Here is a 57,671-nt window from a genome sequence, read left to right as displayed (position 1 = left end):
CTGACCTTCGAACTGTTCGAGGACCACAGCCTGGTCCATGCGCAGCTGGTCATGCGCCGCAACCCCGAGCGCGGCGCCGGCCTGCCGCCGCTGGTGCTCGATGGCCAGCACCTGGAACTGCTGAGCGTGCAGCTGGACGACCAGGCGCTGGGCACCGACGACTACCAGCTCGACGACGACAGCCTCACCGTGCAGCCGAAGCGTGAGCGCTTCACCCTGGACACCAGCGTGAAGATCCACCCTGAGAGCAACACCGCGCTGGAAGGCCTGTACAAGTCCGGCAAGATGTTCTGCACCCAGTGCGAGGCCGAGGGCTTTCGCAAGATCACCTACTACCTCGACCGGCCGGACGTGATGAGCACCTTCACCACCACGGTGATCGCCGAGCAGCATCGCTATCCGGTGCTGCTGTCCAACGGCAACCCGGTCGGCAGCGGCCCTCAGGAAGACGGCCGCCACTGGGCGACCTGGGAAGACCCGTTCAAGAAGCCGGCCTACCTGTTCGCCCTGGTGGCCGGTGACCTCTGGTGCAAGGAAGACACGTTCGTTCGCCAGTCAGGCCGCGATGTGACCCTGCGCATCTATGTCGAGCCGGAAAACCTCGACAAGTGCGACCACGCCATGGTCAGCCTGAAGAAGTCCATGCGCTGGGACGAGGAAGTCTACGGTCGCGAGTACGACCTGGACATCTTCATGATCGTCGCGGTCAACGACTTCAACATGGGCGCCATGGAAAACAAGGGCCTGAACATCTTCAACTCCAGCTGCGTGCTGGCCCGCGCCGAGACCGCCACCGACGCCGCCCACCAGCGGGTCGAGGGCGTGGTCGCCCACGAGTACTTCCACAACTGGTCGGGCAACCGCGTGACCTGCCGCGACTGGTTCCAGCTGTCGCTCAAGGAAGGCTTCACGGTGTACCGCGATGCCGAGTTCAGCGCCGACATGAACTCGCGCACGGTCAAGCGCATCGAGGATGTCGCCTACCTGCGCACCCACCAGTTCGCCGAGGATGCCGGCCCCATGGCCCACCCGGTGCGCCCGGCGAGCTTCATCGAGATCTCCAACTTCTACACCCTGACCGTGTACGAGAAGGGCGCCGAGGTCGTGGGCATGGTCCACACCCTGCTGGGCGCCGAGGGCTTCCGCAAGGGCAGCGACCTGTACTTCGAGCGTCACGACGGCCAGGCGGTGACCACCGACGACTTCATCAAGGCCATGGAAGACGCCAACGGCGTCGACCTGACCCAGTTCAAGCGCTGGTACAGCCAGGCCGGCACGCCGCGCCTGGAAGTCAGCGAGGCCTATGACGCCGCCGCGCAGACCTACAGCCTGACCTTGCGCCAGAGCTGCCCGCAGACCCCGGACAAGGTCGAGAAGTTGCCGTTCGTGATCCCGGTGGCCCTGGGCCTGCTGGACGCCGAAGGCAACGACCTGCCGCTGCGCCTGGTGGGCGAGGCGCAGGCCGTCGGCAGCAACCGCGTGCTGTCGGTGACCGAGGGCGAGCAGACCTTCACCTTCGAGGGGATCAAGGCCAAGCCGCTGCCGTCGCTGCTGCGCGGCTTCAGCGCGCCGGTCAAGCTGAGCTTCCCGTACGACCGCGACCAGCTGATGTTCCTCATGCAGCATGACAGCGACGGCTTCAACCGCTGGGAAGCCGGTCAGCAACTGTCGGTGCAGGTGTTGCAGGAACTGATCGGCCAGCACCAGCGCGGCGAAGCGCTCACACTCGACCAGCGCCTGATCACCGCCCTGGGCACCGTGCTCGGCAACGCCTCGCTGGACCCCGCCATGGTCGCCGAGATGCTTTCGCTGCCGGGTGAGGCGTACCTCACCGAGATCAGCCAGGTGGCCGATGTCGATGCGATCCACGCCGCCCGCGAGTTCGCCCGCCAGCAGATCGCCGAGCAGCTGTTCGACGCCCTGTGGGCGCGCTACCAGGCCAACCGCGAGGTCTCGCGCAACACCGCCTATGTGGCCTCGGCCGAGCATTTCGCCCGTCGCAGCCTGCAGAACATTGCCCTGTCGTACCTGATGCTGACCGCCAAGGCGCCGGTGCTCGAGGCGACCCTGGAGCAGTTCGAGCACTGCGACAACATGACCGAGCGCCTGACCGCGCTGGCGGTGTTGGTCAATTCGCCGTTCGAAGCCGAGCGGGCCAAGGCGCTGCAAGCCTTCGCCGAGCACTTCAAGGACAACCCGCTGGTCATGGACCAGTGGTTCAGCGTGCAGGCGGCCAGTGCGCTGCCAGGTGGGCTGGCGCGGGTCAAGGCGCTGATGCAGCACCCGGCCTTCACCCTGAAGAACCCCAACAAGGTGCGGGCGCTGGTCGGCGCTTTCGCCGGGCAGAACCTGGTCAACTTCCACGCTGTCGATGGTTCGGGGTACCGCTTCCTGGCGGATCTGGTGATCGAGCTCAACGCGCTGAACCCGCAGATCGCTTCGCGTCTGCTCGCACCGCTGACCCGCTGGCGCAAGTATGACGATCAGCGCCAGGCGCTGATGAAGGGCGAGCTGGAGCGGATCCTCGCTTCCGGTGCGCTGTCCAGCGATGTGTATGAGGTGGTGAGCAAAAGTCTCGCTTGAGACCCCTGGGGCTGCTGCGCAGCCCCTTCGCGGGGCAAGCCCGCTCCTACAGTTTCTGTGGCGCCTGCCAGCCTCCACCCAGAGCCTTGTAGAGCGCCACGCTGCCGCGCAACTGTTCCAGGCGCAACTGCGCCTGCTGGTCCTGGGCCAGGTACAGCGTGCGCTGGGTCTCCAGCACCGTGAGCAAGGTCTCGGCGCCAGCGGCATAGCGTTGCTGGGCCAGGTCGAAGGCGATGCGCGCCTGTTCCACTTCCTGGTCCTGCCAGCGACGTTGACGCTCCACGCCGGCAATGGCGTTCAGGGCTTTCTCGACATCCGCAAAGCCCGCGAGAATGCTGGCGCGGTACAGCTCCAGCAACTCCTGTTGCTCGGCGCTGGCCTGGTCGCGCGCGGCGCTCAGGCGGCCATTGTTGAAGATCGGCGCGGTGAGACCGGCGGTCAGGGTGTAGTACGGGCTGTCGAAGAGGTTAGGCAGGGTCCGGGCGCCACTGCCCAGGTCCGCCCCCAGTATCAGGCGCGGCAGCATCGCCGCCCGCGCCACCTGGACGTTGGCGCTGGCCGCCGCCAGGCGCGCCTCGGCGGCGGCGATGTCCGGACGGCGGCCGAGCAGCTCGCTGGGCACGCCGCTGCCGATGCCGGGCCACTGAACGTTGCCGATGGTTTCGCGAGGCACAGGCAGCGCCTGCACCGGGTCGCCCAGCAAGGTGGCGAGGACGATGCGGTTGTCCTGGCGGCGCTGTTCGAGCAGCGGCAGCTGGCGCTCCTGGGCGGCCACCAGGCTGCGCTGCTGGGCCAGTTCCAGGCGGGTGGCCGAGCCCGAGCGTTCGCGGGCTTCGACCAGGCCCAGTACATCACGGGCGTTGTCCAGGTTGAGGCGGGCGATGCGCAGTTGCTCGTCGAAGGCCAGGCCCTGCAGGTAGCTGTCGGCCACGGCGCTGACCAGGGTCAGCTCCACGGTCTGGCGGTCGAAGCGGCTGGCGTCGAGGCTGAGCAGGGCGCTGTCGCGGGTGGCGCGCAGGCCGCCCCAGAAGTCGATCTCGTAGCTGGCGCTCAGGCGGGTGCCGAAGGAGGTGCTGGTGCGTTCGCTGCTGCTGGCGTCGAGCTGACTGTTGCCTTCGCCGCGCAACAGGCGCTGGCGGCTGCCGTTCAGGCCCAGTTGCACCTCGGGCAGCAGCGGTGCGCCGGCGATCACCGCGCTGGCCTGGGCCTTGCGTACCCGCGCGGCGGCCGCCGCCAGGTCGTGGCTGTTCAGGCGGGCGCGTTCGACCAGCCGGTCCAGCTCGGCGCTGGCAAAGGCGCGCCACCACTGGCTGTCGGGCAGGGGCTGGGCCGTGGTCGGCCCCTGCCAGGCGGCTGGTGGGTTGATGTTCGCCGCCGGTGGCGGCGGGCTGCTGCAGGCGGCCAGGCAAAGGCTCAGGGTCAACAGGCTGATGCGGCTGGGGATGGTCATGAACTATTCGCTGGTAAGGGCCTTGACCGGGTCGAGGCGGGCGGCCTTGCGGGCCGGCATGAAACCGAACACCACGCCGGTGATCACGGCGCAGGCGAAGGCGCCGAGGATGGCGGGCAGGGCGAAGGCCACGGCGATGTCGGCCAGCAGCAGGCTGGCGCCGATGGCCAGGGCCAGGACAATGCCGGTCACGCCGCCGACCATCGACAGCATCACCGCTTCGGTGAGGAACTGGCGCAGGATGTCGCGCTGGCGTGCGCCGGTGGCCATGCGGATGCCGATCTCGCGGGTGCGTTCGCGCACGGTCATGAGCATGATGTTCATCACGCCGATGCCGCCGACCAGCAGCGAGATCGCGGCGATCGCCCCGAGCATCAGCGACAGGCTGTTCTGGGTGCGGGCCTCGGCCTGGATCAGCGCGGCGTCGTTGGTCAGGACGAAATCGTACTTGCCCTGGTGACGCTGCAACATGAGGCGTTCGATTGCCTGCTCGGTTTCCTTCACGCGGCTGGAATCCTGGGCGGCGATGGTGACGTACTCCGGATCGCGGCTGCCGAACAGGCGGATGGAGGCGGCGGAGTAGGGCACCACCACGCGCTCGTCGCTGTCTTCGCTGCCGGAACTGGCACCCTTGCCCTGGAGTACGCCGATCACCTGGAACGGCACGTTGCCGATCAGCAGGTACTGGCCGAGCGGGTTGCTCCCCACGCCGAACATCTTCTCGCGCACTTTCTGGCCGATCACGGCCACGGCGGCGGCGTTGGCCTCGTCGGCCTCGCTGTAGAAGCTGCCTTCGACCACCGGCCAGTTGAAGATCTCGGGGAACCAGGTGTTGTTGCCGCCGACATAGAACTGCTCGCCCTTGTTGCCGTGGCGCACCATGAGCTTGTCGCCGATGACCGGCATGACGCGCTTGACCTGCGGCAGTTCGCCGATGGCGTCGACATCGTCGAGGGTGACGATGCCCATCAGTTCCTCGGAGGAATGCTTGCCATTGAGGTAGAGGATGTTCGAGCCGAAGGCGGCCATCTGCGCCATGACCTGGCGCTTGCTGCCTTCGCCGACCGCCAGCATCACCACCACCGAGGCCACCCCGATGATGATGCCAAGCAGGGTAAGGGCGGTGCGGAAGCGGTTGATCCACATTACCCGCCAGGCGGCCTGCAGGGACTCGACCAGCTCGCCCTTCCAGGCGCCGCGCTGGGTGGCGCCGAAGTCCAGGCGCTGGCGCAGGTCGTCGGCCTGCACCTGTCGGGGTGGTGCATCGACCGAGGACGGGGTGGCCGAATCGCTGACCACCTCGCCGTCGCGCACCTCGATGATCCGCTGGGCGCGGGCCGCGACTTCACGGTCATGGGTGATGAGGATGATCACATGGCCCTGGCTGGCCAGTTCGTCGAGCAGGGTCATCACCTCGGCGCCGCTCTGGCTGTCGAGTGCGCCGGTGGGCTCGTCGGCGAGGATGATGTGCCCGCCGTTCATCAGCGCGCGGGCGATCGACACCCGCTGCTGCTGGCCGCCGGACAACTGGTGCGGACGGTTGCCGGTGCGGCTGGCCAGGCCCAGGCGTTCGAGCAGGGCGTGGGCGCGCGCATGGCGTTCGGCGGGCGGGGTGCCGGCGTAGATGGCCGGCATCTCGACGTTCTCCTGGGCCGAACCCGAGGGGATCAGGTGGTAGCCCTGGAACACGAAACCGAAAGCTTCGCGGCGCAGCCAGGCCAGCTCGTCGCTGTCCAGCTCGGCCACGTCCCGGCCTGCGAAGCGATAGCTGCCCGAGGTGGGGCGGTCGAGGCAGCCGAGGATGTTCATCAGGGTCGACTTGCCGGAACCCGAGGCGCCGACGATGGCGACGAACTCGCCGGGGTGGATGCTCAGGCTGATGCCGCGCAGCACCTCGACCCTGGGCGAATCGACACCGCCGTAGACCTTGCGGATGTCGCACAGCTCGATCAGGGGCGTGGACATCTCAACCCCCACTGGCGGCGGGTAGGCCGATGACCAGGCGCTCGCCTTCGTTCAGGCCGTCGAGGATCTGCACCCGCAGGCGGTCACTCAAGCCGGTGCGTACCTGACGCGCCTCGATCTGCCCCTTGTTGTTCAGCACCTGGGCCAGGCGCACGCCGTCGCCGGGGGTGTCATCGAGCGCGGCCAGGGGCGCGCTGAGCACCTGGCTGGCCTGGCCGGCGACGAAGAACACCTGGGTGGTCATCTCCGCCATCAGGGCGCCGTCGGGGTTGTCCACGTCCAGCAGCACGGTGTACTGGACCACCTTGGTGCCCGTGGTGCCGGCCGTGGCGCTGGCCGGGCTGCCCCCGCCCTGGCTGGATTGGTCCAGCGGCTTGGGTGGCACCGGCAGGATCTGCCGCACGGTGCTGGTCCAGCGCCGCTTGCCGCCGGCCAGGGTGTTGAAGTAGGCGGTCATGCCCGGCTTGACCTTGCCGATGTCGGCTTCGGACACCTGGGCCCACACGGTCATTGGCGACAGCTTGGCGATGCGCAGGATCAGCGGAGTCTGCTGCTGGGCGTTGAGGGTCTGGCCCTCGCGGGCGTCCACCGCCACCACGGTGCCGCTCATGGGCGCGTAGATCCGCGTATAGCCCAGCTCCGCTTCGTCGCTGCGCAGGCTGGCCTGGGCCTGGCGGATCTGCGCCAGGTACATGTCGATGCGGGCCTGGGTCACCTTCAACTGCGCCGCGGCCGTCTGCAGGTCTTCCTGGCGGCTGGCGCCGGTGGCGGCCAGATCCTGCTGGCGCTTGTACTGCTGCTGGGCGAGCAGGTACTGCGCCCGCTGTTCGGCGAGCTGGGCCTTGAGGTTCTCGATCGAGAAGCGTCCGGCATCGAGCTTGGCTTGTTGCGTTGACGGATCGATTTCAACCAGCAACTGGCCCTGACGCACCTCGTCGCCGGCCTCCACATGCAGCTTGCGGATCTGCCCCGAGGCCTGGGCGCCGACATCGACATAGCGACGTGGTTGCAGGGTGCCCAGGGCGGTGACGCTACTCTCGATATCGGCGCGGATCACCGGCACGGTGCTGACCGGTGCGCCGCCGAGCGGCAGGACCTGCCAGGCCACCAGGCTGCCGAGGCCGGCCAGGCCCAGGGCGCCGATCAGCAGACGGCGACGGGTATTGGATGTGCGTGTCATGCGGGCTTCCAGCCGGAGATAGTGGCCGAGTGCCGCGACGGGGCATGCGCTCGGGGGTCCCAGTTAAACGAATGATCTCGATAACGATTTAGCGCAGCACGGGGGTGGTCTGCGTGTTGCTGCGAATAATTATAATTTGTAAGATCGCACGCTGACATCATCCAGAACACTGCCCCTGACTACCAACGCTTGAGCAGGGAGACGCCAGGTGCCGTCGTGGAACATTACTATCGCGAATTGGTGAGCTTCCTGTCCGCCCGACTCGGTAATCGCCAGGCGGCCGAAGACGTCGCCCACGATGCCTACATCCGGGTGCTGGAGCGCACGGAGGGCGAGCAGATCGAGCACCCACGCGCCTTCCTGTATCGCACGGCCATGAACCTCGTGGTCGATCATCATCGTCGACATCTGGTGCGTCAAGCCGAGCCGCTGGAGGTACTTGACAGCGATGAGCGCTGGCATACCCCTGCGCTGACGCAGAGCATGCAACTCGACCAGCGTCTGTCGATGATGCAGCAGGCCTTGGGCGAACTGAGCGGGCCTTGCCGCGACAGTTTCCTGCTGCGCAAGCTCGATGGCCTGTCGCACCAGCAGATCGCCGAGCGCCTGGGTATTTCCCGCAGCCTGGTGGAAAAACACATCGTCAACGCCATGAAGCATTGCCGCGTGCGCATGCGCCAGTGGGAGTCCTGAGCGAGCCGTGCGCAGATGTGAAAATTCCGTGAGTGGGCGACTTGATTTCTCCCGGGTTCACGACAACTATCAATAAAGACCCCCCGTTCAGGCGTCCCGCCTGACGTTGCCGTTGCCGGCGCAGTATGGTCATGGAGCTACCGTCACCACCCAACTGCCCAGGTCCGGACGATGCCTAACAAATCCATGCGCATCCTCATCGCCGACGAGCACCCCGGCCAGCGCCTGCAGCTGGAGAAGATGCTCAATGGCCTGGGTTATTACCGGATCGCCCCGGTGGAAAGTTTCGACGACTTGCAGCGCCTGGTGCACAGCGCCCTGGAACCCTTCAACCTGCTGGTGGGCAACATCGAGCTGGCCAGTCATGCCGGGGTCGACCTGGCGCGTTTTTGCCGGGTCAGCTCGCAGATCCAGCACGCGCTGCTGTACCACTCGCCACACCTGAAAGTGCCCGCCGTACCGCCGAGTGATCGCCACGCCGTCAGCATCAGCCTGCCCCATGCCCCCGACAGCGAGGCGCTGGAGTCCTTCATGGCGATCATCGATATGCCCGTGCTGGTCGGGCAGTTACCCTTGCCGCCGGGGTTGGCGGGGGCCTCGAACCATGCCCGGCGGCGCACCAATCTTGCGCAGACGGTGTTCTGCCGCAACCCCTGAGCAGCGGGTGGATTTGCTATCCTCTGGCCTTTTGCCTCGTTGCGGAAGCTGCCATGACTGCCATCGATACCACCCGCCCGCCACGGTTCAGCCGTCGTGACCACCGGACCCTGGGGCTGGCCGCGCTGGGTGGCGCCCTGGAAATCTACGATTTCATCATCTTCGTATTCTTCGCGCTGACCCTCAGCCAGCTGTTCTTCCCGCCTGAAATGCCGGAATGGCTGCGCCTGCTGCAGAGCTTCGGGATCTTCGTCACTGGCTATCTGGCCAGGCCGCTGGGCGGCATACTCATGGCCCATTTTGCCGATCACCTGGGGCGCAAACGGGTGTTCAGCCTGAGCATCCTGATGATGGCGCTGCCGTGCCTGCTGATCGGGATGATGCCGACCTACGCCGACATCGGTTACGCCGCGCCGCTGATCCTGCTGGCCCTGCGCATCCTGCAAGGGGCGGCGGTCGGCGGCGAGGTACCCAGCGCCTGGACCTTCGTCGCCGAACATGCGCCGTCTGGTCGTCGCGGTTATGCCCTGGGCTTCCTGCAGGCCGGGCTGACTTTCGGCTACCTGCTCGGGGCGCTGACCGCGACCCTGCTGGCACAACTGTTCACGCCCCAGGAGATCCTCGATTACGCCTGGCGCTATCCCTTCCTGCTCGGCGGCGTGTTTGGCGTGATCGGTGTCTGGCTGCGCCGCTGGTTGAGTGAAACTCCGGTGTTCCTGGCCCTGCGGGCGCAGCAGGAACAGCCGGTGGCCTTCCCCCTGCGACGGGTGCTGGGCACTCATCGACGGGCCCTGGTGCCGGCGGCGCTGCTGACCTGTGTACTGACCTCGGCAGTGGTGGTGCTGGTGGTGATCACCCCGACTGTGATGCAACAACGGTTCGGCATGACAGCCGGGCACACCTTCGCCCTGAGCAGCGTGGGCATCGTTTTCCTCAATATTGGCTGCGTGCTGGCCGGCTTGCTGGTGGACCGTATCGGTGCCTGGCGGGCGCTGATGCTCTACTGCCTGCTGTTGCCGTTGGGCATCGGCGCCTTGTACGCCAGCCTGGTGGGCCAGTGGGGGCAGCTCTGGGCGGCCTATGCCCTGGCCGGCCTGTCTTGTGGCGTAGTGGGGGTGGTGCCGTCAGTGATGGTCGGGCTGTTCCCGGCCGAGATCCGGGTATCGGGCATCTCCTTCACCTACAACATCGCCTACGCCCTGTGGGCCAGCACCACGCCGCTGGCGCTGATCGCCCTGATGCCCTGGAGCCCATGGGTGTGTGTCGGCTTTTGTCTGGTCATGGGCATGGTCGGATTGCTGACGGCGCTCTATTTCGGACGTCGTGAGTCGTTGGGGTTTGGGGCGGAGCCGTTGGCGCTCATGTGTGGTGACAAATGAAGCGGTAAGGGCGGCAGGGCAGTGAGGCAGACTTCCGGGTGGGGGTTATTGGAATAACCTATTGGCCAAAAATAACCTGGAAGGTTAATTTCTCATGGAGAAAAGAACGCCGCACTGCACGTTGGAGCGAATAAAAGCGCTGCTCGCAGTCGAGCGAGTAAGGGCAACCTCTACCGCGCTTCGAGGAGCCAGGGCTCTGGGGCTGGATTACCCGGGTATGCTTGAGGTGATCACCAGGCTGGAGCGTGCTGATTTCTACAAGAGCATGACCTGCTATGCCGATCACCTGGCCTGGCAGGACGTCTATCGACCGCTCACTGCAGTGGGGTATGTGTATCTCAAACTGATGGTTGTCGATGATGTTCTTATCGTGTCCTTCAAGGAGCTGTAAACATGAGATGCCCGATTTGTGGTGGTGCCGAGCTTGCACCGGACACTCAGGACATGCCCTATCGCTACAAGGGCATGTCGACGCTTATTCCGCATGTCAGTGGTGATTATTGCCCTGCCTGTGGTGAGGCGGTGTTGAGTCATGCCGAAGCCATGCGTGTCAGTGACCTGATGGTGGAGTTTGATCGGAAGATCAATGCTGAGTCTATTGACCCTGCCTTCATCGTTGCCGTGCGCAGGAAGTTCGACCTCGATCAGCGTGAAGCGGGTGAAATCTTCGGGGGAGGCGTCAATGCGTTCTCTCGTTATGAAAATGGCAAGACCCGGCCGCCGGTCGCTTTGATCAAGCTGTTCAAGCTCCTGGATCGCCATCCGGAACTGTTCGAGGAAGTCAGGACTGCCTGATACGCCCAGGCAGTCAACAGGTCCTACAGGCAGGGGAGGGATTTTGAGCGTCGGCAGCTCTGCCCCCCTACAGCGCCTTCGAGATTGTGCACGTAATTTCGACTGATTGTTGACGGACCCTTCCGCTCATACAGTCAGGAGAAAAATGCATGTCCAGTTTCAGCATCGCCTGGATGACGCGGGCCCAGCTGCCTGCGTTCCCACCACAGATGAGCTTTTCGGCTGCCAATCCCGCCAGCACGAAACCGGATGATCAGGCCAGGACTCCGGTTATCCGCTGGGGCCGAAGCCTGGCCTGCGTGCTGGAGTCGCGCAACCACCACGACCAGGCCTGGGTGGTGGTCTACGGTGATGGCAAGCAATTGACCGGCGTACACCCGCTACATGACTTTCGCCATATCAGCCGTATCCAGCTGGCCGCCAACAGCCATGCCGTGTTGTTGACCGACAGTGCGCAGCGTCAGCAAACGGTCGAGTTCACCCAGCTGAAGGCACTGGATGGCAGTGGTGGTGCCGGGGACCCCGTGAATGGCCTACCCAGCGGTATCCCGTTCATGCTCACCAACGGTCATGATTACCTGATGGCGGACGAGGAGGGCGTGTGCCTCGCCGTGAATCCGGATCCCAAGGCCATGCAATGGCTCTACAAGGACGGACAACTGGTCAATGTCACCACCGGGCAGGCCTTGGGGCTCGGGATCTGCGGCAAGGCGAGCGCAGCCTCGGGAGATCGCTGGCGGCTGTCTTCCAAGGGCGAGCTTCTCTATGGCGACGGTACCCGTAGCTTGTGCAGTGCTCCGACTTCGGGTGAGGTCTTGCTGCAGCGACGAAGCGAGGCGCTACCCTCCGAAGCCTGGCGGGTGCAACTGCCCCAGGTCCCCCGCCGAGGCCAGGCGCCGAGCATGGTCATCAACAAACTGAGCGTGTGCCTCGCTGTCTCTGCCGACTACAGTGCCGGAACAGGCGATGCCCTTTCGTTCTCGATCAATGGTAGCGAGTACCGCCAGCCGTTGGCCGGCAACTTCGAGCGTGGGGCGCACTTCAAGGTCGAGGTCGACCTGATCAAGATGTTCCAGCGCAGCGTGATCTATGCCGATGAACTGCATACGGTCGAGATCTACCAGGCCAGTGCCGGGGGGTACGGCCCGGCCTGGAAGATGCAGTCGCTGGACCTGAAGGTCAATGACCAGTTGAGCAACCGCGTCGTTGGGAGCGACAACCGCTGGGTCGAGGCCAGGGACGGGGTGGCATGGCAAGGCCGGGTGAACTGGCTGGACTGGCGCAAGGCTGATATCTCGGCGCCCCTGGACTTTGCCGGTTACACCTACCCGATGCAATTGCAGCAATGGTTGATCGACGTGCTGAAATGGCGCAGCTATCGGCCTGAAGCCCTCGATGGCGTCTGTCAGCTGATCGGTGAAGAGCGGGGTCAGATACTGGCTTATGAGCTCAAGAGCGGAAGATTGATCTATCTGCGTCCCAATACTGCCCAGGATGCCTACACCTGGGTCTACACCCCGCAAAAGAGCATTCTGGTCAAGTTTTGGGATCAGTCCCTCGATCGGACGCATTACACCCGGCACAGTCAGCTTGGTGGTGGGCAGCCGGTGGTGTGCGCCGGAGAAATGCGGATCGACCGCAAGACCACCAGCAATGCGGTGAGCGACATACTTGGCCTGGTCAACGATGCCTCCGGACACTACAAACCCGATGGCGGGCAGTGCCTGGGGTATGTCCTGGAACGGCTCGAACAACTGGGGTTGGACACCACCCACACCGTGGTTTCGTACAAGGGATAGGAACAAAAAAGGCTGCCCGAGGGCAGCCTTTTTGCGTTCAGCCGATGAGGCTTACTTGCGGTCTTTCAGGTCAACAATGTCACGCTGCTCGTAACCGGTGTACAGCTGGCGCGGACGGCCGATCTTGTACGGGCTGGAGAGCATTTCCTTCCAGTGCGAGATCCAGCCGACGGTCCGCGCCAGGGCGAAGATCACGGTGAACATGCTGGTCGGGATGCCGATGGCCTTGAGGATGATGCCCGAGTAGAAGTCGACGTTCGGGTACAGCGAGCGCTCGACGAAGTACGGATCGGTCAGGGCGATCTCTTCCAGGCGCATGGCCAGTTCCAGCTGCGGGTCGTTCTTGATGCCCAGCTCGCTGAGCACTTCGTCGCAGGTCTGCTTCATCACGGTGGCGCGCGGGTCGCGGTTCTTGTAGACGCGGTGACCGAAGCCCATGAGCTTGAACGGATCGTTCTTGTCCTTGGCCTTGGCGATGAACTTGTCGATGTTCGAGACATCGCCGATTTCATCGAGCATGGTCAGTACGGCTTCGTTCGCACCGCCGTGGGCTGGGCCCCACAGTGCGGCGATGCCGGCAGCGATACAGGCGAACGGGTTGGCGCCCGAGGAGCCCGCCAGGCGTACGGTGGAGGTGGAGGCGTTCTGCTCGTGATCGGCGTGGAGGATGAAGATCCGGTCCATCGCCTTGGCCAGCACCGGGCTGATCGGTTTGATCTCGCACGGGGTGTTGAACATCATGTGCAGGAAGTTTTCCGCGTACGACAGGTCGTTGCGCGGGTACATCATGGGCTGGCCCATGGAGTACTTGTAGACCATCGCGGCCAGGGTCGGCATCTTGGCGACCAGGCGCACCGCGGAGATTTCGCGGTGCTGCGGGTTATTGATGTCCAGCGAGTCGTGATAGAACGCCGACAGGGCGCCGACCACGCCGCACATCACCGCCATCGGGTGGGCGTCGCGGCGGAAGCCGTTGAAGAACGACTTCAACTGCTCGTGAACCATGGTGTGGTTCTTCACGGTGCTGACGAACTGGGCCTTCTGCTCGGCATTCGGCAGTTCGCCGTTGAGCAGCAGGTAGCAGGTCTCGAGGTAGTCCGACTGTTCGGCGAGCTGTTCGATCGGGTAGCCGCGGTGCAGCAGGATGCCCTTGTCGCCGTCGATGTAGGTGATCTTCGACTCGCACGAGGCGGTCGCCATGAAGCCGGGGTCGAAGGTGAAGTGGCCGGATGCCCCCAACCCGCGGACGTCGATAACATCGGGACCAACGGTGCCGGTTAAAATGGGCAGCTCGACGGGGGCAGCGCCCTCGATGATCAACTGCGCTTTTTTGTCAGCCATGTGGCCTCCTATTAATGCTTGAAATCATCAGACAGACCCCCCACGCAGGGCCCGCACCACTATAGAGGGATAAATTCGAATGTCAATTTGCCTAAAGGCTGGTTGAAACGCCCCCTGAAGCCTGGTTTTTCACGAAATTCTCGCCCGTTTACGCCTTTTGTTCACTAAAGGCAATGCGCTATTTGGGCGAGCCCCTCACGTTGTCATAAGCAGCCTAACTGTCTATACTCGGCAGCCGACTCCCAGGGGCTTTCAAGCCCGCCCTGCTGGGTGTCGTCGCTCTCCTGGGTGGTGGGTACCTGACCAGTACACTTACCAACAACTTTGCCCTGTTAGCTAGGGGCTCTTCAGTGTGAAAAAAGCCGTGAAAAGCCAACGACCTGTAAACCTAGACCTAAGGACCATCAAACTCCCGATCACCGCGTACACGTCCATTCTTCACCGTATCTCCGGCGTCATCCTGTTCCTCGGCCTTGCCATCATGCTGTACGCATTGAGCAAGTCGCTGGGTGGCGAGGAAGGCTTTGCCGAGGTGAAGGCGTGTCTGACCAGTCCGCTGGCCAAACTGGTGACCTGGGGCCTGCTGTCCGGCCTGCTGTATCACCTCGTGGCAGGTGTGCGCCACCTGATCATGGACATGGGCATCGGTGAGACGCTGGAAGGCGGCAAGCTGGGCTCGAAAATCGTGATCGTCATCTCCGTGGTGCTGATCGTTCTGGCAGGAGTTTGGGTATGGTAACTAACGTCACGAACCTGTCGCGTTCGGGCCTCTACGACTGGATGGCGCAGCGCGTCTCGGCGGTCGTTCTCGCGGCTTACTTCATCTTCCTGATCGGCTACCTCGCTGCCCACCCGGGTATCGACTACGCCCAGTGGCACGCTCTGTTCTCCAACAACGCGATGCGCATCTTCAGTCTGCTGGCCCTCGTTGCCCTGGGCGCTCACGCCTGGGTCGGCATGTGGACCATTGCCACCGACTACCTGACGCCGATGTCCTTCGGCAAGTCGGCGACTGCGATTCGTTTCCTGTTCCAGGCGGTATGCGGTGTAGCGATGTTCGCTTACTTCGTCTGGGGTGTGCAGATTCTCTGGGGTATCTGATTCATGGCTAACATTCCTACGATTTCCTTCGACGCCATCATTATCGGTGGCGGCGGCGCTGGCATGCGCGCAGCGCTGCAGCTGGCTCAAGGCGGCCACAAGACCGCCGTAGTCACCAAGGTGTTCCCGACCCGTTCGCACACCGTTTCCGCCCAGGGCGGCATCACCTGCGCCATCGCTTCGGCCGACCCGAACGACGACTGGCGCTGGCACATGTACGATACCGTCAAGGGTTCCGACTACATCGGTGACCAGGACGCGATCGAATACATGTGTCAGGAAGGCCCGGCCGCGGTCTTCGAGCTGGACCACATGGGCCTGCCGTTCTCGCGTACCGAGACTGGCCGTATCTACCAGCGCCCGTTCGGTGGCCAGTCCAAGGACTTCGGTAAAGGTGGCCAGGCCGCCCGTACCTGCGCCGCTTCCGACCGTACCGGTCACGCGCTGCTGCACACCCTGTACCAGGGCAACCTGAAAGCAGGCACCACCTTCCTCAACGAGTACTACGCCGTCGACCTGGTGAAGAACCAGGACGGCGCTTTCGTCGGTGTGATCGCGATCTGCATCGAAACCGGCGAAACCATGTACATCAAGTCCAAGGCCACCGTTCTGGCCACTGGCGGTGCCGGTCGTATCTACGCCTCCACCACCAACGCCCTGATCAACACCGGTGACGGTGTCGGCATGGCCCTGCGTGCCGGCGTGCCGGTGCAGGACATCGAGATGTGGCAGTTCCACCCGACCGGCATCGCCGGCGCCGGTGTACTGGTCACCGAGGGTTGCCGCGGTGAGGGTGGCTACCTGATCAACGCCCACGGCGAGCGCTTCATGGAGCGTTACGCGCCGAACGCGAAGGACCTGGCTGGCCGCGACGTGGTCGCCCGTTCCATGGTCAAAGAGATCATCGCCGGCAACGGCGTGGGCCCGAACAAGGACCACGTACTGCTGAAGCTGGACCACCTGGGCGAGGAAGTGCTGCACAGCCGCCTGCCAGGCATCTGCGAACTGTCCAAGACCTTCGCCCACGTCGACCCGGTGGTCGCGCCGGTACCGGTCATCCCGACCTGCCACTACATGATGGGCGGCGTTGCCACCAACATTCATGGCCAGGCCATCACCATGGACGCCGAAGGCAACGACCACATCATCCCGGGCCTGTTCGCCGTAGGTGAAGTGGCGTGCGTATCGGTCCACGGCGCCAACCGCCTGGGCGGCAACTCGCTGCTCGACCTGGTGGTCTTCGGCCGCGCCGCCGGCCTGCACCTGGAGAAGGCGCTGAGCGACGGCGTCGAATACCGCGATGCCAGCGACACCGACATCGACGTTGCCCTGAACCGCCTGAGCAAGCTCAACGAGCGCACCACCGGCGAAGACGTCGCCAGCCTCAAGCGCGAGCTGCAGAGCTGCATGCAGAACTACTTCGGTGTATTCCGTACCGGCGAATACATGCAGAAGGGTATCGAGCAGCTGGCCGGCCTGCGTGACCGCATCGCCAACGTCAAGATCAACGACAAGTCCCAGGCCTTCAACACCGCGCGTATCGAAGCGCTGGAGCTGCAGAACCTGCTGGAAGTCGCCGAAGCGACCGCCATTGCCGCTGAAGCCCGTAAAGAGTCCCGCGGCGCGCACGCCCGTGAAGACTTCGAAGACCGTGACGACGAAAACTGGCTGTGCCACACCCTGTACTACCCGGGTGAGAAGCGCGTCGCCAAGCGTGGCGTCAACTTTGCGCCGAAGACAGTTCCTGCCTTCGAACCGAAAGTCCGGACTTACTAAGGGTGGCCGCTATGTTGCAAGTCGAAGTTTATCGTTACAACCCGGACACCGATTCGGCGCCGAAGATGCAGACCTTCCAGGTCGACACCGGCGGCAAGGATCTGATGGTCCTGGACGTGCTGGCGCTGATCAAGGAGCAGGACGAGGGCTTCTCGTACCGTCGCTCCTGCCGTGAAGGCGTGTGCGGTTCCGACGGCATGAACATCAACGGCAAGAACGGCCTGGCGTGCATCACGCCGCTGTCCGCTGTCGTAAAAGGTAACAAGTTGGTCCTGCGCCCGCTGCCAGGCCTGCCGGTTATCCGTGACCTGGTCGTCGATATGAGCATCTTCTACAAGCAGTACGAGAAGGTGAAACCGTTCCTGCAGAACGACACCCCGGCCCCGGCCATCGAGCGTCTGCAGTCGCCGGAAGATCGCGACAAGCTGGACGGTCTGTACGAGTGCATCCTGTGCGCCTGCTGCTCGACCTCCTGCCCGTCGTTCTGGTGGAACCCGGACAAGTTCCTGGGCCCCGCCGCATTGCTGCAGGCTTACCGTTTCCTGGCCGACAGCCGCGACACCAAGACTCAGGAGCGCCTGGCGTCCCTGGATGACCCGTTCAGCGTGTTCCGCTGCCGCGGGATCATGAACTGCGTGAACGTTTGCCCGAAAGGTCTGAATCCGACCAAGGCAATCGGCCACGTACGTAACATGCTGCTGCAAAGCGGCACCTGATTCAAAGCGTTGTACCTGCAGTAAGCCGAGGTGCGGGTGGTGAGCCCGCACTGAGGTAAAACCCGAGCAAGGGCTCAAAAAGCCCGCGCTCATTACCTATGAAGATATGAGACCAGCAGGGGCTTCCGGGCTGGTACCCGGAAAATCAGCAGGATCCAGGTGGCGTGGTTCAGTCGCTGTGTTCGGACTTTTCCAGGTTTGCTGTGGCTCTCGCCGATCAGTCCCCTAACCGAGGGTGACCAAGCATGCAAGAAAGCGTGATGCAGCGCATGTGGGATAGCGCCCACCTTTCAGGTGGTAACGCTGCATATGTGGAAGAGCTTTATGAGCTCTACCTGCACGACCCTAACGCTGTGCCAGAAGAGTGGCGCACTTACTTCCAGAAGTTGCCCGCCGACGGCAGCACCGCTACCGATGTATCGCACTCGACGATCCGCGACCATTTCGTACTGCTGGCAAAGAACCAGCGCCGCGCCCAACCGGTATCCGCCGGGAGCGTGAGCAGTGAACACGAGAAGAAGCAGGTTGAAGTGCTGCGACTGATCCAGGCCTATCGTATGCGCGGCCATCAGGCTGCCAAGCTCGACCCGTTGGGGTTGTGGCAGCGTCCTGCGCCCGTAGACCTGTCGATCAATCACTACGGCTTGACCAATGCCGATCTTGATACGACCTTCCGTGCCGGCGACCTGTTCATCGGCAAAGAGGAAGCGAGCCTACGCGAAATCTTCGAAGCGCTGCAGAAGACATATTGTCGCACCATTGGCGCCGAGTTCACCCACATCGTCGATTCCGAGCAGCGCAGCTGGTTCCAGCAGCGCCTGGAAAGCGTGCGTGGCCGTCCGGAATTCTCCGCCGACGTGCAGGCTCACCTGCTCGAGCGCGTCACGGCCGGTGAGGGCCTGGAGAAGTACCTGGGCACCAAGTACCCGGGCACCAAGCGCTTCGGCCTCGAGGGTGGCGAAAGCCTGATCCCGATGCTGGACGAAATGATCCAGCGCTCCGGTTCCTACGGCACCAAGGAAGTCGTGATCGGCATGGCCCACCGTGGCCGCCTGAACGTGCTCGTCAACACCTTCGGCAAGAACCCGCGCGAGCTGTTCGACGAGTTCGAAGGCAAGAAGATGAACGAGCTGGGCTCCGGTGACGTGAAGTATCACCAGGGCTTCTCTTCCAACGTGATGACCCCTGGTGGCGAAGTTCACCTGGCCATGGCGTTCAACCCCTCCCACCTGGAAATCGTCTCGCCAGTGGTGGAAGGTTCGGTTCGCGCCCGCCAGGATCGCCGCAACGACACCGTTGGCGACAAGGTTCTGCCGATCTCCATCCACGGTGACGCAGCGTTCGCCGGCCAGGGTGTGGTCATGGAAACCTTCCAGATGTCGCAGACCCGCGGTTTCAAGACCGGCGGCACCGTGCACATCGTGATCAACAACCAGGTCGGTTTCACCATCAGCAACCCGCTGGATGCGCGCTCCACCGAGTACGCCACCGACGTTGCCAAGATGATCCAGGCGCCGATCCTGCACGTGAACGGCGACGATCCGGAAGCGGTGATGTTCGTCACCCAGCTGGCCATCGACTACCGCATGCAGTTCAAGCGTGACGTGGTCATCGACCTGGTCTGCTACCGTCGTCGCGGCCACAACGAGGCCGACGAGCCGAACGGCACCCAGCCTTTGATGTACCAGCAGATCAGCAAGCAGCGCACCACCCGTGAGCTGTACGCCGAGCAACTGATCAGCGCCGGTCGCATCGACGCCGAGCGCGCCCAGGCCAAGATCGACGAGTACCGCAACGCCCTGGACAACGGCCTGCACGTGGTCAAGAGCCTGGTCAAGGAGCCGAACCGCGAGCTGTTCGTCGACTGGCGTCCGTACCTGGGCCATGCCTGGACCGCGCGTCACGATACCCGCTTCGACCTCAAGACCCTGCAGGAGCTGTCGGCCAAGCTGCTCGAGCTGCCTGAAGGTTTCGTCGTCCAGCGCCAGGTCGCCAAGATCTACGAAGATCGCCAGAAGATGCAGGCCGGTGGCTTGCCGATCAACTGGGGTTATGCAGAGACCATGGCCTACGCCACCCTGCAGTTCGAAGGTCACCCGATCCGCATGACCGGCCAGGACATCGGCCGTGGCACCTTCTCGCACCGTCACGCGGTGCTGCACAACCAGAAGGACGCCAGCACCTACGTGCCGCTGAAGAACCTGTTCCCGGGCCAGCCGCGTTTCGACCTGTACGACTCCTTCCTCTCGGAAGAAGCGGTACTGGCCTTCGAATACGGCTACTCGACCACCACGCCGAACGCGCTGGTGATCTGGGAAGCCCAGTTCGGCGACTTCGCCAACGGTGCGCAAGTGGTGATCGACCAGTTCATCACCAGCGGCGAGCACAAGTGGGGCCGTCTGTGCGGTCTGACCATGCTGCTGCCACACGGTTATGAAGGCCAGGGTCCGGAGCACTCCTCCGCGCGTCTGGAGCGCTACCTGCAGCTGTGCGCCGAGCACAACATCCAGGTTTGCGTGCCGACCACCCCGGCACAGATCTACCACCTGCTGCGTCGCCAGGTCATCCGCCCGCTGCGCAAGCCGCTGGTCGTGCTGACGCCGAAGTCGCTGCTGCGCCACAAGCTGGCCATCTCGACCCTGGAAGACCTGGCCGATGGCTCGTTCCAGACCGTGATCCCGGAAATCGACACCCTGAATCCGGCCAAGGTCGAACGCCTGGTCCTGTGCGGTGGCAAGGTCTACTACGACCTGCTGGAAAAACGCCGTGCCGAAGGCCGCGAAGATATCGCCATCGTGCGTATCGAGCAGCTGTATCCGTTCCCTGAGGACGACCTGGTCGAGATCCTCGCGCCTTACACCAACCTCAAGCATGCAGTGTGGTGTCAGGAAGAGCCGATGAACCAGGGCGCCTGGTACAGCAGCCAGCACCACATGCGCCGTATCCTGGGCCGCCACAACAAGGCGCTGGTCCTGGAATACGCCGGTCGCGACGCTTCTGCCGCGCCAGCTTGTGGTTACGCATCGAAGCACGCCGAACAGCAGGAAAAACTGCTGCAAGACGCCTTCACTGTCTAACGCCTTCGCGCACCTGAAACCGAATTTAAGGAAACACAGATAATGGCTATCGAGATCAAAGCCCCAACCTTCCCGGAATCGGTTGCCGATGGCACCGTTGCCACCTGGCACAAGCAGCCGGGCGACGCCGTCAAGCGTGACGAGCTGATCGTCGACATCGAGACCGACAAGGTCGTCCTGGAAGTCCTGGCCACCGCCGACGGCGTGCTGGGCGCCATCGTCAAGGGCGAGGGCGACACCGTCCTGTCCGACGAAGTCCTGGGCTCGATCGTTGAAGGTGGCGCCGCCGCCGCAGCTCCGGCTGCCGCGCCTGCCGCTGCTGCGCCGGCCGCCGCTGCCGCCGACGCTGGCGAAGACGACCCGGTTGCCGCTCCAGCCGCGCGCAAGCTGGCTGAAGAGAACGGCATCGACCTGGCTACCGTTGCCGGCACCGGCAAGGGTGGTCGCATCACCAAGGAAGACGTCGTCGCCGCCGTCGCCAACAAGAAGTCGGCCCCTGCCGCTGCACCGGCTGCCAAGCCGGCCGCTGCTGCCGCTGCCCCGGTCATCGTCGCCGCTGGCGACCGCACCGAGAAGCGCGTGCCGATGACCCGCCTGCGCGCCAAGATCGCCGAGCGTCTGGTCGAAGCCCAGTCGAACATGGCCATGCTGACCACCTTCAACGAAGTCGACATGACCGAAGTCATGGCCCTGCGTTCGAAGTACAAGGACCTGTTCGAGAAGACCCACAACGGCGTGCGCCTGGGCTTCATGTCGTTCTTCGTCAAGGCTGCCACCGAGGCGCTGAAGCGCTTCCCGGCGGTCAACGCCTCGATCGACGGCAACGACATCGTCTACCACGGCTTTGCTGACGTCGGCGTCGCCGTCTCCAGCGACCGTGGCCTGGTGGTACCGGTGCTGCGCAACGCCGAATCGATGTCGCTGGCCGAGATCGAGAACGGCATCGCCACCTTCGGCAAGAAAGCCCGTGACGGCAAACTGTCGATCGAAGAGATGACTGGCGGTACCTTCACCATCACCAACGGTGGTACCTTCGGCTCGATGATGTCGACCCCGATCGTCAACCCGCCGCAGGCCGCGATCCTGGGTATGCACAACATCATCCAGCGCCCGATGGCCATCAATGGCCAAGTGGTGATCCGCCCGATGATGTACCTGGCGCTGTCCTACGACCACCGCCTGATCGACGGCAAGGAAGCGGTAACCTTCCTGGTGACCATCAAGAACCTGCTGGAAGATCCGTCTCGCCTGCTGCTGGACATCTAATCAACTAGCTGCGCGCCGCCGGCCCCGCTCTTCGCAAGAGGCGGGGCCGTGCGGTACGCGGCCTGTAGCTTGTAGCTGATAAGGAATCTTTTATGACCCAGAAATTCGACGTAGTGGTGATTGGTGCAGGTCCTGGCGGCTATGTTGCCGCCATCAAGGCTGCCCAACTCGGTCTGAAGACTGCCTGTATCGAGAAATACACCGACGCCGAGGGCAAGCTGGCCCTGGGCGGCACCTGCCTGAACGTGGGTTGCATTCCGTCCAAGGCGCTGCTGGACAGCTCCTGGAAGTACAAGGAAGCCAAAGAGAGCTTCAACGTGCACGGTATCTCCACTGGCGAAGTGAAGATGGACGTTGCCGCGATGGTTGGCCGCAAGGCCGGTATCGTCAAGAACCTGACCGGTGGCGTCGCCACCCTGTTCAAGGCCAACGGCGTCACTTCGATCCAGGGCCACGGCAAGCTGCTGGCCGGCAAGAAAGTCGAAGTCACCAAGGCTGACGGCACCACCGAAGTCATCGAAGCCGAGAACGTGATCCTGGCTTCGGGTTCGCGTCCGATCGACATTCCGCCGGCCCCGGTCGACCAGAACGTCATCGTCGACTCCACCGGCGCCCTGGAATTCCAGAGCGTACCGAAGCGCCTGGGCGTCATCGGTGCCGGCGTCATCGGCCTGGAGCTGGGCTCGGTATGGGCTCGCCTGGGTGCCGAAGTCACCGTCCTGGAAGCCCTGGACACCTTCCTGATGGCTGCCGACACCGCCGTGTCGAAAGAAGCCCAGAAGACCCTGACCAAGCAAGGCCTGGACATCAAGCTGGGTGCTCGCGTCACCGGCTCGAAAGTCAACGGCAACGAAGTCGAAGTCACCTACACCAACGCCGAAGGCGAGCAGAAGATCACCTTCGACAAGCTGATCGTCGCGGTCGGCCGTCGTCCGGTGACCACTGATCTGCTGGCTGCCGACAGCGGCGTGACCATCGACGAGCGTGGCTACATCTTCGTCGACGATCACTGCGCCACCAGCGTTCCGGGCGTCTACGCCATCGGTGACGTGGTACGCGGCATGATGCTGGCGCACAAGGCCTCGGAAGAGGGCATCATGGTCGTCGAGCGCATCAAGGGCCACAAAGCCCAGATGAACTACGACCTGATCCCGTCGGTCATCTACACCCACCCGGAAATCGCGTGGGTCGGCAAGACCGAACAGGCGTTGAAAGCCGAAGGCGTTGAGGTTAACGTGGGCACCTTCCCGTTCGCGGCCAGCGGCCGTGCGATGGCGGCCAACGACACCGGTGGTTTCGTCAAGGTCATCGCCGATGCCAAGACCGACCGCGTACTGGGCGTTCACGTGATCGGTCCATCGGCTGCCGAGCTGGTTCAGCAAGGCGCGATCGCAATGGAATTCGGCACCAGTGCCGAGGACCTGGGCATGATGGTCTTCAGCCATCCGACCCTGTCCGAAGCGTTGCATGAAGCAGCGCTGGCGGTGAATGGCGGTGCCATTCACGTCGCCAACCGTAAGAAGCGTTAATTATAAGAAACCACGGCGGGCTGCCCGTCGTGGGTCTTGCGTGCAAGACTCACCGCGGAACGTCCGCCGGACCGGATCACACGGGAAAACCCGGGGTCAACGGTCACAGGTGGTGCGGCGCCAGTAATGGCGCAGCGCCGAAGCGCAGTACCTAACGAAGACGGTAAAAAGCATGAATCTTCACGAGTATCAGGGTAAGCAGCTGTTCGCTGAGTACGGCCTGCCAGTTTCCAAGGGTTTCGCTGTCGATACCCCTGAGCAAGCTGCAGAAGCCTGCGACAAGATCGGCGGGAACGAGTGGGTCGTCAAAGCCCAGGTCCACGCCGGTGGTCGCGGCAAGGCGGGCGGCGTCAAGCTGGTTCGCAGCAAGGAAGACGCCAAGGCGTTCGCTGCTCAGTGGCTGGGCAAGAACCTGGTCACCTACCAGACCGACGCCAACGGTCAGCCAGTTTCCAAGATCCTGGTCGAATCCTGCACTGACATCGCCAAAGAGCTGTACCTGGGCGCTGTAGTCGATCGTTCGAGCCGTCGCATCGTGTTCATGGCCTCCACCGAAGGTGGCGTGGACATCGAGAAAGTCGCTCACGAAACTCCTGAGAAGATCCTCAAGGCCACCATCGATCCGCTGGTCGGCGCTCAGCCGTTCCAGGGTCGTGAACTGGCGTTCCAGCTGGGTCTGGAAGGCAAGCAGGTTCAACAGTTCGCCAAGATCTTCGTAGGCCTGGCCAAGCTGTTCAAGGATCACGATCTGGCCCTGCTGGAAGTGAACCCGCTGGTGATCAAGGCCGACGGCGATCTGCACTGCCTCGATGCCAAGATCAACATCGACGCCAACGCCATGTACCGTCAGCCGAAGCTGAAGACCTTCCACGACCCGTCGCAGGACGACGCCCGTGAAGCCCACGCCGCCAAGTTCGAACTGAACTACGTCGCCCTCGAAGGCAACATCGGCTGCATGGTCAACGGTGCCGGCCTGGCCATGGGTACCATGGACATCGTCAACCTGCACGGCGGCAAGCCAGCCAACTTCCTCGACGTGGGCGGCGGCGCTACCAAAGAGCGCGTTACCGAAGCGTTCAAGATCATTCTGTCCGACAGCAATGTCGCGGCCGTCCTGGTCAACATCTTCGGCGGCATCGTTCGCTGCGACATGATTGCCGAAGGCATCATCGGCGCTGTGAAAGAAGTCGGCGTCAAAGTTCCGGTTGTCGTTCGCCTCGAAGGCAACAACGCCGAACTGGGCGCTAAAGTACTGGCAGAAAGCGGTTTGAACATCATTGCGGCAACCAGCCTGACCGACGCTGCTCAACAAGTTGTCAAAGCTGCGGAGGGCAAGTAATGAGCGTCCTGATCAATAAAGACACCAAAGTCATCTGCCAGGGCTTCACCGGCTCGCAGGGTACTTTCCACTCCGAACAAGCCATCGCCTACGGCACCAAGATGGTCGGCGGCGTCACCCCAGGCAAGGGTGGCACCACCCACCTGGGCCTGCCGGTGTTCAACACCGTGAAAGAAGCCGTAGAAGCCACCGGCGCTGACGCGTCGGTCATCTACGTACCGGCTCCTTTCTGCAAGGACTCGATCCTGGAAGCCGCCTTCGGTGGCATCAAGCTGATCGTCTGCATCACCGAGGGTATTCCTACCCTCGACATGCTGGACGCCAAGGTCAAGTGCGACGAGCTGGGCGTGACCCTGATCGGCCCGAACTGCCCAGGCGTGATCACTCCGGGCGAGTGCAAGATCGGCATCATGCCGGGTCACATCCACCTGCCAGGCAAGGTCGGTATCGTTTCGCGTTCCGGCACCCTGACCTACGAAGCTGTGAAGCAGACCACCGACGCCGGCTTCGGCCAGTCGACCTGCGTCGGCATCGGCGGTGACCCGATCCCGGGCTCCAACTTCATCGACATCCTGAAGCTGTTCCAGGAAGACCCGAAGACCGAAGCGATCGTCATGATTGGTGAGATCGGCGGTTCCGCTGAAGAAGAAGCCGCGGCCTACATCAAGGCCAACGTGACCAAGCCTGTCGTTTCCTACATCGCCGGTGTTACCGCACCTGCGGGCAAGCGCATGGGCCACGCTGGCGCCATCATCTCCGGTGGCAAGGGTACTGCGGACGAGAAGTTCGCCGCCCTGCAGGACGCTGGTGTGAAAACCGTGCGTTCCCTGGCTGATATCGGCAAGGCCCTGGCCGAGCTGACTGGCTGGGAAGTCAAGAAGTAAGTAACACGTAGTACCCCCCACGCGCACAAAGGCCACCTTCGGGTGGCCTTTGTCGTTTTTCCTGGCGATCAGCGGCCGCTCCCACACCTGGGGAAATTCGATCACCTCAATCAGGATTTTCAACCAGACATCTAGCCAAATGAGCAATAAATTGTCGCCTGACACGTTCAACCAGACGACAAACACATACGCACATCGGACAAGCAGCACTGTGCCAGTGCGTTTGTCGGGCAAAACAGGTAGGCTACGCGTTCACTCTGTGCCCGTACCCCAAAAGGGAACGACACGCTAAACGGGTCTGGCTCACCAAGCCGGGCAGCATTTCCCTTCATCCTATGGGAAATCCCCTCCGACTCCCGATTTCAGCAGTGTGGTATTTCCTTAAATGAAAGTGTTAAAAGGCCAGGATATCCTGGCGCTTGGCTTTATGACGTTCGCGCTTTTCGTAGGCGCCGGCAACATCATCTTCCCGCCCATCGTCGGCCTGCAGTCCGGTCCGCACGTGTGGATGGCCGCACTCGGCTTCCTGGTCACCGCCGTGGGCCTGCCGGTCATCACCGTGGTCGCCCTGGCCAAGGTCGGTGGCGGCATGGACGCCCTGAGCAGCCCGATCGGCAAGTTCTTCGGTGGCCTGCTGGCGGCTGTGTGCTACCTCTCGGTCGGCCCGCTGTTCGCCACCCCGCGAACCGCCACCGTGTCGTTCGAAGTGGGCGTTGCGCCGCTGACCGGCGAGAGCCCGACCGCGCTGCTCATCTACAGCATCGTGTACTTCGCCGTGGTCCTGGCCGTATCCATGTACCCAGGCAAGCTGCTCGACACCGTGGGCCGTTTCCTCGCGCCATTGAAGATCATCGCCCTGGCGGTGCTGGGCATCGCCGCCTTCGCCCTGCCTGCCGGCACCATTGGCGAGGCCCAGCCTGCCTACGCCGCCGCCGCGTTCTCCAAAGGCTTCTCCGATGGCTACCTGACCATGGACACCCTGGGTGCCCTGGTCTTCGGTATCGTCATCGTCAACGCCATCCGCTCGCGTGGCGTCGAGTCGCCGAAGCTGATCACCCGCTATGCCATCATCGCCGGCCTGATTGCCGGTGTCGGCCTGGTGCTGGTGTATGTCAGCCTGTTCCACCTCGGCGCGGGCAGCCATGACATCGCCGCCGATGCCACCAACGGCGCGATGGTCCTGCATGCCTATGTGCAGCACACCTTCGGTTCCCTGGGCAGCGGCTTCCTCGCCGTGCTGATCGCCTTGGCCTGCCTGGTGACCGCCGTTGGCCTGACCTGCGCCTGCGCCGAGTACTTCAGCCAGATCCTGCCGCTGTCGTACCGCACCCTGGTGGTGATCCTGGCCGGCTTCTCGCTGGTGATCTCCAACCTGGGCCTGACCAAGCTGATCATGTTCTCGATTCCCGTGCTGACGGCGATCTACCCGCCGTGCATCGTGGTCGTGGGCCTGAGCTTCGTGAAGGACCTGTGGAATTCGCCGACCCGTATCCTGGCCCCGGTCATGCTGGTGTCGCTGGTGTTCGGTGTTGTCGACGCGATCAAGGGCAGCAGCTTTGCCCACGTACTGCCTGACGCCCTGGCTCACCTGCCGTTCAGCAACGAAGGCATGGCCTGGCTGGTGCCTTCGGTGGTTACCCTGGCCGCCGCCGTGGTCTTCGACCGCATGCTGGGCAAGCCGCGCGAGGCGCTGGCCTGATGGATTGAAACCTGAAGGGCAGGGTGCCGGCCACAAGCCGAAGGGCGCCCAGCCACGGTGGATATCGAAACCCCGCTTCCCTTGAGGAGCGGGGTTTTTTGTTGTCTGTCCCGCGATTTGTACTGGATGGCGTGTCTTTTAATGAGCCCGGGCGTCGAAAACCGGTCTGTTTCTCTTTTGCGGGATAACTGCATGACCTTCATCCAAAACAACCTGGGCAACCTGCTGGCCGCGCTATGGTTCGCCATCTGCTGGGGTGGCTACACCCGCTACGCCATCTGGAAGGGGCGCGACACGGCTTGCCTGGCCAGCGTGCTGCACCTGTACCGCGAGGACTGGATGCGGCGCATGCTGCTGCGCGACAACCGCATCGCCGATGCCAGCGTAATCGGCAACCTCGAGCGCAATGCCTCGTTCTTCGCGTCCAGCACGCTGATCATCCTGGCCGGCATTCTCACCGTGCTCGGTGCGTCCGACCGCGCCTTGTCGCTGCTGGCCGACTTGCCGTTGGTACAGCAGGCTTCCCAGGGTATGTCGGAGATCAAGCTGCTATGCCTGGCGATGGTGTTTGTCTACGCCTTCTTCACCTTCAGCTGGTGCATGCGCCAATACAACTTCGCTGCGGTGCTGGTAGGGTCGGCACCGATGATCGGCGAACGTCAGGTCAGTGAGCAGGAGCGCAGGGCATTTGCCTCGCGAGCGGCGCGGGTGCTGTCGTTGGCGGCCAACCAGTTCAACCTTGGGCTGCGCTCCTATTACTTCGGCATGGTCATGTTGTGCTGGTTCATCAGCCCCTGGTTGTTCATGGTCATGAGCGTGGCCGTGGTATTTATCCTTTATCGCCGTGAATTCCATTCCCATGTGCTGGAAGTCATGGTGTTCACGCCAACGGAAAACGTCCCCACCGAGTTGCCCAGGGACACTTCGGGGGCGACCAACTGAAACGTTTCAATCAAAAGTGGCAGGCATAAAAAAACCCGACGCAAGTCGGGTTTTTTCGTTCGGGTCGATTACTGCTTGGCCGGCTCGGCTGGGGCAGTTGGCGCGGCCGGAGCAGCTTCCTCGGCGGCCTTCTGCTGCGCTTCGGCCTGATCTTTGGCGGCTTCGGCGTTTTCCTTGGCGGCTTCGTTCATCTTATCCTGAGCTTCGCCCATCTTCTCCTGGGCTTGCTCGGCGTGTTGCTGTGCGTCCTGGGCTTTGTCTTCGCTCGCTTTATCGCAAGCAGCCAGGCCCATGGCAGCGGCCAGCATCAGAGCAAAAGCAAAAGGTTTACGCATGGGGTGTTTCTCCTGGGTGGAATAACTTTACTTGTACCTTCGAGTTCGCCGGGTACGAAGAAGTTCCACAAAGGTTACAGATATATAACTGCCCGACCTATATGGACTTTTTATCCATTTTATGAAGCGAGGGACAATGAACGAGACGCCATTGATGGCGATGGCCGAGCGTTTTCTCTCGGCGCTGAAACATTGCCAGGTATTGCAGATGCGCGTGCACCACGCCGACGCCGACGGCATGACGCTGGTGCTGCCCTGGTCACCGGCCATTGTCGGCAATCCGCAGAACGGCGCGGTGCACGGCGGCGTGCTGACCACGCTGATGGACACCACCTGCGGCATGGCCACGCTCTGCGCGCTGCCGCGATTCGAGGTGTGCCCGACCCTGGACCTGCGCATCGACTACATGCACCCGGCCGAGGCCGGCAAGGATATCTTCGGCCATGCCCAGTGCTACCGGGTGACCCGCGATGTCATCTTCACCCGCGGCACCGCCTACCAGGACGACCCTGAGCAGCCGATCTGCCAGGTGGTCGGCACCTTCATGCGCCTGGGGCAGGACGTCAAGGGCGGCATCCGCTTCGGCAACAGCCTCAAGGAGGGCCGCGCGTGATTCCCGCCGATATCCGTCAACAGTTGAACCAGGCCCATGCGCGGGGCGACTACCAGCCCCTGCTGGCGTTGATCCCGTATGCCGGGCTGATCGGCATCGAATGCGAGCGCCAGGGCGACGACCTGCTGTTCCGTCTGCCGGCCAACCCCGACAACATCGGCAATCCGCTGCTGCCGGCGATCCATGGCGGCGTCATCGCCGGCTTCATGGAGCTGTCCGCGGCGCTCTACCTGCTGATCTACAGCGAGAGCGCGAGTATTCCGAAGATCATCGATTTCTCCATCGACTACCTGCGCGCCGGGCATTTTCGCGACACTTATGCCCAGTGTCAGCTGTGGCGCCAGGGGCGGCGGGTGACCAACGTCGCCATCACCGCCTGGCAGGGTGATCGCGACACGCCGATCGCCACGGCGCGCGCGCATTTCAAGATCGAACCGGAAAAGCCCTTGAAATAGTCAGGGCTGCCCCCATCTGTTGGACATCCGCCATCAAAAGCAGGCCAGACGGCCGCCAGGCGCCAACAACCAACAGATTGGAGTTTTGAAGACCATGAGTGTGGAGACTCAAAAAGAAACCCTGGGCTTCCAGACCGAGGTAAAGCAGCTGCTGCACCTCATGATCCATTCCCTGTATTCGAACAAGGAAATCTTCCTGCGCGAGCTGGTCTCCAACGCCTCCGACGCCGTCGACAAGCTGCGTTTCGAGGCCCTGGCCAAGCCCGAGCTGCTTGAAGGTGGCGCCGAACTGAAGATCCGCGTGAGCTTCGACAAGGCCGCCAATACCGTGACCCTCGAGGACAACGGTATCGGCATGAGCCGCGAAGACGTCATCGCCCACCTGGGCACCATTGCCAAGTCCGGCACCGCCGACTTCATGAAGAATCTCACCGGTGACCAGAAGAAGGACTCGCACCTGATCGGTCAGTTCGGCGTGGGCTTCTACTCCGCATTCATCGTCGCCGACAAGGTCGATGTGTTCAGCCGTCGTGCCGGGCTGCCGTCCGCCGAAGGCGTGCACTGGTCGTCCAAGGGCGAGGGCGACTTCGAAGTTGCCACGGTCGACAAGCCAGAGCGCGGCACCCGTATTGTCCTGCACCTGAAGAAGGGCGAGGACGAGTTCGCCGATGGCTGGCGTCTGCGCAACATCATCAAGAAATACTCCGATCACATCGCCTTGCCGATCGAGCTGCCGAAAGAACAAGCTGCGGCCGCTGAAGGTGAAGAGCAGCCGACGCAGGAGTGGGAAACCGTCAACCGTGCCAGCGCCCTGTGGACCCGTTCGCGTACCGAGGTCAAGGACGAGGAATACCAGGAGTTCTACAAGCACATCGGTCATGACTTCGAGAACCCGCTGGCCTGGAGCCACAACAAGGTCGAAGGCAAGCTCGAATACAACTCGCTGCTGTACGTGCCGGCCCGCGCGCCGTTCGACCTGTACCAGCGCGAAGCGCCACGCGGCCTGAAGCTGTACGTGCAGCGCGTGTTCATCATGGACCAGGCCGAGTCGTTCCTGCCGCTGTACCTGCGCTTCATCAAGGGCGTGGTCGACTCCAACGACCTGTCGCTGAACGTTTCCCGCGAGATCCTGCAGAAGGATCCGATCATCGATTCGATGAAGACCGCGCTGACCAAGCGCGTGCTGGACATGCTGGAGAAGCTGGCGAAGAACGAACCCGAGCAATACAAGGGCTTCTGGAAGAACTTCGGCCAGGTGCTGAAGGAAGGCCCGGCCGAGGACTTCGCCAACAAGGAGAAGATCGCAAGCCTGCTGCGCTTTGCCTCCACCCATGACGATAGCGGCGAGCAGAGCGTCGCCCTGGCCGACTACCTGGCCCGCGCCAAGGAAGGCCAGGACAAGATCTACTTCCTGACCGGCGAATCCTACGCCCAGGTCAAGAACAGCCCGCACCTGGAAGTCTTCCGCAAGAAAGGCATCGAAGTGCTGCTGCTGACCGACCGCATCGACGAGTGGCTGATGAGCTACCTCAGCGAGTTCGATGGCAAGGCCTTCGTCGACGTCGCCCGTGGCGACCTGGACCTGGGCAAGCTGGACTCCGAAGAGGACAAGAAGGCCCAGGAAGAAGTCGCCAAGGACAAGGAAGGCCTGGTCGAGCGCCTGAAGGGCGCGCTGGGTGACAGCGTGGCCGAAGTGCGTGTCTCGCACCGCCTGACCGACTCGCCGGCGATCCTGGCCATCGGCGAACAGGACCTGGGCCTGCAGATGCGCCAGATCCTCGAGGCCAGCGGGCAGAAGGTGCCGGAGTCCAAGCCGATCTTCGAGTTCAACCCGACCCACCCGCTGATCGAGAAGCTCGATGGCGAGCAGAGCGAAGACCGCTTCGCCGAGCTTTCGCACATCCTGTTCGACCAGGCGGCCCTGGCGGCCGGCGACAGCCTGAAGGACCCGGCGGCCTATGTGCGTCGCCTCAACAAGCTGCTGGTCGAGCTGTCCGCTTGATCTGACGCAGACAAAGCCCGCTTCGGCGGGCTTTTTCGTTTCTGGCGGGGACTCACTTGTGGGAGCGGGCCCGCGATACCTGCTTCGCGGGGCAAGCCCGCTCCCACGAATACATCTATCATGTGCTGACCCGTGAAGCCCAAGGAGAGCTGAATGAGCAAGGTCATCGTCGAATCGCTTGTCTATCACCTGTCAGGCAAAGCCTACGAAAGCCGTCTGGTCTACACCCAGGGCGCGCTGCCGCAGCCGGGCCTGGTGATGGCGCCGAACTGGATGGGTATCGGCGAGGGCGCCGAACGTATCGCCAAGGAAGTGGCCGAGCAAGGCTATGTGGTGCTGATCGCCGACCTGTACGGCCAGTCGGTACGTCCGTCCAATGCCGACGAGGCGGGCGCGGCGATGATGCCGCTGAAGAACGATCGCGCCGAGCTGCGCAAGCGCATGCAGGAGGCGCTGGCGCAGTTGGTGGGGCAATCGAAGGCCTTGCTGGAGCCCGGCAAGGTGGCCACCTTCGGCTTCTGCTTCGGCGGCTGCTGCGCCCTGGAGCTGGCCCGTACCGGCGCTGACCTGAAGGCGGCAGTGTCATTCCATGGCACCCTGGATACGCCGAACCCCGAAGATGCCAAGCGTATCAAAGGCTCGGTGTTGGTCCTTCATGGCGCCTCTGACCCGCTGGTGCCCAAAGAGCAGCTACCGGCCTTCGAGGAGGAGATGAACGCCGCTAAAGTCGACTGGCAGTTGCTCAGCTACGGCGGTGCGGTGCACTCGTTCACCGACCCGAATGCCAATGTGCCGGGCAAGATGCAGTATGACCGGCGTACGTCCGAGCGGGCGTTCCGCTCAATGCATAACTTGCTCAAGGAAGTGTTCCAGCGCTGATACCGCAGGGGGCCGCTTTGCGGCCCCAATTCAGCGAGGCAACTCGATTCTCGAAGTTTCCCCCGGCACCGTCGGCCAATCCCCAGCCGCCCAGCGCGCCCGGGCTTGTTCTATCAATGCCGGATCACTGGCCACAAAATTCCAGTTCATCCGCCGCGGTCCATCCAGCGGCGCGCCGCCGATCAGCACCAGCTGGCACTCATCCTCGGCATACAAGCTCACGGCTTCGCCCTCAGGCAGCACGACCAGGCTGCATGGCTGGACTTCCTCGTCATCCAGCATCAGCTCGCCTTCGAGCAGATACAGCGCGCGCTGTGCATGTTCCGTTGGCACGATCAGTGTGGTGGCCGGCTGCATGCGCACATGGGCATAGAGCGTGGGGGAGAGCACGGGCACGGGGGACTCCAGGCAGAAGCCTTTGCCGGCAATCATGCGGATCTGCACGCCCAGGCTGTCGCTGAGCGGGAGGCTGGCCGCTGGATGGTGGCTGTAGCTCGCCGGCCCTTGTTCGGCGCTTTGCGGGGAAGCCAGCCATACCTGCAGTCCATGCAGGCGCGAGCCTTTGCGAAACACTTCTGCCGGCGTGCGCTCGACATGCGCCACGCCTGCGCCGGCGGTCATCCAACTGACATCCCCCGGCAGCACGCGCTGGTCCGAACCCAGGCTGTCCTTGTGCTGAATCTCGCCTTCGAACAGGTAGGTAAGGGTGGACAGGCCAATATGCGGATGCTGGCGAATGTCCATGCCATGCCCCGGCGCGTAGTCGGTTTCCAGCATATGGTCGAAGAACACGAAAGGGCCGACGCTGCGGCACTGCGCCGAGGGCAGCGGGCGCAGGATCGGCTGGCCCTCGACCGATTCGGCACGTGGGCGGATGACCAGGGGACTGCTCATGGCGAAACTCCTTGAGGGATGCCTGCAAGCATAGCGTTTCACCGTCCGTGGCTGAACCGTCGCGGGCGCTGTCCGGTCTACTCTTGCGGGACCGGCAAAGGAGGCTTCGATGATCGCCCGCACACTGGCTTGCCTGTTGCTGAGCACAGGCCTGTTCGACGCCGCGCAGGCCCGCGACTACCGCTACAGCGATGCGCACCTGCACTACGTGGACTTCTTCCAGGAAACCGAGGGCATGCCGGCGCTGCTCAAGGCCATGGACGCGGCCGGGGTGGAGCAGTCGATGATCTCCGGCATCCCGGTGGCCAAGAAGTGGCATGAGGATGAGCCCAAGCGCCCGCGCTATTACGCCGGGGACGACGCTGACGCTTACTGGTACAGCGCCACCGACCTGTATGTCGCCGCCGCGTTGCAGAAGCTGACAGCGGAGCAACGCCGTCGCTTCCACCCGTTCCTCACCGGCTTCAATCCGGTGGACAAGAACGCCGTCAGTCATATCGAGCGCATGCTCGACCTCTATCCGGGGTTGTGGCAGGGCATCGGCGAAGTATTCACCCGCCATGACGACCTCACCGCCCTGACCAGCGGCGATACGCCGCGGGCCAACAATGAAGCCATGACCCGTATCTATCACCTAGCTGCCGAGCGCGACCTGCCGGTGCTGTTGCATTCGAACATCACCTCCAAGCGCGAACGCAACCCGCTGTACCTGGCCGAGATCGAGGAACCGCTGCGCAACCACCCGCATACCCGCTTCATCTGGGCGCATGCTGGCAGCAGCGTGGAGATCCACCGGCATCAGGAGCAGATGGATTTTCTTTTGCCGGTGCTGACCCGGCTGCTGGAGGACTACCCGAACCTGTATGTCGACCTGTCCTGGAGCGTCCTCGAGCCCTACCTGCTCGACCCGCAGGGTGCACCGCGCCAGGACTGGGTGGCATTGGTCGAGCGCTTCCCGCAGCGCTTCGTGCTCGGCTCCGATCTTGTGGGACGGTTCGACAGCCTGGGTGAGCAGATGCACGGTTTCGACCCCTTCCTCGATGCCTTGCCGGCAGCGGTGGCGGAGCAGGTGAGTCGGACAAATTTTCTCAATCTGCTGCCAAAAGCGGCGAAGTAGCGCGTTATAGCAGTAGATAGCTTTTTGATATCGCCTTTTCGTCTTACGCAATTTCCAGGCGGCCCGATACCTTCATTAAGCGACGGAACAATGCTTTTGGGAGGGATCCTGGAAATGAGCCTGAGACGCTTGAATATCGCCCCGCGCGCGGGACTGGGCTTCGGCATCATGGCGCTGCTGGTGGTGGCGCTGGGCGGCTTCGCGCTGCAGCAGATGACCAGCATGCGCCAGCAGTCCGAGCAGGTCGACAACAACTGGTTGCCGAGCGTGATCTCGGTGGGCCGCATGACCCAGGACATGCTGCGCATCCGCGCCTTGACCCTGCGCCTGCTGGTCAACACCGACCCGGCGGCCCAGCAGCAGAACCGTGCCCGCATCGAAGAGATCAAGGGCGGCCTGAGCAAGGCCCAGAACCATTACGATGGGTTGATCGTGCTGCCTGAGGAGCGGACCTTGTTCGACCGCTACCAGGTCCTCGAGCGCCAGTACATGATCTTGCAGGGGCAGGTGGTGCAGCTGGCCACCGATGGGCATGTCCAGGCGGCGGCGGCGCTGGTCAACGGCGAGATGAACCAGTTGGCCGACCAGATGACCGCCACGCTCAACGAGCTGATCGAGCTGAACAACCACCAGGCCAACTCCGCCACCGACCTGGCCGAGGCCGTGTACAACGGCGCGAAGGTGTGGGTCGGCGTGCTGCTGGTGATCGCCCTGAGTCTCACCGTGGTCCTCGCCCTGGCCCTGACCCGCAGCATCGTGCGACCGCTCGGGCAGTCGCTGAAGGTCGCCGAGACGGTCGCCACGGGCGACCTCACGCCGCAGATCACCGTGCAGGGTGACGATGAGCCGGCGCGCTTGCTGGCGGCGCTCAAGAGCATGCAGCAGAGCCTGCGCGAAACCATCGGGCGGATTTCCGACTCGGCCAGCCAGCTGGCCTCGGCGTCCGAAGAACTGAGCGCGGTCACCGAGGACGCCACCCGTGGCCTGCAGCAGCAGAGCATGGAGATCGAGCAGGCCGCGACCGCGGTGAACCAGATGACGGCGGCGGTGGAGGAGGTGGCGAGCAATGCGGTGGCCACCTCGGAGGCTTCCCGCGAGTCCGACCAGATCGCCCGCCGTGGGCGCGAGCAGGTGCAGGCCACGGTCACCGCCATCGAGGCGCTGGCCAATGGCGTGGCGGGCAACGCCGAAGAGGTGGGGCATCTGGCCCAGCAGGTGCACGACATCAGCAAGGTGCTGGATGTGATCGGCTCGATCGCCGAACAGACCAATCTGCTGGCGCTCAATGCCGCCATCGAGGCGGCGCGGGCCGGCGAGGCCGGGCGCGGGTTCGCCGTGGTCGCCGACGAGGTGCGGGCGCTGGCCCATCGTACACAGTCCTCGACCCAGGAAATCGAGCAGATGATCGTGGCTATTCGCAGTGGGGCCGAGCGGGCCGTGCAGGGTATGCAGCACAGCGACGCCCAGGCCCGTTCGACCTTGGACGGCGCTCATGCCGCCGGCCAGGCGCTGGAAGCGATCGCAGCGGCCATCGGCCAGATCAACGAGCGCAACCTGGTGATCGCCAGTGCCTCGGAGCAGCAGGCCCAGGTGGCGCGGGAGGTGGATCGCAACCTGACCACCATCCGCGACCTGGCGCACCAGTCCTCGGCCGGGGCCGAAGAGACGTCCGCCGCAAGCCAGGCGCTGTCGCGATTGGCGGTGGACCTGAATACCCTGGTGCAACGGTTTTCCGTTTAGAGACCTGGCCCGTGTAGGAGCGGCCTTGTGCCGCGAAAGGGGCGCGAAGCGGCCCCAGGATACTGGCCTCACCGATGAATCACCGGGGGCGCTTCCGCGCCCCTTTCGCGGCACAAGGCCGCTCCTGCAGGTGGATGTGATTCGTCCGGCAGCACAAACAAAAACGCCCGGACCAAGGTCCGGGCGTTCTCGTTCAGCAGATCAAGCGATCACTTGCCAGTCCAGCGCTTGAGCACCAGGGTGGCGTTGGTGCCGCCGAAGCCGAAGCTGTTGCTCATGACCGTGTCGATCTTGGCGTTCTCTTCGGTCTTGCGCAGTACCGGCAGGTCGGCGACTTCCGGGTCCAGCTCGTCGATGTTGGCGGAGCCGGCGATGAAGTTGTTCTCCATCATCAGCAGGCAGTAGATCGCCTCGTGCACGCCCGCGGCGCCCAGCGAGTGGCCCGACAGGCTCTTGGTCGAGCTGATCTTGGGTGCCTTGTCGCCGAACACTTCACGCACGCCCTTCATCTCGGCGACGTCGCCGACCGGGGTGGAGGTGCCGTGGGTGTTCAGGTAGTCGATCGGGGTGTCGACGGTGGACAGCGCCTGCTGCATGCAGCGGATCGCGCCTTCGCCACTTGGGGCGACCATGTCGTAGCCGTCGGAAGTTGCGCCGTAGCCGACGATCTCGGCGTAGATCTTGGCGCCACGGGCCAGGGCGTGTTCCAGCTCCTCGACCACCACCATGCCGCCGCCGCCGGCGATGACGAAGCCATCACGGTCGGCGTCGTAGGCGCGCGAGGCCAGTTCCGGGGTTTCGTTGCGCTTGGTCGACAGGGCGCCCATGGCGTCGAACAGGAACGACTGGCTCCAGTGCTCTTCTTCACCGCCACCGGCGAAGACGATGTCCTGCTTGCCCCACTGGATCTGCTCCAGGGCGGTGCCGATGCAGTGCGCGGAGGTGGCGCAGGCCGACGAGATCGAGTAGTTGATGCCCTTGATCTTGAACGGGGTGGCCAGGCACGCCGACACGGTGCTGCCCATGGTGCGGGTGACACGGTAGGGGCCGACACGCTTGACGCCTTTTTCGCGCAGGGTGTCCAGGGCTTCCATCTGGTTCAGGGTGGAAGCGCCGCCGGAGCCGGCAACCAGGCCGGTACGCGGGTTGGAAACCTGCTCTTCGGTCAGGCCCGAGTCCTTGATCGCGTCCTGCATTGCCAGGTAGGCATAGGCGGCGGCGTGGCCGACGAAGCGATAGACCTTGCGGTCGATCAGCTCTTCGAGGTTGAGGTCGATGGAACCGGAAACCTGGCTACGCAGCCCCATTTCCTTGTATTCCGGGTTGTAACGGATACCCGGACGGCTGTTGCGCAGGTTTTCGGTGACGGTAGCTTTGTCATTGCCCAGGCACGATACGATGCCCAGACCAGTGATCACGACGCGGCGCATGCGAATAACCCTTAGAAATTGTCAGTGGAGGTGAACACGCCGACCCGCAGGCCTTCGGCGGTGTAGATCTCGCGACCGTCGACGCTGACCGAGCCATCGGCGATGGCCATGTTCAGCTTGCCCTTCAGGACGCGCTTGATATGAATGTTGTAGGTGACTTTCTTGGCGGTAGGCAATACCTGGCCGAAGAATTTCACTTCGCCCGAACCCAGGGCGCGGCCACGGCCCGGCAGGCCCTGCCAGCCGAGGAAGAAACCGACCAGCTGCCACATGGCGTCCAGGCCCAGGCAGCCCGGCATCACCGGATCGCCTTCGAAGTGGCAGGCGAAGAACCACAGGTCCGGATTGATATCCAGCTCGGCGACCAATTCACCTTTGCCGAACTTGCCGCCTTCCTCGCTGATATGGGTGATGCGATCGACCATCAGCATGTTCGGGGCGGGCAGTTGCGCATTACCGGGGCCGAACAGCTCACCGCGACTGCAGCGCAGCAGGTCTTCCCGAGTAAAGGCGTGTTGTTTGGTCATGCGAGCTCCTCAATAACCCCCTGCGGCAGGGGATGAATCTTCCCGGCCGGCCCGAAGCGCGTGGCATTCGAGGCGGCAGCCTACAGGTAGACTATTGCGTTGTGGTGAAAGTCACAGCGCACCTGGCAAAAGAAGTACAGGTGTGCACTGAAATGTTATTTTCCGGCCCTGAGGCGGTCCTGTCCAGTCCTTAAGACTGCCGCAATTTAGCATTTATCGCCAGTCGCGGCTGTCCGACCCGGCAACCAGCGCTGCAGGATGCGTTGCAGATCAGTGCGTTTGAACGGCTTGCTCAGGTAATCGTTCATTCCGGCGGCCAGGCAGCGCTCGCGGTCGCCCTGCAATGCGCTGGCGGTCAGGGCGATGATCGGCAGGCCCTCGGTGCGCGGCAACTGGCGGATGCGGCGGGTGGCCTCGTAGCCGTCGACATTCGGCAGGCGGCAGTCCATCAGCACGGCGGCAAAGCGTTGCTGGCCGACCAGGTCGACCGCCTGGGCACCGTCCATGGCCAGGCTCACCTCGAAACCGAGGCTGCGCAGCATCGCCTCGATGACGCTCTGGTTGACCGGGTTGTCCTCCACCAGCAGGACGCGCCCACCGCCTTCGCCCATCGTGCCGGCCTGGGGCGCGGCGCCGGGCAGGGCGGCGGGCGCGCTGGCCAGGGCCAGTGGCATTTCCAGGGTGAAGGTCGAGCCCAGCCCCTCGCGGCTCTCGCCGCGCAGCTGGCCGCCCATGCGCTCGGCCAGGGTGCGGGCGATCGACAGGCCCAGGCCGGTGCCGCCGTAGCGCCGGGAAATGGTGTTGTCGGCCTGCTGGAAGGCCACGAACATCATCTCCAGGCGGTTACTGTCGATGCCGATGCCGGTGTCGCGCACGGTGCAGGTCAGCCAGATCAGCTGGCGGTCGAGCACCTGCCAGCGGGCCTCGATGGCCACCTCGCCACGCTCGGTGAATTTCAGCGCATTGCCCACCAGGTTCAGCAGGATCTGGCGGATGCGCGTCGGATCGCCCATCACCTGCAGCTGGTTCATGCCCGGCGGCAACTGCAGGCGCAGGTCCAGGTTGCGCTGCTGGGCGCTGTGCTGGAACGACAGCACGCTGCTGGTGATCAGCTCGCCGAGGTTGAAGTCGATGTGCTCCAGCTCCAGGGTGGTGCGCTCGATCCGCGAGAAATCGAGGATGTCGTTGATCACCTTGAGCAGGTGGCCGGTGGATTCGCTGGCTACCGCGGTGTAGTCGGCCTGCTCGCTGGTCAGCTCGGTGGTCTCGAGCAGTTGCAGCATGCCCAGCACGCCGTTCATGGGCGTACGCAGCTCGTGGCTCATCATCGCCAGGAAGTCCGACTTGGCGCGGTTGGCCTGCTCGGCTTCCTCGCGGGCCTGGATCAGCTGGCCCATGGCCTGTTGCTGTTCATGGGCGGCCTGGTCGAGGGCGCTGGCCAGATTGTTGATGTGCCGAGCCAGGTGGCCCAGCTCGCTGTCGTCGACCACCGGCAGCGGCGCGTTGAAGTCGCCTTGCTGGATCGCCCGGACCGCGTGGCCCATGTCGCTGATCGGCTTGGACAGGCTGGTGGCCAGGCGCCGCGCCAGCAGGAAGGTGAACAGCAGGGCGAACAGGGCGAGGATCGCGGCCTTGATCACGATCTCCTGCTGGCGCTGGCTGAAGGCGTCGTCGGACATGCCGACAATCACCCGGCCGAGGTAATCGTCGCCGATGTTCGGCGCCGGCGCCTTGCCCTGCAGGAAGTCATTGTCCAGGCGGATCTGCTGCAGGCGGATCGGCGCCTGGAACACCTCGACGCGTTGGGCGCGGCTGTGGCTTTCGTCGGGTTGCTCGACATACACCAGGATATGGTTGCGGCTGTCCTGCACCTCGAGGAAGCGCACGTGGGGAATGCTCAGGGTGGCGCGCATCAGGCTCTCGAGCACCTCGTTGTTGCCCGAGATCACCCCGTACTCCGAGGCCGGTGCCAACTGGTTGGCGATCAGTTGCCCGGTGTGGTTGAGTTCCTGGCGCAGGTCCTGGATCCGCACGAAGGTGAAGAAGCTGATCAACAGCAGGGTCAGCAACAGGGCGGGGCCCAGGCTGATGATCTGGGTGCGGGTGTGGATGTCCCAGCTCAGGCGCTTGCTCATGGGGTGGAGGTTCCTTCGGCAAGGGCCAGGGCGGCGGCGACCGGGTCGATCGCCTCCAGGCCCAGGGCGCGGGCCACCTGCTGGTTGCCGCTGACACCGAAGTGCGCGGGGTAGAGGCTGCGCGGCCAGCGGGCCGGCGGCAGGTCGAGCAGCTGCCCGAGCACCGCCAGCCAGTCGTCCTGGTCGCTGTAGGTGCTGGCCAGGGCGCCGGCGCGGACAAAGCCGACGTTAGGCCCGATCAGCGCCATCTGCCGGCCGTAGCTGCTGAGCAGCACGTTCTTGGCCGACTTGGAGTTGTACAGGTCGGGATCGTCCAGGCCGAGCAGCACGTCGCTGTTACCCAGCAGGTCTTGCAGGGGACGGCTGTCGCGCAGGTCGGGCCAGTCCTGGGCGACGATTTCCAGGCCCAGTGAACTGGCGGCCTGGCGCAGCTCTTCGAGCAGGAAACGGCTGTGTTCGCCGTAGAGCACGCCGATGCGCCGCGCCTGCGGCAACAGGTAACGGGCCAGGCGCAGCTGCCGGGCCAGGGGCGGATCGCTCCACAGCAGGGTCAGGTAGGCGGGGCGCGAGGTGCCCAGGCGCTGTTCGATCTGGACCCGGCTGACCCGCAACGCCAGCGCCGCCGGCCCTGCGGATTCAGCCAGGCGCCACTCCAGGGCCGGGGTGTCGAGGAGGATCAGGCGGGTGTCGGCCTTGAGCTTGGCCGGGCTTGGCAACTGCTCGATGGTCTGGAACCGCACCTGGTCGTTGGGACGACGTTTTTCCAGGGCCGTGACGAAGCTGCGGATGCCGGGCTGGTCCTCGGCGCCAACCAGCAGGATTTCGCTGGCGGACAGCGATCCCAGGGGCCAGAGGCACAGCAGCAACAGGCGCAGCAGACGGACCATCAGAATTCCAGCTCCGCGCTGACGCTCAGGCGGTGGCGGCTGTCGTAACGGTTCTGTTCCAGGGTGACCGGCTCGTCATCCAGGCGCTGCTGCCACAGCGCGGCGAGCTCCAGGTTGCTGCCCTGCACCTTGAAACGCTTGGCCAGGCGCAGGTCGACCCGTTCGTAACGGTAACCATTGAGGGCGTCGTCACCGTAGTAGAAGAGGGCGCTGGACCAGCCTTCGTCCCAGTCGCGCAGCCAGCCGGCCGAGCCGCTGTTGCGGGCGCTCAGACGCCGGTCGTTGGGGTTGCTGGCCCAGGCGTCGACGTAGGCGTAGGTCAGGCGCAGGCGGTCGCGCTGGGTGGCGCGCCAGTCGAACTGCGCCTCGCTGCCGCTGAAGCGCGCCTTGTTGGCGTTGCTGGCGATGTACTGGTTGTTCTTCAACGGCTCGCTGATCATTCCGGTGATCTCGTCGTAGAACAGTTTCACGTCCATGCTCAGGTCGAGGTCGGTGAAATAGCCGTTGTAGCCGAGCTCGCGCGAGCGCATGCGTTCCTGGTCGAGGTTGCCCGGGCCGCGGGTCTTGACGAAGTATTCGCCGTTCTGCAGGCCGTAGCGGTTGGGCGTGAGGTTCTTGACCGTGTAGCTCCAGTTGACGTTGTTCTCGAACATGTCTGGCGAGCGGATCGCCTCGGAATACACGGCACGCAGGCCGTGGCGCGGGGTGATCAGGTAGTTCACCGCCACCCGTGGCGTGAGCGAGTTGCCCGACAGCTGCGAGTGCTCGTGCATCGCCCCGCCCTGGACGATCCAGTGTTCGTCTATGCGCCATTCGAGCTGGCCGAACAGGCGCCAGGTCTGGTCGTCGATGCTGCCGTTGAAGTAGGTCTGCGAGTCGGCCTTGTCATAGCGGTAGTTCATGCCGGTGACCAGGCGCAGGCTGTCGGTCAGGCTCAGGGTGTCCTGGATCTCCAGGTCGTAGCGGGTCTCGCGGGTGCTCTGGTCGACGTCGCCGCAGATCGTGTTGCGGCCACCGTTGGCCCATTGGTCCTGTACCTGGCCCATCAGCGAGCCGAGCTCCGGGTTGGCGGTGCTGGGCAGGTTGCCGGTGAACAGGTTGCGGGCGACCTTCTCGGCGAAGTTCGGGTCGAGTTGCCACAGTCGGGTCAGTTCCGGGCTGAAGGCGATCGCGGCATCGCAGGCGCGCCACACCTGCTGACGGTCGAAGTGCTGGGCCGAACCCTGCACATACAGGCTGTGCTCGGGGTTGAGGTCTAGGTTCCAGCGCACCGAACCTGCGTAATCCTTGGCGTTGACATCGGCGTTGTCGCCGGCGCGGTAGTTGCCGAACACTGGCTGGTAGGTATAGGGGCGCTGATTGCTGCCTTCTTTGGCCGCCAGTTGCCATTCCAGGGTCTGGTTCGGCGCCAGGGTGTGGCTGGCGTTGAGGTTGACGCGGTTGAGCCGGCGGCTGTCGCGGTAGCCGCGGCCGAACTGGTCGTGGTCGAAGCCATCGTCCTGCTGGCCGGAGAGCGACAGGCGCAGGTCGCCGCTGTCCCAGCCAAAGCCCTGGCTTGCGTAGTAATCGTTGATACCATCCTGGCCGCGGGTCAGCTTGACCCGCGTGCCATGGCTGTCGGCCGGGTTGCGGGTGAGGATGTTGACCACCGCCATCAGCGCGTTGGCGCCGTAGCTGACGGTGTTGGGGCCGCGGAACACCTCGATGCGCTCGATGTCCTCGATCGCCACCGGGATATCGCTCCAGTCCACCGTGGCCAGGCCCGCGCGGTACACCGAGCGGCCGTCGATCAGCACCTGCATGCGCCGGGCGTCGCTGACATTGCTGCCATGGTAGTTGACCGTCGGCTGGTTGCCGGCGCCATAGCCGATCATCATCCCCGGCACCAGGCGCAGCAGTTCGGGGATATCGCGGGCGCCGCTGGCACGGATGAGCTCGTTGTCGAGCACGGTCATGCTGCCCGGGACCGCCGCCGGGGATTGTTTCAGGCGTGTGGCGGTCAGAACCTGCGGCAGGTCCTGGTTGTCGATGAACAGGTCGTCGGCCACGGCCGGGCCACCCAGCAAGGCAGTCAACAAAATCAGGCGTGGATAGGGAGGCGTGCCAGGGAACACGAAACGGCCTTGTTTCAGAAATGAATCAGGCATGTTAACCGACCGTACGGCTTTTGCCAGTGATTGGCGGATGGCCTATTGCCGCATCGCACCCCCTGAACTTTCTCTATTGTGTTCGGGTGCGTGGGAGCGGGCTTGCCCCGCGATGCATACGCACTGGTTCTGTCGCATCGGCACCGTATAATGCCCGGGTCGCCACTTACTTTATTGGTTAACGGATTGGATATGACTGAACAGCAACCTGTTGCGGTTCTTGGAGGCGGCAGCTTCGGCACCGCCGTGGCGAACCTCCTGGCCGAGAACGGCCATCCGGTGCGGCAATGGATGCGCGACCCGGCCCAGGCCGAGGCGATGCGCGTCGATCGCGAGAACCCGCGCTACCTCAAGGGCATCCGCCTGCACGACGGCGTCGAGCCGGTCAACGACCTGCTCGCCACCCTGCAGGGCAGCGCGCTGATCTTCGTCGCCTTGCCCTCCAGCGCCTTGCGCAGCGTGCTCGCCCCCCATGCCGAGCTGCTGCGCGGCAAGGGCCTGGTCAGCCTGACCAAGGGCATCGAGGCGCACACCTTCAAGCTGATGAGCCAGATCCTCGAAGAGATCGCTCCCCAGGCGCGCATCGGCGTGCTGTCGGGCCCCAACCTGGCCCGCGAGATCGCCGAGCATGCGCTGACCGCCACCGTGGTCGCCAGCGAGGACGAGGCGCTGTGCCAGCAGGTGCAGACCGTACTGCATGGCCGTACCTTCCGCGTCTACGCCAGTACCGACCGCTTCGGCGTCGAACTGGGCGGCGCGCTGAAGAACGTCTACGCCATCATCGCCGGCATGGCCGTGGCCTTGGGGATGGGCGAGAACACCAAGAGCATGCTGATCACCCGCGCCCTGGCCGAGATGACCCGCTTCGCCGTGAGCCAGGGCGCCAACCCCATGACCTTCCTGGGTCTGGCCGGGGTGGGTGACCTGATCGTCACCTGCTCCTCACCCAAGAGCCGCAACTACCAGGTCGGCCATGCCCTGGGCCAGGGCTTGAGCCTGGAACAGGCGGTCAGCCGCCTGGGCGAGGTGGCCGAGGGCGTCAACACGCTCAAGGTGCTCAAGGCCAAGGCCCAGGAAGTGGGCGTGTACATGCCGCTGGTGGCGGGCCTGCACGCGATCCTGTTCGAAGGGCGCACGCTCAACCAGGTGATCGAGCACCTGATGCGTGCCGAACCCAAGACCGATGTCGATTTCATTTCCACCAGCGGTTTCAACTGAAGGAGCGACCCATGAACGATACTCCCGAGCGCGCCCAGCGCGAGTCGATCATCCTGCGGGTGCTGTGGATGCTGGTGTTCCTGGTGGCCTGGCAACTGGCCGAGCTGCTGCTCGGCGGCCTGGTGCTGGTGCAGCTGATCTACCGACTGATCTACGGCGCGCCCAGCGCCAGCCTGATGAACTTCGGCGACAGCCTCAGCCAGTACCTGGCGCAGATTGGTCGCTTCGGCACCTTCCACTCCGACCAGAAGCCCTGGCCGTTCGCCGACTGGCCGACGCCACGCACTCCGGAAGGCGAGGCGCCGCACGCCGTCGCCCCGGCAGCGCATCCGGTGCGTGACGAGGAGCCCAAACTGTGAAGCTCTGGGTGCTGCGCCACGGCGAGGCGGAACCCCGGGCCAACAGCGATGCCGAGCGACGCCTGACCGGCCACGGTCGCGAGCAGGTGCTGCGCAGCGCCGCGCACCTGCTCGGCCAGCCGCTGCAGGCGATCATCGCCAGCCCCTACGTGCGCGCCCAGCAGACCGCCGCCCTGGTGCACGGCGCGCTGGGTTTCGCCGAGCCGGTGCGCACGGTGCCCTGGCTGACGCCAGACAGCGACGTGCAGCAGGTGATCGGCGAAGTCGAGCGCCTGGGGCTCGAGCATGTGCTGCTGGTCAGCCACCAGCCGCTGGTGGGCAGCCTGGTCGGTCTGCTCGAGCACGGCCACGGCCAGCAACCGGCGCCGCTGAGTACGGCTAGCCTGGCGGAGCTGGAGGGGGATTGGCCGCTGGCCGGCCTGATGACCCTGCGTAGCCTGCGTCATTCCGGCTGAACCCTGGCAACTGGCATTTCTGTCAGTTGCCAGCCGGGAGGCGGCCCAAGTAGCGTGGCGCGGTGAATGATTCATGGGCCGTACTGGCACAGGGAGTGAAGAGTGAGCCGTTATCGCATGGCGCTGGTGCGCTCGGTTGACCCGCAATGGCTGCTCGACAAGCTGACGGAGGATCACCGGCTGGATTTCGCCGAGTACCGCCTGATGCAGGACATCGCCGATGCCAAGCTCGACCAGTTGATTCGCCGTTTCGAAGGCCAGCATGAGTTCGAGCAACTGCGCCAGGCCAGCATTCGCATGGCCCACCTGCTGCAGACCAGCTGCCTGGCCCTGCGCCGGCTGGCTGACAATGAGGGCGACTGCAGCCTGGGCCGTCAGGCCCTAGAGTGGCAACTGGGCTACATGCAGGCCTGCCTGCACCGTTCGCTGGCCAGCCTCGAGCGCTGCTCGATGACCTGATCGCCACTGGCGATGACCTATCCGAACGTTGCCGCCGGGGTTCGGCTTGCCGACAATGGGCCATCCATCCCCGTGCAGAGCAGGCGGCCATGTCGCAGCAGATCTTCTTCGCCCACGCCAACGGCTTCCCTTCGGCCACCTACGGCAAGCTGTTCGCCGCCCTGGGGCCGGACTACGAGGTCCGCCACCTGGCGCAGCACGCCCATGATCCGCGTTTTCCGGTCAACGACAACTGGCAGAGCCTGGTGGACGAACTGCTGCATCACCTCGAACAGCAGGACGCGCCGGTGTGGGGTGTCGGCCATTCGCTGGGCGGCGTGCTGCACCTGCATGCGGCGTTGCGCCGACCGGAGTTCTACCGCGGGGTAGTGATGCTCGACTCGCCGGTGTTGACCCGCGCGGACGAGTGGCTGATCCAGGCCGCCAAGCGCCTGGGCTTCATCGACCGCATCACCCCGGCCGGGCGTACCCTCGGTCGGCGCGAGGCATTCCCCGACCGCGACAGCGCCCGTCGCTACTTCGCCGGCAAGACCCTGTTCCGCCACTTCGACCCGGACTGCCTTGAAGCCTACCTGGAACATGGCCTGGAGCAGGGCGAGGAAGGCCTGCGCCTGCGCTTCGACCCGGCCACCGAGATCAGCATCTACCGCAGCATTCCCCATGTCAGCCCGGCGCGGCCGCGCCAGTTGCAGGTGCCGCTGGCGATGGTGCGCGGCGCCCAGAGCCGGGTGATCCGCAAGCATCACGCCCTGGCCGTGCGCGCCATGGCCAAGGGCGAGTACCACAGCCTGCCGGGTGGGCATATGTTCCCGCTGGAGCGGCCTACCGACACCGCCGGCCTGATCAAGGGCCTGTTCGACCGCTGGAGCCAGGCATGAGCGCCCAGGTCGAGGAGATCCGCCTGACGCTCGGCCATATCGAGCTGGCCGCGCACCTGTTCGGCCCGGCCGACGGCCTGCCGGTGATCGCCCTGCATGGCTGGCTGGACAACGCCAACAGCTTCGCCCGCCTGGCGCCGCAACTGCAGGGGCTGCGCATCGTCGCCCTGGACCTGGCCGGGCATGGCTATTCCGAACATCGCCCGGTCGGTGCTGGCTACGCCCTGGCCGACTACGCCCATGACGTGCTGCGGGTTGCCGAGCAACTGGGCTGGGAGCGCTTCGGCCTGCTCGGGCATTCGCTGGGTGCGATCATCTCGGTGCAACTGGCCGGGGCCTTGCCCGAACGGGTCAGCCACCTGGCGCTGATCGACGGGGTGATTCCGCCGACGCTCAGCGAACAGGACGCCGCCGAGCGCTTGGGGCTGGCGCTGCAAGCGCAACTGCGCCTGGAAGGCAAGCGCAAATCGGTGTACGCGACCCTGGAGGAGGGCGTCGAGGCGCGCATGAAGGGCATGGTCGCGGTCAGCCGTGAAGCCGCCGAACTGCTGGCCCAGCGCGGCCTGATGCCGGTGCCCGGCGGCTACAGCTGGCGCAGCGACAGCCGCCTGACCTTGCCCTCGCCAACTCGCCTGAACCAGGACCAGGCCATGGCCTTCGTCAAGCGCATCGCCTGCCCGGCCTGCCTGGTGGTGGCCGCCGACGGCATGCTGGCGCGCCACACGCAACTACTGGAGCAGCTACCCTTCGAGCAGGTGACCCTGCCGGGTGGCCACCACCTGCACCTGAACGACGCCGAGGGCGCGGCCCTTGTCGCAGACTGTTTCAATCGCTTTTTTGGCATTCCTTGACTTGCACCGGACAAGTGTCGAGGCTTGGCGGGTTGAAAGGGAGACAACCATGTACATGCCAGACATCCACGCGTCTTGCCCCGCCACCTGCGAGGGTGGTCGATGAGCGCACCTGTTTTCGTTCGCGGCGCCATCGCCGCCTGCCTCGCCATCGCCAGCCCCCTGTTGTGGGCCGGCAGCCTGCCGGTACCGCCTGACGCCAAGGTGGTCGACCAGCGCCCGGCGGTGGAGCAGGAGCGGGTCTACCCCATGGGCCCGCTGCGCAAGATCAGCGGCCGCCTGCGGGTCGACGACAAGGTCGAGAGCCGTGGCCAGGTCAGTTCCGTGACCTACGAACTGCCGGTCGAGCGCAGCGCCCGCGAAGCCTTCACCAGCGCCCGCGAGGCCCTGCAGCAGGAGGGCGGCTATCCGTTGTTCTGGTGCCAGGGCCGTGACTGCGGCGAAGCCAGCCTGTGGGCCAACGACGTGTTCGCCAATGCCCGGCTCAATGGCGGTGACGAGCAGCAGGCGTTCATCCTGTTGCGCCGTTCCGCCGAGGAAGCCGACACCCTGGTGGCGCTGTACAGCGTGACCCGCGGCAACCGCCGCGCCTACCTGCATGTCGAGGAGTTCGTCGCCGGCAGCCCGCTGGGCGATTTGCTGCCCACTGCCGCCACGGTGCTGCGCGAACTGCGCGATACCGGCAAGCTCGACTACCCTGATCTGGCCGAGCCCCAGGCCACCTGGGCAACGTTGCTGGCGCGCAGCCTGAACCTCGACAGCACCCTGCGCGTCAGCCTCAGCGGCAAGGGCGCCGAGGCCTGGCGCGAGCAGCTGGTCAAGGCCGGCGTGCGCAGCGCCCGGCTGGAGGCCGGCGACGCCCCGACCGAAGGCCTGCACCTGGAACTGATCCGTTGAGTGAGCGCCACCATGGCCAACAATGACCGCCTGTTGATCCAGATCCTGCTGCTGACCCTGCTAGGTGCCGCGTTGTGGGTGATGGCACCGTTCATCTCGGCGCTGCTGTGGGGCGCCATCCTGGCCTTTGCCAGCTGGCCGCTGATGCGCCTGCTGACTCGCGTGCTCGGCGGGCGTGAAACCCTCGCCGCGAGCCTGCTGACCACGCTGTGGATCCTGCTGGTGGCCCTGCCGCTGGTATGGCTGGGTTTCAACCTGGCCGACCATGTACGCGATGCCACCGCGTTCATTCGCGACGTGCAGGTCGATGGCCTGCCGGATGCGCCTGCCTGGGTGGCGGGCATTCCGTTCGTGGGCGAGCGCCTGGTGAGCTGGTGGGAGTCGTTCGACCAGCAGGGCGCTGCCTTGCTGGCCTCGGCCAAACCGTACCTGGGCCAGGTCGGCAACTGGTTGCTGGCGCGCAGCGCGCAGATCGGCGGCGGGGTGCTGGAGCTGACCCTGAGCCTGGTGTTCGTGTTCTTCTTCTACCGCGACGGGCCACGCCTGGCAGCTTTCGTCCACCGCCTGCTGCAACGGCTGGTGGGTGAGCGCGCCGAGTACTACGTCGACCTGGTGGCCGGCACCGTGCAACGGGTGGTCAACGGTGTGATCGGTACCGCCGCGGCCCAGGCCCTGCTGGCGCTGATCGGTTTCCTGATCGCCGGCGTGCCGGGGGCCATCGTGCTCGGCCTGGTGACCTTCATGCTCAGCCTGATCCCCATGGGCCCGCCGCTGGCCTGGATACCGGCCACCGCCTGGCTGGTATCGAAGGGCGACTATGGCATGGCGGTGTTCCTCGGTATCTGGGGTACCTTCGTCATCAGTGGCGTGGACAACGTGCTCAAACCGTACCTGATCAGCCGGGGCGGCAACCTGCCGCTGGTGATCGTGCTGCTGGGGGTGTTCGGTGGCTTGATCGCGTTCGGTTTCATCGGCCTGTTCATCGGGCCGACCCTGCTGGCGGTGGGGTACAGCCTGCTGCTGGACTGGAGCCGCAATTCCGCGCAGCACACGTCACAACGCTGATCGCCATCGCGGGGCAAGCCCGCTCCCACGAAACTATCGTGGGAGCGGGCTTGCCCCGCGATGCGTCAGTGATCTTTACGCATTCTTTATGCCCCGACCCCACCCCTGATCTCGCCCCTTTACGCCCCTCCCTCGGACAATTTCCCCAAAGCGGCCCTCACGCCGCAATCAGGGGAGATTCACTCATGTACATGCTCGACGGGCTGTCACTGCTTCTGGCGGTGGCGTTGGCGGTTTACCTGCTGGTGGCGCTGCTGCGCGCCGATCGCGGCTAAGGGGCGACCATGCACAGTTACGATTACCTGCTGCTGCTGGCGTTCTTCGCCATCGTGCTGCTGCCGGCGCCCTGGCTCGGGCGTTTCTACTTCAAGGTGATGGAAGGCCAGCGCACCTGGCTGACGCCGATCCTCGGCCCGGTGGAGCAGGGCTGCTACCGCGTGGCCGGCGTGCGCGCCGACCAGGAGCAGAGCTGGAAGCAGTACACCCTGGCGCTGCTGGCCTTCAACCTGGTCGGCTTTCTGATGGTGTTCGGCGTCCTGCAACTGCAGGGCAGCCTGCCGCTCAACCCGCAGCACCTGCCGGGCCAGGAATGGTCGCTGGCGTTCAACACCGCGGTCAGCTTCATGACCAACACCAACTGGCAGGCCTACAGCGGTGAAGCCTCGGTCAGCTACCTGAGCCAGATGATCGGCCTGACCGTGCAGAACTTCGTCAGCGCCGCCACCGGCCTTGCCGTGCTGGTCGCCCTGTGCCGGGGTATCGCCCGTCGCTCGGCCAGCACCCTGGGCAACTTCTGGGTCGACCTGACCCGCGCCACCCTCTACGGCCTGCTGCCGCTGTGCCTGGTGCTGGCGCTGCTGCTGGTCTGGCAGGGCGTGCCACAGACCTTCGCCGACTACGTTTACGCCGTGACCCTGCAAGGCACCGACCAGACCATTCCGCTGGGCCCGGCCGCCAGCCAGATCGCCATCAAGCAGCTGGGCACCAACGGCGGCGGCTTCTTCGGCGTCAACTCGGCGCACCCGTTCGAGAACCCTACGGCCTGGAGCAACCTGTTCGAGGTGGCTTCGATCATCCTGATCCCGGTGGCCCTGGTGTTCACCTTCGGCCATTACGTCAAGGACCTGCGCCAGAGCCGCGCGATCATCGCCTGCATGCTGGCGCTGTTCCTGATCGGCGGCAGCACCGCGCTGTGGTCGGAGCATCAGCCCAACCCGGCCCTGGAAAGCGCCCAGGTACAGCAGAGCGCGCCGCTGGAAGGCAAGGAGAGCCGCTTCGGCACCACCGGCTCCGTGTTGTGGACGGTGACCACCACCTCCGCCTCCAACGGCTCGGTCAATGCCATGCACGACAGCCTCAACCCGATTACCGGTATGGTGGCGATGGTCAACATGATGCTTGGCGAAGTGATCTTCGGCGGCGTCGGCGCCGGCCTCTACGGCATGCTGCTGTTCGTGTTGATCGCGGTATTCCTGGCCGGCCTGATGATCGGCCGCACCCCGGAGTACCTGGGCAAGAAGCTGCAGGCCCGTGAAGTGCAACTGCTGGTGGCGAGCCTGCTGGTGATGCCGGTGGGCGTGCTGATCCTCGGCGCCATCGCCGCCAGCCTGCCAGGGCCGGCCGGCGCGGTGACCAACCCCGGCGCCCACGGCTTCAGTCAGCTGCTGTACGCCTACACCTCCGGCACCGCCAACAACGGCTCGGCCTTCGCCGGTTTTGGCGCCAACACGGTGTTCCACAACGTGATGATCGGCCTGGCCATGCTGATCGGCCGCTTCGGCTACATCCTGCCGGTGCTGGCCCTGGCCGGCAGCCTAGCGGCGAAGAAGAGCGCGCCGCAAGGCATCAACAGCTTCCCCACCCACGGCCCGCTGTTCACCACGCTGCTGCTGGTGACCATCCTGCTGGTCGGAGGCCTGACCTTCCTGCCGACCCTGGCCCTGGGGCCGATTGCCGAACACCTGAGCCTGGGTTTCTGAGGAATACACAATGAACATGCCCATTCCCGAAGTGAAGGCGCGTCAAGGCGCCAAGGACCAGACCCGCTTCAGCGCGTTGTGGCGCCCGGCGCTGGTCCAGGCTTTCGTCAAGCTCGACCCGCGCCAGCTCAAGCGCGCCCCGGTGATGCTGGTGGTGGCCCTCACCGCCGTGCTCACCACCGTGCTGTGCTTGGTGCCCGGCAGCGGCGTGAGCACCGGCGTGGCGGTGCAGATCGCCGTCTGGCTGTGGTTCACCGTGCTGTTCGCCAACTTCGCCGAAGCCCTGGCCGAGGGCCGCGGCAAGGCCCGCGCCGACAGCCTCAAGGCCGGCAGCCAAGGCCTGACCGCCAAGCGCCGCAAGAGCGACGGCAGTTTCGAGAGCGTCGCTGCCACCCAGCTGCGAAAGGACGATGTGGTGCGCGTCGTGGCCGGCGAGATGATCCCCGGCGACGGTGAGGTGCTCGAAGGCATCGCCGCGGTCAACGAGTCGGCGATCACCGGCGAATCCGCCCCGGTGATCCGTGAGTCCGGCGGCGACCGCTCGGCGGTCACCGGCAACACCCGTCTGGTCTCCGACTGGCTGCTGATCCGCATCACCAGCAACCCGGGCGAGTCGACCCTGGACCGCATGATCGCCCTGGTCGAAGGCGCCAAGCGCCAGAAGACCCCCAACGAGATCGCCCTGGACATCCTGCTGATCGGCCTGACCCTGATCTTCCTGATCGTGGTGGTCACCCTGCAGCCGTTCGCCCGCTTTGCCGGTGGCGAGCTGCCGCTGATCTTCCTCGCCGCGTTGCTGGTGACCTTGATCCCCACCACCATTGGTGGCCTGCTGTCGGCCATCGGCATCGCCGGCATGGACCGCCTAGTGCGCCTGAACGTGATCGCCCGCTCCGGCCGCGCCGTCGAGGCGGCCGGCGACGTGCACACCCTGATGCTCGACAAGACCGGCACCATCACCTTCGGCAACCGCCGCTGCAGTGCCCTGCATGCCGCCTCGGGCGTGACCGCCAAGGAGCTGGGGGAGGGCGCTTTGCTCGCCTCGCTGGCCGACGATACCGCCGAGGGCAAGTCGATCGTCGAGTACCTGCGCCAGCTGCACGATTTCGCCGAGCCTTCGGCCGAGCAGTACACAGCCATCGCCTTCAGCGCCGAGACCCGCCTGTCGGGCATCGATTTCCAGCAGCGCCGCTACCGCAAGGGTGCCGTCGACGCGGTGCTGGCCTTCTGTGGCATGCAACGCCTGGAGCTGCCTAGCGCCCTGGCCCGTGAGGTCGAGCGCATCGCACAGAGTGGCGGCACCCCGCTGCTGGTGTGCGTCGACAAGCACCTGCTCGGCGTGATCCACCTCAAGGACGTGGTCAAGCCCGGTATCCGCGAGCGCTTCGCCGAACTGCGCAAGCTGGGCATTCGCACCGTGATGGTTACCGGCGACAACCCGCTGACCGCTGCCGCCATCGCTGCCGAGGCCGGCGTGGACGATGTGCTCGCCGAAGCCACCCCGGAGAAGAAGCTGGCGCGCATCCGCCAGGAGCAGAACGATGGCCGCCTGGTCGCCATGTGCGGTGACGGCGCCAACGACGCCCCGGCCCTGGCCCAGGCCGACGTGGGCATGGCCATGAACGACGGCACCCAGGCCGCCCGCGAGGCCGCCAACATGGTCGACCTGGACAGCGACCCGACCAAGCTGCTGGACGTGGTGCAGGTGGGCAAGGAGCTGCTGGTCACCCGCGGCGCGCTGACCACCTTCTCCATCGCCAACGACGTGGCCAAGTACTTCGCCATCCTGCCGGCGCTGTTCGCCGCCATCTACCCGCAACTGGGCGTGCTCAACCTGATGCACCTGGCCAGCCCGCAGAGCGCGATCCTTTCGGCCATCGTGTTCAACGCGCTGATCATCATCGTGCTGATCCCCCTGGCCCTGCGCGGGGTGCGGGTGCAGGCCGCCAGCGCCGCCCACCTGCTGCGGCGCAACCTGCTGATCTACGGCGTGGGCGGCATCATCGTGCCGTTCGCCGGGATCAAGCTGATCGACATGTTGCTCACTGCGCTGCACCTGGTCTGAGGAGACTGACATGACCGCTTATGTACGCCCGGCCCTGAGCCTGGTCCTGCTGATGACCCTGGTCACCGGCGCGCTGTATCCCCTGGCGGTGACCGGTATTGCCCAGGTCGCCTTCCCCAAGCAGGCCAACGGCAGCCTGGTGCGCGATGACCGCGGCGAGGTGCGTGGCTCGGCGCTGATCGCCCAGGAGTTCAAGGGTGACGCCTGGTTCCAGTCGCGGCCTTCGGCGGGTGCCTATGCCACCGTGGCCAGTGGCGCGAGCAACCTGGCGCCGAGCAATCCGGCGCTGGCCGAGCGCGTGAAGACTGATGCCGCTGCGCAGTACCAGGGGCAGCAGGGGCCGGTGCCTCAAGCGCTGCTGACCACCTCGGGCAGCGGGCTGGATCCGCATCTGCCGCCCGAGGCGATCGCTTACCAGCTGCCGCGCGTGGCGGCGGCGCGGCAGGTCTCGGAGGAACGCTTGCAAGCGTTGGTGAATGAGGCCACCCTGCGTCCACTGGTCGGGCCGCCCGTGGTCAATGTGCTGGCGCTGAACCAGGCGCTGGAGCGCTTGGCGCCAGTGGCCGTGCACTGATACCCCTGTAGGAGCGGCCTTGTGCCGCGAAAGGGCCGCGCAGCGGCCCCAGCGATTGTTGCATCGCCGCAAATCGCCTGGGGCTGCTATGCAGCCCTTTCGCGGCACAAGGCCGCTCCTACATCGACCACGTAATGAGGCAAAAAAGGACAAAACATGAGTGACTCCGCCCGCGCCGACGCGCTGTTGGCGGGCCTGCCCCGGGAAGGCCGGGGCAGGCTCAAGGTATTTCTCGGCGCCGCGCCCGGGGTCGGCAAGACCTTTTCCATGCTGCAGGCCGCCCACGCCCAGCAACGCCAGGGCGTGCGCGTGGTGGCCGGGGTGGTCGAGACCCACGGCCGCGCCGAGACCGAGGCCCTGCTCGGTGGCCTGACCCAGCAACCGCTGCTGCGCAGCGAGTACCGTGGCGTGATGCTCGAGGAAATGGACCTCGACGGCCTGCTCAAGGCCGCGCCCCCCTTGGTGCTGGTCGACGAACTGGCCCACACCAACGCCCCCGGCAGCCGCCACGCCAAGCGCTGGCAGGACGTGCAGGAGCTGCTCGCCGCCGGCATCGATGTGTACACCACGGTCAACGTCCAGCACCTGGAAAGCCTCAACGACAAGGTCCGCGACATCACCGGCGTGCAGGTGCGCGAGACCCTGCCTGACTGGGTGCTGCAGGAAGCCTTCGAACTGGTGCTGATCGACCTGCCACCCCGTGAACTGCTCGAGCGCCTGCGCGAGGGCAAAGTCTACGTGCCCGAACAGGCGCGGGCGGCCATCGAGGCTTATTTCTCCCAGACCAACCTCACCGCCCTGCGCGAGCTGGCCATGCAGACCGCCGCTGCCCAGGTCGACGCGGACCTGGCCAGCGGCTACCGCCAGCGCGGCCAGGAAGCCCCGGCCCTGCGCGGTCGCTTGCTGGTGGGCATCGACGGCGACGACCAGGCTGAGCGTCTGGTGCGCCATGCCTGCCGCGTGGCCCAGCGTCGCCACCTGCCGTGGAGCGTCGTGCATGTGGACAATGGTCGGTTGCGCGACGAGACCGCTCGCCATCGCTTGCAGGCCGCCCAGCAACTGGCCGAGCGCCTGGGCGGCGAAGTGGTGCTGCTGCGCGCTGGCGAGGTGGCGCGCACGCTGATCCAGCACGCCGCCGAGCGCCGCGCCAGCCTGGTGCTGGTGGGCCAGTCCCGCGACCTGCTGCGTCGGCGCTTCTTCGGCGCCGGCGTCGCCGCGCGCCTGTTGCGCGAGAGCCACGGCCTGGAGATCAACGTGCTCGACCGCGACACCCAGCCGCAACCGGCGCGGGCGGCGGTCAAGCGCGTCTGGGTATGGCGTCACTACCTGCTGGCGCTGTTCGCCACGGTGCTGGCCACCGGCCTGGCCTGGGCCGTGTCGAGCATGCTGGCGCTGCCCAACATCTCTTTGGTATTCCTCGCCGCCGTGCTGCTGGTGGCGGTGCGCAGCAGCCTGGGGCCGGCGCTGGCCTGCGCGGCGTTGTCGTTCCTGACCTATGACTTCCTGTTCATCCCACCGAACTTCTCCTTTGCCATCCAGCGTGAAGAAGACGTGCTGACCCTGGTGTTCTTCCTGCTGATGGCCGCGCTCACCGGCAATCTTGCCGCCCGCCAGCGCCGCCAGCTGCAGGCCCTGCGCGAGACCCAGGCGCAGACCAACCAGCTGCTCGACCTGTCGCGCCGCCTGACCGTGGCCACCGACCGCCAGGCCGTGTTCAGCGCCGCCGGCCAGCATATGGACGGCTGGCAGGACGTGCAGGTGTGCCTGCTCGAACGCAGCGCCGATGGCTTGCTACAGGTCGCCAGCGGCGGCAACCATGCCTTCACCGACAACGAACGCGCCGCCGCCGAGTGGGCCTGGCAGCATGGCCAGGCCGCAGGCTTTGGCAGCGACACCTTGCCTCACGGCCGTTGGTGGTGGTGGCCGTTGGCCGTGGAAGAGCAGCCCCTGGCGCTGCTCGGCATTCGTCCCCGCGATGGCGAGCCACTGAGTGCCCAACGCCGCCGCCTGCTGAAGGCCCTGGCACAACCCCTGGCCCAGGCCCTGGCCCGCGCACGCCTTGGCGAACAACTGGAAGCCGCGCGCCTGCACGGCGAAACCGAGCAACTGCGCAGCGCCTTGCTCGCCTCGGTATCCCACGACCTGCGCACCCCGCTGACGTCCATGCGCGGCAGCATCGACAGCCTGCTGGCCCTGGGCGATGCGATTCCCCCGGACGACCGCCGCGAACTGCTCGAAGGCACCCGCAACGAAGCCGAGCGCCTGGACCGCTACATCCAGAACCTGCTGGACATGACCCGCCTGGGCCACGGCACCCTCAAGCTGGCCCGCGACTGGGTGGCCCCGGCCGACATCGTTGGCAGTGCCCTCAATCGCCTGCGCGTGGTGCTGGCGCCCCTGCGCGTGCACACCGAAGTGCCGCCCGAGCTGCCGCTGCTGTTCGTGCATGCGGCGTTGATCGAGCAGGCGCTGATCAACGTGCTGGAGAACGCTGCCCGTTTCTCCCCGCCGCAGGGCCGCCTGGAGCTGCAGGTCTCGGTGCGCGACGAGCAGCTGTGCTTCGCCGTCGCCGACGAAGGCCCCGGCATTCCTCCGGACGAGCGCGAGAAGATCTTCGACATGTTCTACACCGCCGCCCGCGGCGACCGGGGCGGGCAGGGCACCGGCCTGGGCCTGGCGATCTGCCAGGGCATGATAGGCGCCCATGGTGGGCGCATCCTGGTCGATGACGGCATCGATGGCCACGGTACCTGCATCACTCTATGCTTGCCGCTGCCCACTCAACCTGAAACCGAAAGTGAAGCCCCATGAGCCAAGCCGCCACCCTGCTGGTCATCGACGACGAGCCACAGATCCGCAAGTTCCTGCGTATCAGCCTGGCGTCCCAGGGCTACAAGGTGCTCGAGGCCGCCACCGGCAGCGAGGGCCTGGCCCAGGCCGCGCTGAACAAGCCCGACCTGGTGGTGCTCGACCTGGGCCTGCCAGATATGGACGGCCAGCAGGTGCTGCGCGAGCTGCGTGAATGGAGCGCGGTACCGGTGATGGTGCTGTCGGTGCGCGCCAGCGAGGTGCAGAAGGTCGATGCACTGGATGGCGGGGCCAACGACTACGTGACCAAGCCGTTCGGCATCCAGGAATTCCTCGCACGGGTGCGGGCGTTGCTGCGTCAGGCGCCCCAGGTGGGCACCGTGTCGTCGGCGGCGAGCTTCGGGCCGCTGGTGGTGGATTTCGCCTTTCGCAAGGTGACGCTTGAGGGCGTCGAGGTGGCGCTGACGCGCAAGGAGTACGCGCTGCTGGCGCAGCTGGCCGGGCACCCGGGGCGGGTGATCACCCAGCAGCAACTGCTGAAGGACATCTGGGGGCCGACCCATGTGGACGACACCCACTACCTGCGCATCGTGGTGGGGCACCTGCGGCAGAAGCTGGGGGATGACCCCACGGCGCCGCGGTTCATCGTTACCGAGGCGGGGGTGGGGTATCGGTTGGTGACGCCGACCCTGTAGACGCGGGGGTGGCCCCCCCCCCCGGCGGCGGGGGGG

At 64.8% G+C, this 57,671-nt stretch carries 49 protein-coding genes (1 of these 49 running past the window's edge); 38 read left to right on the top strand and 11 right to left on the bottom strand.

The genetic code is table 11. The features are described from left to right. On the top strand, positions 1-2,583 hold the 3' portion of the coding sequence (gene pepN / locus HU735_RS23470) for an aminopeptidase N (RefSeq protein ID WP_186715699.1). It extends 75 nt beyond the left edge of the window; the window shows 2,583 of its 2,658 coding nt (coding positions 76-2,658); its start codon lies off the left edge, out of view; it ends in the stop codon at positions 2,581-2,583. Between the two features lie 46 nt (positions 2,584-2,629). On the opposite strand, the gene HU735_RS23465 is transcribed toward pepN, so the two are convergent. Genes HU735_RS23465 through HU735_RS23455 form a run of 3 tightly spaced genes read right to left on the bottom strand, consistent with a single transcriptional unit; the run spans position 2,630 to position 7,178 of the window. Further along, positions 2,630-4,033 (bottom strand): efflux transporter outer membrane subunit, encoded by a 1,404-nt coding sequence (locus HU735_RS23465; RefSeq protein WP_186715697.1) that lies wholly within the window; start codon positions 4,031-4,033, stop codon positions 2,630-2,632. A 3-nt stretch (positions 4,034-4,036) separates the two neighbouring features. Continuing rightward, positions 4,037-5,998, bottom strand: coding sequence for a MacB family efflux pump subunit (locus HU735_RS23460; RefSeq protein ID WP_186715695.1), 1,962 nt, complete (start codon positions 5,996-5,998; stop codon positions 4,037-4,039). A gap of 1 nt (position 5,999) precedes the next feature. Further along, entirely contained in the window at positions 6,000-7,178 is a 1,179-nt protein-coding gene (locus HU735_RS23455) for an efflux RND transporter periplasmic adaptor subunit (RefSeq protein ID WP_186715693.1), read from the bottom strand. 216 nt (positions 7,179-7,394) lie between these two features. Between HU735_RS23455 and HU735_RS23450 the strand changes: the two genes are divergently transcribed. The 6 genes from HU735_RS23450 (at position 7,395) to HU735_RS23425 (ending at position 12,501) form a co-directional block, all read left to right on the top strand. Beyond that, on the top strand, positions 7,395-7,871 hold the full coding sequence (locus tag HU735_RS23450; protein WP_186715691.1) for a sigma-70 family RNA polymerase sigma factor: 477 nt from the start codon (positions 7,395-7,397) through the stop codon (positions 7,869-7,871). Between the two features lie 171 nt (positions 7,872-8,042). Continuing rightward, on the top strand, positions 8,043-8,528 hold the full coding sequence (locus HU735_RS23445; protein ID WP_062574669.1) for a hypothetical protein: 486 nt from the start codon (positions 8,043-8,045) through the stop codon (positions 8,526-8,528). Between the two features lie 53 nt (positions 8,529-8,581). Continuing rightward, complete coding sequence (locus tag HU735_RS23440) at positions 8,582-9,907, top strand: MFS transporter (protein WP_186715689.1); 1,326 nt, start codon at positions 8,582-8,584, stop codon at positions 9,905-9,907. Positions 9,908-10,001: 94 nt separating this feature from the next. After that, positions 10,002-10,298: a type II toxin-antitoxin system MqsR family toxin gene (locus HU735_RS23435; protein WP_186715687.1), complete on the top strand. Its 297-nt coding sequence runs from the start codon at positions 10,002-10,004 to the stop codon at positions 10,296-10,298. A gap of 2 nt (positions 10,299-10,300) precedes the next feature. Continuing rightward, positions 10,301-10,702, top strand: coding sequence for a type II toxin-antitoxin system MqsA family antitoxin (locus HU735_RS23430; RefSeq protein ID WP_186715685.1), 402 nt, complete (start codon positions 10,301-10,303; stop codon positions 10,700-10,702). A gap of 149 nt (positions 10,703-10,851) precedes the next feature. Continuing rightward, the gene (locus HU735_RS23425; RefSeq protein ID WP_186715683.1) at positions 10,852-12,501 is read left to right on the top strand and encodes a hypothetical protein; all 1,650 of its coding nucleotides are present in this window, start codon (positions 10,852-10,854) and stop codon (positions 12,499-12,501) included. 51 nt (positions 12,502-12,552) lie between these two features. Here the strand turns inward: HU735_RS23425 and gltA are convergent, their stop codons facing one another. After that, complete coding sequence (gltA, locus tag HU735_RS23420) at positions 12,553-13,842, bottom strand: citrate synthase (protein ID WP_050706521.1); 1,290 nt, start codon at positions 13,840-13,842, stop codon at positions 12,553-12,555. A 352-nt stretch (positions 13,843-14,194) separates the two neighbouring features. Here gltA and sdhC point away from each other — a divergent pair, with 352 nt between their 5' ends. The 11 genes from sdhC (at position 14,195) to HU735_RS23365 (ending at position 28,171) form a co-directional block, all read left to right on the top strand. Continuing rightward, positions 14,195-14,581: a succinate dehydrogenase, cytochrome b556 subunit gene (gene sdhC, locus HU735_RS23415; RefSeq protein ID WP_088852917.1), complete on the top strand. Its 387-nt coding sequence runs from the start codon at positions 14,195-14,197 to the stop codon at positions 14,579-14,581. Beyond that, a complete protein-coding gene (sdhD, locus tag HU735_RS23410; protein ID WP_028690455.1) occupies positions 14,575-14,943 on the top strand; it encodes a succinate dehydrogenase, hydrophobic membrane anchor protein in 369 nt (122 codons plus the stop codon). The genes sdhC and sdhD overlap by 7 nt, the downstream gene beginning before the upstream one ends. A 3-nt stretch (positions 14,944-14,946) precedes the next feature. After that, positions 14,947-16,719: a succinate dehydrogenase flavoprotein subunit gene (gene sdhA / locus HU735_RS23405; RefSeq protein ID WP_028690456.1), complete on the top strand. Its 1,773-nt coding sequence runs from the start codon at positions 14,947-14,949 to the stop codon at positions 16,717-16,719. Positions 16,720-16,730: 11 nt separating this feature from the next. Continuing rightward, entirely contained in the window at positions 16,731-17,435 is a 705-nt protein-coding gene (locus HU735_RS23400) for a succinate dehydrogenase iron-sulfur subunit (protein WP_028690457.1), read from the top strand. 245 nt (positions 17,436-17,680) lie between these two features. Beyond that, positions 17,681-20,512 carry a 2-oxoglutarate dehydrogenase E1 component gene (locus HU735_RS23395; protein ID WP_186715681.1) on the top strand — a complete coding sequence of 944 codons (2,832 nt, stop codon included), beginning with the start codon at positions 17,681-17,683 and terminating at the stop codon, positions 20,510-20,512. A gap of 42 nt (positions 20,513-20,554) precedes the next feature. Continuing rightward, entirely contained in the window at positions 20,555-21,778 is a 1,224-nt protein-coding gene (gene odhB, locus HU735_RS23390) for a 2-oxoglutarate dehydrogenase complex dihydrolipoyllysine-residue succinyltransferase (protein ID WP_186715679.1), read from the top strand. Positions 21,779-21,870: 92 nt separating this feature from the next. Beyond that, positions 21,871-23,307 (top strand): dihydrolipoyl dehydrogenase, encoded by a 1,437-nt coding sequence (lpdA, locus tag HU735_RS23385; RefSeq protein WP_028690460.1) that lies wholly within the window; start codon positions 21,871-21,873, stop codon positions 23,305-23,307. Between the two features lie 172 nt (positions 23,308-23,479). Beyond that, complete coding sequence (sucC, locus tag HU735_RS23380) at positions 23,480-24,646, top strand: ADP-forming succinate--CoA ligase subunit beta (RefSeq protein WP_003254205.1); 1,167 nt, start codon at positions 23,480-23,482, stop codon at positions 24,644-24,646. After that, the gene (gene sucD, locus HU735_RS23375) at positions 24,646-25,530 is read left to right on the top strand and encodes a succinate--CoA ligase subunit alpha (RefSeq protein ID WP_004376004.1); all 885 of its coding nucleotides are present in this window, start codon (positions 24,646-24,648) and stop codon (positions 25,528-25,530) included. Before sucC ends, sucD begins: the two co-directional genes overlap by 1 nt. Before the next feature lie 385 nt (positions 25,531-25,915). Beyond that, complete coding sequence (gene brnQ, locus HU735_RS23370) at positions 25,916-27,229, top strand: branched-chain amino acid transport system II carrier protein (RefSeq protein ID WP_186715677.1); 1,314 nt, start codon at positions 25,916-25,918, stop codon at positions 27,227-27,229. Between the two features lie 192 nt (positions 27,230-27,421). Continuing rightward, on the top strand, positions 27,422-28,171 hold the full coding sequence (locus tag HU735_RS23365; protein WP_186715675.1) for a DUF599 family protein: 750 nt from the start codon (positions 27,422-27,424) through the stop codon (positions 28,169-28,171). 68 nt (positions 28,172-28,239) lie between these two features. Here HU735_RS23365 and HU735_RS23360 read toward each other — a convergent pair whose 3' ends face one another. After that, positions 28,240-28,506, bottom strand: coding sequence for a hypothetical protein (locus HU735_RS23360; RefSeq protein WP_011534745.1), 267 nt, complete (start codon positions 28,504-28,506; stop codon positions 28,240-28,242). 136 nt (positions 28,507-28,642) lie between these two features. On the opposite strand from HU735_RS23360, the gene HU735_RS23355 reads away from it, so the two are divergent. From HU735_RS23355 to HU735_RS23340, 4 genes are all read left to right on the top strand, one after another. Then, entirely contained in the window at positions 28,643-29,119 is a 477-nt protein-coding gene (locus HU735_RS23355; protein ID WP_186715673.1) for a PaaI family thioesterase, read from the top strand. After that, entirely contained in the window at positions 29,116-29,574 is a 459-nt protein-coding gene (locus HU735_RS23350; RefSeq protein WP_050706515.1) for a PaaI family thioesterase, read from the top strand. Before HU735_RS23355 ends, HU735_RS23350 begins: the two co-directional genes overlap by 4 nt. A 94-nt stretch (positions 29,575-29,668) precedes the next feature. Then, positions 29,669-31,576 (top strand): molecular chaperone HtpG, encoded by a 1,908-nt coding sequence (gene htpG, locus HU735_RS23345; RefSeq protein WP_186715672.1) that lies wholly within the window; start codon positions 29,669-29,671, stop codon positions 31,574-31,576. A 153-nt stretch (positions 31,577-31,729) separates the two neighbouring features. Then, positions 31,730-32,455 carry a dienelactone hydrolase family protein gene (locus HU735_RS23340; protein ID WP_050706513.1) on the top strand — a complete coding sequence of 242 codons (726 nt, stop codon included), beginning with the start codon at positions 31,730-31,732 and terminating at the stop codon, positions 32,453-32,455. Between the two features lie 30 nt (positions 32,456-32,485). Here HU735_RS23340 and HU735_RS23335 read toward each other — a convergent pair whose 3' ends face one another. Continuing rightward, complete coding sequence (locus HU735_RS23335) at positions 32,486-33,349, bottom strand: pirin family protein (RefSeq protein WP_186715671.1); 864 nt, start codon at positions 33,347-33,349, stop codon at positions 32,486-32,488. 109 nt (positions 33,350-33,458) lie between these two features. On the opposite strand from HU735_RS23335, the gene HU735_RS23330 reads away from it, so the two are divergent. After that, on the top strand, positions 33,459-34,466 hold the full coding sequence (locus tag HU735_RS23330) for an amidohydrolase family protein (protein WP_186715670.1): 1,008 nt from the start codon (positions 33,459-33,461) through the stop codon (positions 34,464-34,466). A gap of 114 nt (positions 34,467-34,580) precedes the next feature. Further along, positions 34,581-36,206, top strand: coding sequence for a methyl-accepting chemotaxis protein (locus tag HU735_RS23325; protein WP_186715669.1), 1,626 nt, complete (start codon positions 34,581-34,583; stop codon positions 36,204-36,206). Positions 36,207-36,415: 209 nt separating this feature from the next. Here the strand turns inward: HU735_RS23325 and fabB are convergent, their stop codons facing one another. The 5 genes from fabB to HU735_RS23300 all read right to left on the bottom strand — a co-directional run bounded on the left by fabB (position 36,416) and on the right by HU735_RS23300 (position 43,332). Next, entirely contained in the window at positions 36,416-37,636 is a 1,221-nt protein-coding gene (gene fabB / locus HU735_RS23320) for a beta-ketoacyl-ACP synthase I (protein WP_050706509.1), read from the bottom strand. Positions 37,637-37,647: 11 nt separating this feature from the next. Continuing rightward, positions 37,648-38,163, bottom strand: coding sequence for a 3-hydroxyacyl-[acyl-carrier-protein] dehydratase FabA (fabA, locus tag HU735_RS23315; protein WP_102684717.1), 516 nt, complete (start codon positions 38,161-38,163; stop codon positions 37,648-37,650). Positions 38,164-38,369: 206 nt separating this feature from the next. Then, entirely contained in the window at positions 38,370-40,298 is a 1,929-nt protein-coding gene (locus HU735_RS23310) for a response regulator (protein ID WP_186715668.1), read from the bottom strand. After that, positions 40,295-41,185, bottom strand: coding sequence for an ABC transporter substrate-binding protein (locus HU735_RS23305; protein ID WP_186715666.1), 891 nt, complete (start codon positions 41,183-41,185; stop codon positions 40,295-40,297). The genes HU735_RS23310 and HU735_RS23305 overlap by 4 nt, the downstream gene beginning before the upstream one ends. Beyond that, on the bottom strand, positions 41,185-43,332 hold the full coding sequence (locus HU735_RS23300; RefSeq protein ID WP_186715664.1) for a TonB-dependent receptor: 2,148 nt from the start codon (positions 43,330-43,332) through the stop codon (positions 41,185-41,187). The genes HU735_RS23305 and HU735_RS23300 overlap by 1 nt, the downstream gene beginning before the upstream one ends. Positions 43,333-43,524: 192 nt before the next feature. Between HU735_RS23300 and HU735_RS23295 the strand changes: the two genes are divergently transcribed. The 14 genes from HU735_RS23295 to HU735_RS23230 all read left to right on the top strand — a co-directional run bounded on the left by HU735_RS23295 (position 43,525) and on the right by HU735_RS23230 (position 57,635). After that, a complete protein-coding gene (locus HU735_RS23295; protein ID WP_186715662.1) occupies positions 43,525-44,550 on the top strand; it encodes an NAD(P)H-dependent glycerol-3-phosphate dehydrogenase in 1,026 nt (341 codons plus the stop codon). A gap of 11 nt (positions 44,551-44,561) precedes the next feature. Continuing rightward, on the top strand, positions 44,562-44,909 hold the full coding sequence (locus HU735_RS23290; protein ID WP_186715660.1) for a DUF4389 domain-containing protein: 348 nt from the start codon (positions 44,562-44,564) through the stop codon (positions 44,907-44,909). Next, positions 44,906-45,364: a phosphohistidine phosphatase SixA gene (gene sixA / locus HU735_RS23285; protein ID WP_186715658.1), complete on the top strand. Its 459-nt coding sequence runs from the start codon at positions 44,906-44,908 to the stop codon at positions 45,362-45,364. The genes HU735_RS23290 and sixA overlap by 4 nt, the downstream gene beginning before the upstream one ends. A 102-nt stretch (positions 45,365-45,466) precedes the next feature. Then, positions 45,467-45,823, top strand: coding sequence for a hypothetical protein (locus HU735_RS23280; RefSeq protein WP_186715656.1), 357 nt, complete (start codon positions 45,467-45,469; stop codon positions 45,821-45,823). A gap of 89 nt (positions 45,824-45,912) precedes the next feature. After that, a complete protein-coding gene (locus HU735_RS23275; RefSeq protein WP_186715654.1) occupies positions 45,913-46,701 on the top strand; it encodes an alpha/beta hydrolase in 789 nt (262 codons plus the stop codon). Beyond that, positions 46,698-47,552: an alpha/beta hydrolase gene (locus tag HU735_RS23270; protein ID WP_186715652.1), complete on the top strand. Its 855-nt coding sequence runs from the start codon at positions 46,698-46,700 to the stop codon at positions 47,550-47,552. Before HU735_RS23275 ends, HU735_RS23270 begins: the two co-directional genes overlap by 4 nt. A 102-nt stretch (positions 47,553-47,654) precedes the next feature. Then, positions 47,655-48,449: a DUF4892 domain-containing protein gene (locus HU735_RS23265; protein ID WP_186715650.1), complete on the top strand. Its 795-nt coding sequence runs from the start codon at positions 47,655-47,657 to the stop codon at positions 48,447-48,449. A 12-nt stretch (positions 48,450-48,461) separates the two neighbouring features. After that, the gene (locus tag HU735_RS23260; RefSeq protein WP_186715648.1) at positions 48,462-49,514 is read left to right on the top strand and encodes an AI-2E family transporter; all 1,053 of its coding nucleotides are present in this window, start codon (positions 48,462-48,464) and stop codon (positions 49,512-49,514) included. Positions 49,515-49,699: 185 nt separating this feature from the next. Further along, the gene (kdpF, locus tag HU735_RS23255) at positions 49,700-49,789 is read left to right on the top strand and encodes a K(+)-transporting ATPase subunit F (protein ID WP_011534724.1); all 90 of its coding nucleotides are present in this window, start codon (positions 49,700-49,702) and stop codon (positions 49,787-49,789) included. A gap of 9 nt (positions 49,790-49,798) precedes the next feature. Next, positions 49,799-51,493: a potassium-transporting ATPase subunit KdpA gene (gene kdpA, locus HU735_RS23250; RefSeq protein WP_186715646.1), complete on the top strand. Its 1,695-nt coding sequence runs from the start codon at positions 49,799-49,801 to the stop codon at positions 51,491-51,493. A 10-nt stretch (positions 51,494-51,503) separates the two neighbouring features. Then, complete coding sequence (gene kdpB / locus HU735_RS23245; protein WP_186715644.1) at positions 51,504-53,558, top strand: potassium-transporting ATPase subunit KdpB; 2,055 nt, start codon at positions 51,504-51,506, stop codon at positions 53,556-53,558. A 10-nt stretch (positions 53,559-53,568) separates the two neighbouring features. Next, complete coding sequence (gene kdpC, locus HU735_RS23240; RefSeq protein WP_186715641.1) at positions 53,569-54,132, top strand: potassium-transporting ATPase subunit KdpC; 564 nt, start codon at positions 53,569-53,571, stop codon at positions 54,130-54,132. Positions 54,133-54,288: 156 nt separating this feature from the next. Beyond that, positions 54,289-56,943, top strand: coding sequence for a sensor histidine kinase KdpD (locus HU735_RS23235; RefSeq protein ID WP_186715639.1), 2,655 nt, complete (start codon positions 54,289-54,291; stop codon positions 56,941-56,943). Then, on the top strand, positions 56,940-57,635 hold the full coding sequence (locus tag HU735_RS23230; protein WP_050704943.1) for a response regulator: 696 nt from the start codon (positions 56,940-56,942) through the stop codon (positions 57,633-57,635). Before HU735_RS23235 ends, HU735_RS23230 begins: the two co-directional genes overlap by 4 nt. Positions 57,636-57,671: the final 36 nt, after the last annotated feature.

Source organism: Pseudomonas sp. BW16M2 (assembly GCF_014268865.1).
GTDB classification, from domain to species: Bacteria; Pseudomonadota; Gammaproteobacteria; order Pseudomonadales; family Pseudomonadaceae; genus Aquipseudomonas; species Aquipseudomonas peradeniyensis.
Note: the sequence above shows the minus strand (reverse complement) of the source record. Positions and strands in the feature narration are given on the sequence as shown.

Coding starts and splice junctions, on each gene's coding strand:
- HU735_RS23465 (WP_186715697.1), bottom strand. CDS start 4,033: ATGACCATCCCCAGCCGCATCAGCCTGTTGACCCTGAGCCTTTGCCTG.
- HU735_RS23460 (WP_186715695.1), bottom strand. CDS start 5,998: ATGTCCACGCCCCTGATCGAGCTGTGCGACATCCGCAAGGTCTACGGC.
- HU735_RS23455 (WP_186715693.1), bottom strand. CDS start 7,178: ATGACACGCACATCCAATACCCGTCGCCGTCTGCTGATCGGCGCCCTG.
- HU735_RS23445 (WP_062574669.1), top strand. CDS start 8,043: ATGCCTAACAAATCCATGCGCATCCTCATCGCCGACGAGCACCCCGGC.
- HU735_RS23440 (WP_186715689.1), top strand. CDS start 8,582: ATGACTGCCATCGATACCACCCGCCCGCCACGGTTCAGCCGTCGTGAC.
- HU735_RS23435 (WP_186715687.1), top strand. CDS start 10,002: ATGGAGAAAAGAACGCCGCACTGCACGTTGGAGCGAATAAAAGCGCTG.
- HU735_RS23430 (WP_186715685.1), top strand. CDS start 10,301: ATGAGATGCCCGATTTGTGGTGGTGCCGAGCTTGCACCGGACACTCAG.
- HU735_RS23425 (WP_186715683.1), top strand. CDS start 10,852: ATGTCCAGTTTCAGCATCGCCTGGATGACGCGGGCCCAGCTGCCTGCG.
- gltA (WP_050706521.1), bottom strand. CDS start 13,842: ATGGCTGACAAAAAAGCGCAGTTGATCATCGAGGGCGCTGCCCCCGTC.
- sdhD (WP_028690455.1), top strand. CDS start 14,575: ATGGTAACTAACGTCACGAACCTGTCGCGTTCGGGCCTCTACGACTGG.
- sdhA (WP_028690456.1), top strand. CDS start 14,947: ATGGCTAACATTCCTACGATTTCCTTCGACGCCATCATTATCGGTGGC.
- HU735_RS23400 (WP_028690457.1), top strand. CDS start 16,731: ATGTTGCAAGTCGAAGTTTATCGTTACAACCCGGACACCGATTCGGCG.
- HU735_RS23395 (WP_186715681.1), top strand. CDS start 17,681: ATGCAAGAAAGCGTGATGCAGCGCATGTGGGATAGCGCCCACCTTTCA.
- odhB (WP_186715679.1), top strand. CDS start 20,555: ATGGCTATCGAGATCAAAGCCCCAACCTTCCCGGAATCGGTTGCCGAT.
- lpdA (WP_028690460.1), top strand. CDS start 21,871: ATGACCCAGAAATTCGACGTAGTGGTGATTGGTGCAGGTCCTGGCGGC.
- sucC (WP_003254205.1), top strand. CDS start 23,480: ATGAATCTTCACGAGTATCAGGGTAAGCAGCTGTTCGCTGAGTACGGC.
- sucD (WP_004376004.1), top strand. CDS start 24,646: ATGAGCGTCCTGATCAATAAAGACACCAAAGTCATCTGCCAGGGCTTC.
- brnQ (WP_186715677.1), top strand. CDS start 25,916: ATGAAAGTGTTAAAAGGCCAGGATATCCTGGCGCTTGGCTTTATGACG.
- HU735_RS23365 (WP_186715675.1), top strand. CDS start 27,422: ATGACCTTCATCCAAAACAACCTGGGCAACCTGCTGGCCGCGCTATGG.
- HU735_RS23360 (WP_011534745.1), bottom strand. CDS start 28,506: ATGCGTAAACCTTTTGCTTTTGCTCTGATGCTGGCCGCTGCCATGGGC.
- HU735_RS23355 (WP_186715673.1), top strand. CDS start 28,643: ATGAACGAGACGCCATTGATGGCGATGGCCGAGCGTTTTCTCTCGGCG.
- htpG (WP_186715672.1), top strand. CDS start 29,669: ATGAGTGTGGAGACTCAAAAAGAAACCCTGGGCTTCCAGACCGAGGTA.
- HU735_RS23340 (WP_050706513.1), top strand. CDS start 31,730: ATGAGCAAGGTCATCGTCGAATCGCTTGTCTATCACCTGTCAGGCAAA.
- HU735_RS23335 (WP_186715671.1), bottom strand. CDS start 33,349: ATGAGCAGTCCCCTGGTCATCCGCCCACGTGCCGAATCGGTCGAGGGC.
- HU735_RS23330 (WP_186715670.1), top strand. CDS start 33,459: ATGATCGCCCGCACACTGGCTTGCCTGTTGCTGAGCACAGGCCTGTTC.
- HU735_RS23325 (WP_186715669.1), top strand. CDS start 34,581: ATGAGCCTGAGACGCTTGAATATCGCCCCGCGCGCGGGACTGGGCTTC.
- fabB (WP_050706509.1), bottom strand. CDS start 37,636: ATGCGCCGCGTCGTGATCACTGGTCTGGGCATCGTATCGTGCCTGGGC.
- fabA (WP_102684717.1), bottom strand. CDS start 38,163: ATGACCAAACAACACGCCTTTACTCGGGAAGACCTGCTGCGCTGCAGT.
- HU735_RS23310 (WP_186715668.1), bottom strand. CDS start 40,298: ATGAGCAAGCGCCTGAGCTGGGACATCCACACCCGCACCCAGATCATC.
- HU735_RS23305 (WP_186715666.1), bottom strand. CDS start 41,185: ATGGTCCGTCTGCTGCGCCTGTTGCTGCTGTGCCTCTGGCCCCTGGGA.
- HU735_RS23300 (WP_186715664.1), bottom strand. CDS start 43,332: ATGCCTGATTCATTTCTGAAACAAGGCCGTTTCGTGTTCCCTGGCACG.
- HU735_RS23295 (WP_186715662.1), top strand. CDS start 43,525: ATGACTGAACAGCAACCTGTTGCGGTTCTTGGAGGCGGCAGCTTCGGC.
- HU735_RS23290 (WP_186715660.1), top strand. CDS start 44,562: ATGAACGATACTCCCGAGCGCGCCCAGCGCGAGTCGATCATCCTGCGG.
- HU735_RS23275 (WP_186715654.1), top strand. CDS start 45,913: ATGTCGCAGCAGATCTTCTTCGCCCACGCCAACGGCTTCCCTTCGGCC.
- HU735_RS23270 (WP_186715652.1), top strand. CDS start 46,698: ATGAGCGCCCAGGTCGAGGAGATCCGCCTGACGCTCGGCCATATCGAG.
- HU735_RS23265 (WP_186715650.1), top strand. CDS start 47,655: ATGAGCGCACCTGTTTTCGTTCGCGGCGCCATCGCCGCCTGCCTCGCC.
- HU735_RS23260 (WP_186715648.1), top strand. CDS start 48,462: ATGGCCAACAATGACCGCCTGTTGATCCAGATCCTGCTGCTGACCCTG.
- kdpF (WP_011534724.1), top strand. CDS start 49,700: ATGTACATGCTCGACGGGCTGTCACTGCTTCTGGCGGTGGCGTTGGCG.
- kdpA (WP_186715646.1), top strand. CDS start 49,799: ATGCACAGTTACGATTACCTGCTGCTGCTGGCGTTCTTCGCCATCGTG.
- kdpB (WP_186715644.1), top strand. CDS start 51,504: ATGAACATGCCCATTCCCGAAGTGAAGGCGCGTCAAGGCGCCAAGGAC.
- kdpC (WP_186715641.1), top strand. CDS start 53,569: ATGACCGCTTATGTACGCCCGGCCCTGAGCCTGGTCCTGCTGATGACC.
- HU735_RS23235 (WP_186715639.1), top strand. CDS start 54,289: ATGAGTGACTCCGCCCGCGCCGACGCGCTGTTGGCGGGCCTGCCCCGG.
- HU735_RS23230 (WP_050704943.1), top strand. CDS start 56,940: ATGAGCCAAGCCGCCACCCTGCTGGTCATCGACGACGAGCCACAGATC.